Origin of the sequence: Bacillus sp. TH13, from assembly GCF_016651175.1 — a bacterium.
Classification (GTDB): Bacteria; Bacillota; Bacilli; order Bacillales; family Bacillaceae_G; genus Bacillus_A; species Bacillus_A thuringiensis_S.
In genome coordinates this window covers 4,473,799-4,531,469 of the sequence record NZ_JAEKEJ010000025.1, presented here as the reverse complement: position 1 = coordinate 4,531,469, position 57,671 = coordinate 4,473,799, and the positions used below count along the sequence as shown (strand labels likewise).

Genomic DNA, 57,671 nt, shown 5'->3' with positions numbered 1-57,671 from the left:
CCTTCAATTGACTAAGCAATTTATAAGGAAAAATTACGTGATGCGTAGCCCCAGAGTAAGTCTGCTTAACCGGTCGAGGTCGATCCACTGGCAGTTGTAAGATAGGAAGCTCACCAGACAATTCTTCCTGCCAATACGTAAGCTGACGATTTAGCACATCACCTTGCAACCACTCCTTTTGCCACTTCGCAAAGTCTGCATATTGAATGGATAATGAACTTAATTTAGCAGGATTTCCGCCCGTTTCTTCTTCATAGAAAGCAAGGAATTCATTCATGAATATACCAATGGACCAAGCATCAGAAATAATATGATGCATCGTACACAGTAATAACCATTCATCCTTCTCTAATTGAACAAGCTGATTACGAATTAAAGGACCATTCATTAAATCAAATGGTTCTTGCGCTTCTCTCGCAATTAAACTATCTACCTCTTTTTCTTTTACTTTTAGAGGAAGTTGAGAGTAATCTCTTACAGGTAATGCTCTAGGAAGGAATTCAATAATTTGTTGCACAGGTTGTTCTCCTACTTCTTTAAAAACAGTTCGTAATGATTCATGGCGTTCAATGAGTCGATTGAATCCCTTTTCTAATGCTTCAGGTATCCAATTTCCTTTTAGATGCCATACCGTTGGAATATTATATAAAGAACTATTTGGATTAAATCTGTCCATAAACCACAAACGTTGTTGTGCATAAGACAACGGGATTGCTTCTTTATTCTCCTTTTTTTGCATTTGCTTCTGAAGCCATGCTCTCTTCTCAGGAGAAAGTGAACTCAGCTTTGCAAGTAAATCACTTCTCATTTTTTTACCCCTTCCTCAATCAAATTACTCTCGAATATCCCTTGTGCTTCTTCCTCTGATAGCTCCTCTAATTGCTTAAGTAGTTCCAGTAATTCTTCATCATTACTCACTTCTGCTTCTTTTTGAACATAGTCTTGAAGACTTACATTCTCCTTACTATCATTCTGCATTTCTTGATTTTTGTTATCGAGCAATTGATCAATCTGTTCTGCCAATTGCTGCACCGTATGAAACATAAATAAATCATGCAATGGTATCTCGATTCCAAAAGCCTCTTTAAGATTAGAAACGGCTTGCGTAGCAAGTAGTGAATGGCCACCAATTTCAAAAAACGAATCCTGAATTCCGATGTTTTCCATACTTAAAACTTCATGCCATATCGAAACGATTGTTTTTTCCGTAGACGTACGAGGAGCAATATAACCACTTGCTATCTCCTGTTTCTCTGGTGCTGGTAAAGTCTTCCTATCAATTTTCCCATTAGGGGTGAGTGGAAATGCATTTAATTCGACAAAATAGGCTGGAATCATATAATTTGGTAGTTGGTCCTTGAGATAATTACGCCACTTTTGAGCATCCCCGTCTCCTACAACATAAGCAATCAAACGTGGATCGCCAAGATAATCTTCCCGCACCATCACAATAGCTTCCTTAACTAATGTATGCTTTTGTAATGCCGCTTCAATTTCTCCTAGTTCAATCCGGAACCCACGTATTTTCACCTGATGATCAATTCGTCCAACATACTCCAAATTTCCATCCGGTAAATACCTTACTAGATCTCCAGTCCGGTATACTCGCTCTCCTTCTTTAAACGGATGCGGTATAAATCGATTTTTCGTTAAGTCAGGGCGTTTTAAATATCCACGTGCTAACCCTGATCCACCAATGTACAGCTCACCGACTACACCAATTGGAACCATTTTTTGTTCCGCACTCAGTACATATACTTCTGTATTGAAGATCGGTTTACCAATTGGTGGTACCCTATGCATGACACCCTTTTCTAATTCCATATATGTGGAATACGTAGTATCTTCAGACGGTCCATATAAGTTGTATACCTTCTCAATCGTACTTCTCTCGTATAAATCTTGAACAAGCGGATATGGTAACGGTTCTCCAGCCAAATTCATTACCTTTACTGAAGAAGGAATTGTTTTTGCTCGAACCAATTCCTTTGCTGCCGATGGCACAGTATTAACCAAAGTCACACCTTTGGTAGACAACTTGTCTAGATGTAGAGCATTTTCAGCGACAATCACCTTACCACCCATCGTTAAGGGAACAAATACTTCAAAAACGGATAAATCAAAGGATAGTGAAGTTGAAGCTAATACTCCCGCTAATTCCTTTCGGGAATACGTGTGATGCGCCCAATGAATCATTGTTACTGTATTCCTGTGCTCAATCATTACTCCCTTTGGATTTCCAGTGGAACCTGAAGTATAGATAATATAGGCTAAGTTATCGCCCGTCACTTCACTCGTACATACCGTAGTTACTTCTTGTTCTATTTCTATTCGATTATGATCAATACAAATGACGTTGACGAATGTAGGTATAACCATTTTTTGTTGTAACTTTTCCTGTGTCACCAGTACCTTTATTTGAGCATCTTCTAAAATGTACTGCAGTCGACTTTCCGGATACGCTGGATCAATTGGGACATATGCTCCTCCTGCCTTCATAATTCCTAAGAGACCGACAATCATCGCGGATGAACGTGTAACGCAAATCCCAACTAATGATTCGCATGTTACACCATTTTTTTGTAAATAATGTGCCAACTGATTCGAGCGTTCGTCCAACTCTCGATATGTTAGTTCTTCATCTTCGCACACTACTGCAATTACTTCTGGTGTTTTTTTCACCTGTTCTTCAAACATTGTATGAATCGTACTTTCTTCCATATCTATAACATGCGATTTATTCCATTCCTCTAGTAGTTGCTTATATTCTACTTTCGATAACATATTCAGTTCTGATAGTACACATTTTGGATGAGAGACAATTTGATTTAACCAATGTTTAAAATGACTTGCCATACGTTCAATGGTTGTATCATTAAACAAATCAGTATTATATTCAAAGGTTAGTGATAATCCTTCTTCCGTCTCAGAAGCAAATAAACTCAAATCAAATTTTGCAACAGAAACATGGCTTTCCATGAGTTCCATTTGTCTTTCAGATAGCTGAAGAAAGTCTTGTTTCGTATTCTGTAAAGTAAACATGGTTTGGAATATTGGTGAATGACTTGTATTCCGTTCCGGCTTTACGGATTCTACCACTTTCTCAAATGGAACATCCTGATACTCGTATGCTTTTAGTGCTTTTTTTCTTACCTGCGACAAAAGTTCTTGGAACGTCGGGTTTTCACTGAAATCAGCTCGATAAACTAACGTATTTGCAAAGAAACCTATTAATCCCTCAATCTCTTTCACATTTCGATTAGCGATCGGACTTCCAACCAAGATGTCGTCCTGTCCTGTATAACGAGAAAGGAAGCTTTGATACGCTGCCATCAATGTCATAAATAAAGTGCATCCTTCTTGCAGACTTAAATCTTTGAGTTTTTCCTGTAGGGAATTCGCCACCATTAAGGACTGATTTGCACCACGGTGGGTTTGAACCGCAGGTCGAGGACGATCCATCGGTAATTGTAAAACCGGTAGCTCCCCAGACAATTCTTCCTTCCAATATTGAAGGTGCTGATTCAAATTCTCTTCTTTTTGCCATTCCTTCTGCCACATGACAAAGTCTGCATATTGGATAGATAACTCCTTCAATTCCGCCGGTTTGCCGTTTAGTGCTCCTTCATAAAAAGCCATCCATTCTTCAAGTAAGATTCCCATTGACCATCCATCTGAAATAATATGATGCATCGTACAAATGAGAACCCATTCTTCCCTATCCACTTTCAATATTCGTGTTCGAATCAGAGGACCTTGTCCAAAATGAAATGGTTCCTCCGCTTCATTTTGAATGAGCCGTTTCATTTCTCTTTCCCTATCTTCCAAAGAGAGATCTGTTAGATTCGTTTGAGGGATATGCCTGAATACATGAGATTGAACCTGTTGAAACGGTTCACCCTCCTGTTCTAGAATTATCGTCCGTAATGATTCATGACGCTCCAACAATTGATTCCATCCGGCCTCCAATGCTTCAATTGACCATTTACCTGTTAAGCGACACGCTGCATGAATATTGTACATAGCACTATTTGGCATTAATTGATCAATAAACCATAGACGTTTCTGCGCATAGGAAAGTGGAATAGCTTCTTCTCGTTTCATAGGTACAAGGGGGGCAACCTCTCGTTTTTTATCTTCTTTTCGTAACTGATCTACTCGTTTCGCCAACGCTTCCACTGTATCGTGCTTGAAAAGTTCACGTAATGGGATTTTGATTTGGAACAATTCTTGCAATCGAGAGACGATTTGAGTAGCAAGTAGTGAGTGCCCACCCCGTTCAAAAAAGGAATCTTGAATACCAATATTTTCTGTCCCTAACACTTGACCCCAAACCGAGGCAATAAGCTCTTCCGATGGCGTCCGAGGTAGAACATTTAAATCTCCAATAGCTTGCTCATCAGGTTCTGGCAAGGCCTTTCGATCAATTTTCCCATTCGGAGTAAGCGGGAAGTGTTCTAACTCTACAAAGTGCGCTGGAATCATATGATTCGGTAATTGGTTTTGTAAATACTCTCTCCACTCTTGGGTATTTCCATCGCTTATTACATATGCAACCAATCGTTGATCACCTGGACGATCTTCTCTAACTAATACGACAGCCTCTTTAATAAACGAACATTTTTCTAAAGTCGCTTCAATTTCTCCTAATTCAATCCTAAAACCACGCATTTTAACTTGATGATCCATTCGACCTATAAATTCTATATTTCCATCAGTTAGATATCTTACTGAATCTCCTGTTCGATATAGTCGTTCCCCCAATCGGAATGGATGCGAAACGAATTTTTCAGCAGTAAGATTCGGACGATTTAAGTATCCACGTGCTAAACCAGCACCACCAATATATAGTTCACCCTCAATTCCTATTGATTGCAGGCGTTGATTTTGGTCTAATACATATAATTGCGTGTTCTGTATTGGCTGCCCAATAGAAACAAATTCTTGATTAGGCTGAATATCAAATGCATTCACATAAATAGTGGCTTCAGTTGGTCCATAAAAGTTGGTTAATTGCACTTGTTCACTATAATTCCATTTCTGCTGAAATCGTCTAACTAACCCTGAGCTTAGTTCTTCCCCACCAGAAAATACATGGCGTACGGACGAACAATTCATGTTCAATTCAATACGATTGAAGTAATCTAAGAAAACAGATAACATCGAAGGTACAAATTGAACTATAGTAACCTGATGTTTTTTAATCACTTCAGCTATAATAGAAGGATCTTTTTCTCCACCTGGAGGTAAGAAAGATACACTTGCACCAACGTGAATGCCCCAAAACAATTCCCAAACAGAGACATCAAATGAGAATGGCGTTTTCTGCAAGATCACATCCTTTTTAGAAAGTGGATATTTATGTTGCATCCATTCTAGATAATTGATTACTGAATGATGCTCAATCATTACTCCCTTTGGATTCCCTGTAGATCCTGAAGTATACATAACATACGCTAAACTTTCTCCTGTTACACCACTTATACATGGGGTTGATTTTTCTTTTTCAATTGCAGTGTAATCTTTATTCATACAAATCGTTTTAATATTTTCTGATACAAACAAATTTTTAGAATTCTCTTCCGTCACTAGCACTTCGATTCCAGCATCCTCTAATATATATCGAAGCCGACTCTCTGGATAAGTAGGGTCAAGTGGAACATACGCTGCTCCTGATTTTAGAATCCCTAATAACGCTATCATCATTTGTAATGAACGTTCCATATATACCCCAACTAGAGACTCTGGGCCTACACCATGCTTTTGTAGATAATGAGCTAGCTGATTTGCACGCTTCTCCAACTCTTTATAGGTAATTTGTTCATTTTCGTAACTAGCCGCGATTGCTTCCGGTGTTTTTTTAACTTGCTCCTCAAACATCGTATGAATCATGCCTTCAGCCGAATAATTAAATTGAGTATGATTCCATTCCTCTAGTAACTGTATCTGTTCTTCTTCTGTTAAATGAGTAATTTCAAATAGTTTTGAATCTAGGCTCTTCGTCATCTGAATTAATATTTGCAATAAGTGATTCTGAATCAGATTTATTGTTTCTTCATTAAAATAGCTTCGATCATACATCAACTTTAAAGTAATTTTCTTACCGGGCATTACAATGAGTGTTAAAGGATAATTTGTTTGTTCCGTGCTTGTAACATCTAGTAATCTTAAATCATCATTTCTCTCACCTTGAATTGGATAATTTTCAAACACATACAAGGTATGAAATAAGGAGCTATTTCGCGGAACCTCACTCCAACCTTGAATATCTATCAACGAATTATACTCATACTGTCTTCGTTCCATTTCTTTCATTTGTATTTTACGAAGCCAATCTACTACTGATGTATTATCCGTTAATCGAATTCTGGTAGGTAATGTGTTAATAAATAGCCCCACCATATTCTCTGCTCCCATTAAATCAGTAGGACGTCCAGCGCTAGTTACGCCAAATACGACGTCACTGTCACCGCTATACCTACTCATCAAATAAGCCCATGCACCTTGTACTAACGTATTCAACGTTAATCGACTATTTCGTACCCACTCTTGTAACTTCTCAGTAAGTTTCTCAGATACTTGATAAACACACTCTCCATAGCCCTTCTCTTGTCCTTGATCCTTTCTTTCCATTGCTAATGGCGTAGGTGCATAGAACCCTTTTAATTCTTCTTTCCAAAATTCCTCTGCTTGACTTTGATCTTGTTTATTTATCCACTGGATATATTTTTTATAAGGAAGAGATTTAGGAAGAGTCAATAATTCTCCCTTTATCATCTTGAGATAAACTTCCATCACTTCACTAAAGACCAATGACACACTCCATCCATCTAGCAAAATATGATGATGTGTCCAAATAATTCTCGTTTCCTCTTTTGCTTCTTTAATCGCAGTGACTCTCATCAATGGTGCTTCATCCAATAAAAATCCTTTTCTACGATCTACATTCAAAAACTGTTGTAATTTCTTCACCCTTTCCTCATGTGGATAGGTGCTCCAATCCTCTTGATGAATAGTAAAAGGAAGACGTTGGTAAACCGCTTGTAGTGGCTTTTCTACTTCCTCCCATACAAATACTGAACGTAAAACCTCATGTCGATTAATAACATATTCCCAAGCCTTTTCAAAAGTATCAACATCCAATTGCCCCCCGAGCAAGAAACCTACTTGTACAATATAGGAAAAAGAATGTTCATCATCTTGATCGTATAAAGTATGAAACAGTATTCCTTTTTGCAAAGGTGATAAACCATATATATCAATAACGTCTCCCATTTTTACACCCTCTTCTTTGTTAATTTAAGTAATACTTTGCTCAAGCTTTCTTCCGTAAGATCCTCTGCATCAGCAAAATCTGATACCGTAAAAGCAGACTCTGTTGTTGGTTTATTTATAAGTTGACGAAGATGCCTCAACATACCATCTGCTATCACTTGAATTTTTAATTTAGAAAACTGTTCCCTACTATACATCCAAATAAAATGTAACTTTTCATCTTTCACCATTCCGATAACATCAATTAGATGAGATGGTTTGGAATCTGGAGCATGATCTAAAAATGTAAATCCTGTCTCTTGCATAAACAAAGAGTCCCTTGAAAACACCTGATCAAATTGGCCCAAATAGTTAAAGCTTATTGAAGGCTTTTGCTGATAAAACGGAAGTAATCCTTTATTCAAGTAACGTAAAATACCATAGTCAACTCCGCGATTTGGGATTCGACGCAATTGCTCTTTGACTGCCTTTAACCCTTCAATAGGTGTCTGAGTTCCTTGAAAATTGAGATGAACGGGATAAATACTCGTGAACCAGCCCACTGTCCTTGATAAATCAATACCTTCAATCATCTCTTCTCTCCCGTGTCCTTCTAGATGAATAGAAACGGTTTGCTGATTTGTACAATCGACGATAGCTTGTCCTAATGCCGTTAATAGTACCTCATCAATCCTTGTCTTATGAGTGACTAGAACTTCGTGAAACAATGCTTGTGTTTCTTCTATTCCTAAAGTCCTCGTCACTTGATCAATCGATTCTTCTGTCGTTTCTTGTATTGGATAGTCCATTGGAATTTTCATCGTTTCTTTTTCTACTTGTTCATTCCAATAATCCTTTACTTCTTTTGAAATACCCGAATCACTGTATGTCTGAAGTCGTTCAGACCATTCTTTAAAAGATGTACTTTTCGCAGGTAAGCGAATTTCTTGACCTTGTTTCATCTGGTTATATACCACCTGTAAATCTTCCAATAGAATCCTCCATGACACTCCATCTACTACTAAATGATGTATCACCCAGAATATTCGATCATTTTCAGTCAAGTTATCTTCAAAGTACACTACTTTCATTAACGGACCAGTAATTAAATTGAAACTAGCTTGATGAATATTCATCTCTTCTTGTATTATTTTATTCCACTCTTTTTCATTAACTTGATTCCGTTTTACAACATGGAGTACTGACAGCTCATCAGTCCCTTCATTTCTCTGCCTCCACGTTCCGTTTGGTAACTGTTCGTACCGGAAACGTAAAGCATCATGATGTTTCAGTAAATTTAATATCGCTCCCTCTAGTAATTTCACATCCAATCTTTCTTTTACTCTTAAAAGCATTGATTGATTCCAATGCTCTGTATGTGGATGTTCTTGCTCGAAGAACCAGCACTGAATTGGAGTAAGAGGCACATCACCTATCACAATTCCCTGCTCCGCTTGTACTCCCTGCGTTTCTATAGCCACTTGTGCCAGCTCAGCGATAGTTGGGCATTCAAACATTTGCTTTGGAGTAAGTTTTAACCCCACTTGACTTGCTTGAGATATGATTTGAATACTGAGAATCGAGTCGCCACCAATTTCAAAGAAATTATCATAGATTCCCACCTTTTTAACACCTAATACTCTCTTCCAAATGGTAGTTAGTATCTGTTCGTTACTATTCCGAGGGCCAACACATTCACTATTAATCTGCGTTTCCTCCGGCATAGGTAAGGCCTCACGATCAACTTTACCGTTAGCTGTAAGTGGAATAGCTTCCATCGCCACAAATCCCGAAGGAACCATATAACTTGGTAGTTTCGCTTTAAGATACTCTCTCCACGCATCTACATTTCCATCTCCTACAACATATGCTACTAATCGTTTATCGCCTGGCTGATCTTCTCTTACAATTACAACTACCTCTTTTACATATGCATATGTATGTAAAGTAGACTCAATTTCCCCAATCTCAATTCGGAAACCACGTATTTTAACCTGATGATCAATTCTTCCACGATAATCTAGATTCCCATCTGGCAAATACCTCGCTAAGTCTCCTGTCCGGTATAATCTTGCTTTCAGATCACTACTAAATGGATGAGATATAAAACGCTCTGCTGTTAATTCAGGTCTATTTAAATACCCACGTGCAAGCCCTGCCCCGCCAATATAAAGTTCACCATCAACACCTATAGGAACAGGTTGTTGATAAGCGTCTAGTATATACACTTCTAAATCGGGAATCCGCTTTCCAATATTACTTCTTGAAGCCTGCTGCACATCATCTAAAGTAATTGGATAATATGTAACATGAACTGTAGTTTCTGTAATTCCATACATATTAATTAACTGTGGGTTTTTCTCCCCATACCTTTGAAACCACGGTAACAAGCTAGTAGGTTCTAACGCTTCTCCGCCAAATATGACATAACGCAGCTGCAAATTTTTATTCTTATCTTCTTGTTCACACACTTGTATTAATTGTCGAAATGCGGAAGGTGTCTGATTTAGAACTGTGACTTCTTCCTCCACCAATAATTGATAAAAATCCTTAGGTGATCGACTAATCCAGTACGGAACAACAACTAATTTTCCACCATATAATAATGCTCCCCAAATTTCCCATACTGAGAAATCAAATGCATACGAATGAAAAAGCGTCCAAGTATCTTTTTCATTAAACTGATACCAACAATCCGTCGATTTAAATAACCGAATGACATTGTGATGCTCTATCATAACGCCCTTTGGATTTCCCGTTGATCCCGAAGTATAGATTACATATGCCAGATTTTGGGGACCGACACTAGAAACCGGCAAAGTCTTACTTTCTTTCCCAATCTCATCTTGATCACGATCCAGGCAAATCGACTCAACATTTTCTGGTAACCAGTTCAATTCTTTTAAACTTTCTTGCGTTACGAATAACTGAATGCTAGCATCTTCTAAAATATATTGAAGTCGTTGCTCTGGATATGTTGGATCAAGTGGGACATAAGCCCCACCAGCCTTCAAAATCCCTAAAATACCTACAATCATCTCGTGGGAACGTTCAACGCACAGTCCAACTAAAGTATCAGGTCCTACTCCTTTTTTCTGCAGATAATGAGCTAACTGGTTTGCACGTTCATTAAGCTCCTTATAAGTAATTTTTTCTTTTTCATACGTAACTGCAATAGCATTTGGATAAATCATCGCTTGCCGTTCGAACATTTCATGAATAGTTACTTGAGGCGGGACATCCAGTTTAGGATTGTTGAACTCAACTAAACTTTTTCTTTTATCTTCCTCAGAAATGATTTCTATTTCAGCCACCTTCTGCTTTGGGTTTTCAAAAATATTTTCCAGTATCACTAGCATAACGTTAAAGAATCGTTCTATCTCTTCCTTAGAAAATAGCTCCTCACGATAATCAATATGTACATGTAAAGAGTCTATATCAATTAGATTTTCAATATGCACTGCAAAATCTTGTACTTCTTCACGGTTTGGAATCCATAGTGAGTCACCACTTTCATCACGATTCCTATAATCAATCGTAGTTCCGAAAAGTCTCACATTACTGTTACTCTCTTTATTAATCTGCTTTAATAACAAATCAAATGGATATTTCTGGTGTCTTAATGATTTACTTTGTTTTCTGGACACCCTACTAATAAATGAAAGTACTTCTTCTTCTGGATCAATATCCATTCTTAAAGGAACTGTACTCACCATCATTCCAATCAATTTTCGTTCCATTTTAGTCATACGGTTGCCGTAAGCCATTCCTAAACCAATATCAAGGGATGAGGTCCACCGATACATGGACAACGAGAAAGCAGCAACAAAAAGAGTATATAAACTAATTTTGTAATCTTCAGAAAATTTTTCTATCTTTCTCTTCAAATGTTCCGTTAATATAAACGTCTCACGTGATGCTTTGGTACTAACTTGGTACGTATTATAAGGCTTCAACCCGGTCACAGATGGCAGTGTTTTAAATTCCTCTAACCAGAATTTTTGATCTTTTTGAAAACGACTACTATTCAAGTATGTTTGTTCATTAGTCAGAAATTGAACATATGAATTTTTAATTTCGCCTTCCTCATTCTCGTTATGCATGTCATAATAATATTTTGCAATCTGCTCAGTAAATATTTGAATTGATAAACCATCCATAATAATATGATGAACATTTCCAAAGACCGCACATTCATTATCGTTTAATTTTATTAAAGCGAAATAGTATAAATTCGAATTAAATAATGTAAACGTTTCTTTTGTTTTCTGCTCAATCCATGCCTCAAGCAAATTTGTATTCTCCACATTACTGAAATCAAAAAACTCAAATTCTTGTTCTTCATGTTTAATAAAATATTGTTTAGGTTCTTGATGCCCATTTTCTTTTAACCTAATGCACAGACCGTCATTTTCACTGATAACGCGATTCACAACTTGGTTTAATTTTGAATAGTTCATTTTTCGATGAAGTTTAAATAAAAATCTTAAATTACATATTCCTTTATCAGAATGAATAACTTCTGTATACCATATTCTTCGCTGCGGATGGCTTAATGGATAACATTCCTCATTGGTCATAAAAATCTTCCCTTCAAAAATTATTTGCTCTTATAGGTTCGTGTTTATGTTTAGCCCATAAATATTTCTGCAGTGAAACTCCAATTACTCCAATAATAACAAGCCCAATCCCTCCATAAACATAGAGTTGAGTTACTCCAAACAAATGCACTAATGGACCACTCATAGCAGGAGAAATAATTAGAACTGCGTTTGTTAAACTGCTTTGTATACCAAATACTCTTCCTACTTGATCTTGATCCGATTCTATTTGTAAAATGACTTGATTAGATACAAGCATCAGCCCACTTCCGATACCAGCGATAAAACTAATTAAATAGGCTAAAACGAAGACCGTACCGGGCGTTATCAAACCAATCCCCCCAAAACCAATTCCCATTAAAACCATACCTCCACATACTACCCAGCCATATTGAAATTGTTTTAATTTCTGAGTTAGTAATGCACCAAGTATTCCGCCAAGACCAATAATAGAAATGATATATCCCATTTTACTTTTATCATGTGGGAATAAGCTCTTAAATAAAGTTGGGAATTGTGAGTCTACTAATTGTAATACCGCCATGGCTATTGTAACGAAAATCATGGTTGATAATATTATCCGATTAGATAACACATAACCCCACCCTTGTACCCAAGCAGTCCAAGTACTTTGTTTTTGCTTTTCAACAAATTCTTTCGATATAGTTTCTTTAAATTTTATTGTGGGTATCAAAACTAAAGTAGCTAATAAACAACTTATAGCTCTTATAATGAGGCAGAACTCTGGTTGAAACCAGCTCAACAACATGCCCCCTATAAGTGGGCCTACTATCTTTGTACCCTGCTCTACTATTCCGTTGATACTTACTGCTTTAGTAAGCAAGTCCGGGGATACAATCTGTCTTGTTAGTGTTTGCTGTGCAGGATAATAGAAAACAATAAAAATGGAACGAATCATTAATGCCACTAAGAGCCAGTGGATATCTTGTACAAATAAAAGAGCAATTGTTATTAGACCAACCATTAGATTACAGAACATCATAATTGGAATTTTTCTAAAACGATCTGCAATAACACCTGCCCATGAGCCAAAAATAATTCCAGGAAGTGCATATGCAACAGGAATCAATCCAATCATAGTAGGATCTACTTCCCATTCAAACCCAACTATAGTCATAATCGCTAACATATCAATAAAAACACCAAGCATAAGCAATGAATAGGCAGAGAAAACTTGTAAATAAACCCTATTTCCTAATAGGCCTTTTGAATCAGTAGTTTTCATAAAAGCAAGCTCCTTAGGTTACTAATATAAACGCTTTTGCGTATAAGGTACCTCTTTATTAAACTTAATTAATCATTATTGACATCTCACCTAGAATTTAACTTCGTCAAAACTCAAACTAGTATTATTTTTTATATCTTTAAAATAGTCAGATAAAAGAAGGCGTACCTATTTCTTCATTTTTATATCAACTGTTACAAAATATATCTTTTCCTTACACTAATAACAGCTAAACGTTGCCTTAATATAACCCTTTACAGTCGTTTGCACATTCAATTCACATCCTTTTTAAAGTTGGCTTTTTTCTATCTCAAATACTATCACACAAATATTTCACCTACTATATTCATAAAGTTGAAATATTTGAATCAGAAAATTCGGATAAAAAACCAAGTCCACAAATCATAACAAAACTATTATTTAGTTATATTTTCATTTTATAGATAGCTTTAACCATAGGGATATTAAGAATATAGTTTTTTAATTTTATTAACATAATAGTTTAAAGAGACTATAAATCCTACTAAACAAAAAAATAAATATACAATAAAGTATATTTATTTTTTCTTATCCTACATATTTTCTATGCAAATTAATTCCAATAACTAAAGTTGATAATAAAAATATAATACTACCAATCACTAATGTACTCATAACAAGAATTGAATAATATAGTATTAATACTTCTGCACCTACTACCTATTTTATTTATTGGATATTTATACTTCAAAAAAATTACACATCATTCACAATTAGGATGCATACCCAAAATATGATTTGAACATGTTATTATATTTTAAGATAATATAAAATCCGTTTTTCTATAAGAGAACTTAATTTTTATGTAGTACGAAATTGTTAGTAATACAGTATATACTAATTTAGTTATAAAAACATTTAAAGACCACCTATTTCCATAAGTGATCTTTCTTTGTGATTCTGCATTTGTGCACTACTGTAGAAATATATTGTAGAAATGCTTTGTTTGCTAAATGTTTAGTTCTTTCCATTTACTAAAAAACATAGCTTCATACACTTAATATCATATTCGTTACATTGCAAACTATTATTTTGTCTTCTGTACAGGCAAACTACTAAAAATTAATTCAGCAACTTTTACATATCCTTTTGAGTTTGGATGAATTAAATCCTTAGACCAAAGCATATTGTCATTAACTAAATGATGATTCCAAAAATCAACATGATGAAGCTTATACTCTCTGCTCAGTGAATGTATAACTTCATTTGCCTCTAATAATTGTTCTTTTATTACTTGTTTTTTTTCAGAAGCAAAAGGAAGCCTAACTGTAAAATCTGGAAGGTTTGCTATAATAATATCAGCACCTGCTTTACTTAATGAATCTATCATAAATTCCATATCGTTCTTATATGCATCATGATTCCAACGTCCTTTTAAAACATCGTTTGCCCCTGCAATGAGACTAACCAAATCTGGATTAAAAGTTAACGCCTTTTCCAATTGCTGCGAGCGAATTTCTTTAGTTACTAACCCACGCTTTGCAAAATTGGCATATTCTATATCGTTTTCACACAGTTGAACAAAATGATCTACCCAGCTTTTTAATGCAATTCCCTCAACTTCATCCCCTATCCCCTCTGTAAAACTATCACCAATTGCTAAAAATCGCTTCCACATATGTATTCCCCCTTTATTTTTAAACATATCTATACTATACAATAGCTCACACCGTAATTGTTATTTCTAAGTGGTTTTCAATTTCAATTATATTCCACTTTATTATATTTACATTTAGAATCCAAAATTGACCGATTCCTAAGTATACTTAGGAATCGGTCATATTCGTATATTTACTAAAGAAATAAAATCTCTCTAGGAATTATACTTTTTTCAAAAAATTGTTTGTTCTTTGTTTTGCCCAGTTGATACATTTCTTTTCGATTAAATGATACGAAACTATAGAAAAAAGTAGTGTCATTGCAATGCATAAAGTAAGAAGGAAAAAGATAGGTATCTTTGTATACAAAAGTTTAAATAGTACCATCATGATTGGAAAATGACACAAATAGATACTGTATGAAATTTCTCCTAAATATACAAATACACTCTTATTTAAAAATGCTTTTACTTTTAGGTTACTCATAGCCATTATAATAAATATACTAACCCCCATTACGACACCCCAATCTTTTAATAAGAAAGTAGTATCATTACGGGAAAAACCATAAATTAAAATGGAATATAAATACAGAATAATCCCTAATGCAATAAGAAATCCTTTTTTAATTTTTTTCATATTCCTATATGAGTAGATAAGTTTTTCCTTATACTTAAAAAGTAACATTCCAACAATAAACATAGATGTAAAATGCAGTGTATCAGCATAACCATTATAAAATCCTTCAGCTTTCCCAATATGCAACATATTAAGAAAAACACTAATTAAAGAAAAGCACAAAGCAAATAGTATCGTTTTCTTCCAATTCAGTTTATAAAAAAGAAGAAATAACAAAGGAAATACAATAGATATACGCATTTCTTGAGCCAATGACCAAATAACTGGATTATAATTTTCCGTAAAAAAGTTATTAAGAAGCACAAAGTGGTTTAGAATATCTAATTTTGTTATAGACCCTTGCCACCTATCATAGAACCAATCCCGTAGCCCTACCACTTCATACGACGAAAATAAAATAAATAAAACAAAGGTAACAATTATCCAAAAATAATAAGGAATATAGATTCTTACAAATCTCTTAATTAAATATCCCCAATAATTTGTTTTTGAATGATAAAGTGCCATCGATAACACAAAACCACTTAATACATAAAAAACGATAACAGCTTCCCCACCCGCCCATAAAAACCTAAGCGGGGAAAATTTAATAGAATTAGGCAACGATGGTAGCATTAAACAAAAATGTCCAAATACCACAGTAAGTGCCGCTAACCCTCGTATGGAATCTAATTCTTTTATTCTCTTACTCATAAAATGTTCTCCTTGTAAATTGTAGATTTTGCTTTTCATAAAGGCCACTATGCGAATGTAGTGGGAGAATTGTACATATCGTTTCTTTAAATTCCTAATATAAGCAGTACAAAGTTAATTTGACCTCCATTTCTTTATATACATAATTTAAAACAAAATATTTAATACAAAGAAAAGATTTTATTAAATTTTTATAAAGTGAAACTTTAATGGGTGGTTTTTCATCATGTAACTTTATTAAACTAACCTTGCACCAGAATCCTTTAAATCGAAAGATTCATAATAAACGCCATCCCTTCTGTATATTTCTACAAAAAGAATAGCGTTTTTGGAGTATATGGATACAAATTCATTTTAGCTTGATAGAAATACCAAAAGTTCCGAAGGACCAAATTTGAAAAGTAATACAATCTTTCATTCCAAACTATTTACATAAGAATCTATAATACTTTGAAACCTTTTGTTTCAAACTAATATTTAGTTGTATCCTATAAAATTAGCTTTTTACTATATCAATCGCACTATCCCACATATCACTAAAAAAAGATCCAGTTTTACGTATAAAACGTGTAAACCAATTTGCTTGTTCCACATCAGATTTTGTTACAAGGTCTATTTGTAATGAATTACCTGATAAGAACCCAGGATCGGTATTATCTTTAGGCGAGATAATTATTTTACTAATTGTTACACCTTTTTTAATAGGCGCTTCTGGTTCTTTATTTGATACTTTAAATTCTTTTTTATAACCGTCTTTGTTGCCCTTCGGCATTGGAAGTGAAACAGCTTGCTTCGTTTGAACTACTACATCTTTCTCTTTTGCATTCGCTACTCGTACCGTTTCATGTCCTTTTACTACTGAATCTTTTCCGTAGACATTCTTCACTTCAAAATTCGCAAATCCATAATCGTATAATTTCTTTGTTTCATCAAAACGGGCCGTATGAGATTTTGCTTTTATCACTACAGAAATTAGGCGCATACCATTTCTTTCTACTGTACCAGTGAAACAATCTCCCGCTTCTGGAGTCGTTCCTGTTTTCAAACCATCTACACCTTCATATTGCTTAATTAAACCTTTTAACATCCAGTTAAAGTTCGCCATATCAATTGGATATTTACCACCCTCTTGGAATGTTTTTTTAGGAATTTTTGCTGTATTCAATATTTGGGGAAAATCTTGAATAAGACGTTGTGCTAAAATTGCACAATCCCTTGCAGACATTTTATTTTTTTCGTCTAGAGTTGTCCCTTCTAGGTGATATCCTTTTAAATCTTGATTTGTTAAGCCTGTAGAGTTTACAAATTTATAATCTTTCATTCCAAACTCTTTCGACTTATCGTTCATCATTTTTACAAAATTGCCCTCTTTACCAGCAATCTCTTCAACTAAAGCAATTGTTGCACCATTTGCAGAATAAATTGCCATTGCCTCATATAACTCTTTTACCGTATAAGAGCCACCATTTTCTAATGGAACGTTTGATAATGAACGATCTTGCGAAATCTTATGTGCATATTCAGAGATTTTAACTTTTTGATCCCATTTAAGTTTTCCTTTATCTACCGCTTCATGAACTAAGTATTCGCTCATCATTTTTGTCATACTAGCAATTGCCAATGATTCATCTGCATTTTTTTGATATAAAATTTTTCCGGAATTTGCTTCTATTAAAATTGCTGATCCTGCTTCAACGTCTATAGCAGAAACTGTTTCCGCTGCTGCTCTTCCAAATGTAACGAACATGCTAAAAAATAGTGTAAGCACTGTTACTATTGCAATAAATCTCTTGCAAAACATACCTTTCACTTCTGTTACCTCCAATATCTTTGTACTCAAAAAAGAGTTATTCTAACATAATCTCAAAAAAAATAGACAGTGTTCTCAAATTGTATATACATATTAGACGTTAGGATTGCTTTCATATAGACCATCTCATCTGACACTTTTAGGTGCCCTGATACTTTGTATTCCCACGCATATCCTTATTTTTAATCCCCTTATATTTTTTAAAATGATTCGCACTTTCATATTTTTTAGGATTACAATTAATAGACAATCTAAATAATACATTTGTTCCACATTTACAAAAAATAAAGTGAAACTTTAATCAGTGGGGGTTTTGTTCATCCCCCACTAATTATTAGCCCTTACCAATCGGGCTTTTACGGGCAGTAAGACCCCCACCTAACTTCTTCGCTTTCGCTGAAATTTGAGGTGGAGGTCTTACTGCCCGGCAAATAGCGGGATAAAACCAGTGTGTCCCAATTAAATATCGAGACACACTGGTAACAAAGCATTCGTTTATTAGCTATCAAGGATTTTAATTATTCAATTCAGCTATTTGCTAGACTTATATTAGAGATAAATTTTCTTTAGTCTAAACTATTAGTTTTTTGTAATAAAGAAACTACACCCTATACTGAATGTAGTTTTTCTAACTGATTTATTTATTTTTTACTTCATTTTTATAAAAAGCAAATAATGGTTCGATGGATGGACTAGATAACAGCAGAATTGCCTTCTCGATCAATTTCCTATCCCAATCAAACCAACGCATTTCCATTAACATGTTTATTTCTGTATCAGTGAATCGTTTCTTTATTTCCTTAGCAGGATTTCCACCAACTATTGTATACGGTGGAACATCTTTACTTACGACAGATCCTGCAGCAACAATTGCACCTTCACCAATAGTAACACCAGGCATTATTATAGCATTCATTCCAATCCAAGCATCACTTTTAATGACTGTATCGCCCTTAGTTTCATATGATTGTTCAATTTGCTCAGCGAATGGATATACTGTAATCCATTCTGAGTGATGATTATGGTTACCACCCATTAAAATGACTACTCCACTTGCAATGCAAACATAATTCCCAATAATGAGTTTATCAAGATGCCATCCCATCTGTTCAATTGGATTAAACAGTGCTTGTGACTTAGCATCCCCCCACAAATACCTTACACAACCATCTTCAAAATTTTGATGACCATAATATCCTGAATAATAGGAGTACTCTCCTACTTCAATGAGTGGATTTGTTACTATATCTTTTATATATTTTGTTTCTGACCAATGATTAAATAATGGATCCTTCATAACTTTATTCCTCGCTTCTAAGTATTATATATTTTGTTATTTACTTAGAAGCTTACTACGACTGCTACATTTTTTAGCTTTCTCAAACGACGAATCATTATCTTCAAGCCTTTCTTTTATAATAAAAAAAGCATAACGCAATAAATTACACTAGTCAAATTGTGTAATTTTGAACTCGACTTAAATAGCGTAATAATGCAACAAGAGCATAAAAACAATCTAGCCCCTATACAAATAATATATTAGTTTATATTTTGTAAAAAAATTTTAATTGCCATGACAAAGCAAACAATAACCACTATTGGTCGTATTAATGACGTCCCTTTTGTAAGCACCATCTTCGCTCCAATATATGATCCTATAATTTGACCAAGCATCATAATCAACCCAATTGCCCAATCGATTTGGCCGAAAATAATAAAATACAACAAAGCAGCGAAATTACTTGTAAAATTCAAGATCTTAGCATTTGCAGTTGCTCTTGTAGCACTATATCCACATAAAAGAATGAACGCTAAAGCAATTAAACTACCTGTTCCTGGGCCGAAGAAACCATCATAAAATCCAAGGAATGGAGCCACTGTTAACGCAAACAACAACATACTTATTTTTCTCGGTCGATCTTCGTTTGCTATATTTGGAGATAATAGAAAATAAAGACCAATAATAATAAGTAAAAAAGGTAATATCATGATTAGATATTCTGCCCGTATCTGTAAAACAAGCCATCCACCGAAAACGGATCCCAAAAAGGTCATTAAGATGGACAAACGCATATCTTTGAGATTAATTTCTTTCTTCTTAATAAAAATCATTGTTGCCATGAGGGTTCCGCTACTCCCTTGTAGTTTATTAGTTGCTATCGCTACAGAAGGAGACATACCTACTAATAACATTATCGGGATAGTTATCATACCACCGCCCCCAGCAATTGTATCTATCCATCCTGCTAATACAGCTACTAAAAATAGTAGTATGAGTAATTCAATAGTAAAATCCATACAAATAATAGGGGCAGGCTTGAGCTATTATAACCCAAACCTCCCCGTCGCCCCTCCTCTCTTTAAACTAGTTAATGATATCTGTAAAGTAACTTTCTTTCTGATCACGTAATCGGCTGGAAACGTACTGCCTGCAAACAATTCTTCTTCCGTACTTATTATCTCCAATCGGGATTTTATATTCTTCCTCAGATAACCTTTCCCTACCATGAGTTACATTTGTTTGTTTACCATAGTATGAATTTGGGATAATTAATAAATCTTCAGATGTAAGTGGAACCTTATAAGTGGGCGTTGTTCGTAAGAGTTCTAAAAACATGTCAAATTCCAATTTTTCTTCTTCACTTTCTCCCACATAAATCAATCTATTTTCTGCTCCATTCAAACAAGTTGCAATAATATCACCATTATCATCTAAAAATATGATTTGGTTTATTTCCCCTACAAATCCCGATATTTCACCATCCGCCATTCCTGCGATATGAGCAATAGGCATTTTACTTATCGCCAATATATCATCTTTACTGAAGTGATTTTCTTCAAGATGCTTTTGAAGTAATTTTGGCGTTCCAATATGAGTTTGAGTTTTTAAATTTAACACTCCTTTTAATAAAAGAGCATCAACTCTAGTAAATTTTCCACAAGTAATTTCAGACACTATTCGTTCCACGGATTTATTAAGTCTATTTGATACAATTTCTAAATTCGTATTGAATGTTTTCAATCTTGCTTCAATATCTGATTGGTCTTTCATATCTGTATACACTGTGGCATCGTTATGTTGATAAAAGTTCCCGCCACCGGTGCTTGCACCGACATTTCGCAAAACTTCATCGTTGTTCAAAGGGGAAATGAGGTGAAATCTATTTTTCCCTGCATGTTCGGATGGGTGAATTAAAGCATCATAATTAAAAAGTGTGGCAAAAAGCCATGTGACCCATTCTGCATAAAAATATTTTTTCATTCTATCGTCTTCGTCTTCACCATAATTAAAACCTTTGCGATTTTCCCCAGGTAATAGGGTTTCCATAGGATCACATGGAATATTTTTAATAAGAGTAGGTGGTACGTTTCCACCACAATTCGCTACTTTTATCATATGTAGTAGTTTTTTCATATCTGAATTCGAAGTTTTCTTTGAATAATCAATCAAACAATTAAGCCACTCTCTTGAAAAGCTTGCAGCTATTTCTTGATCACAAGTATAAGGATTATGAGTTTTTAATTCATGGTCTATTAGATTCTTGATTTTATCCTTCAATACATTAGGAATGCTAATTTCTTCGATTTCTGTAATCTGCAGTATTCCTTTATTCATTATAAAACCTCCGTTGTTTTATTTTTTTACACCATATCTTCTATTAAATAAACTACCTACTTCTTTTTTGCTCCTTTGCTTTTCGTCAGAGCTATTACAGTTACCAAATTACAGAGAATAAACGTGGGGTATACAAAATTTCTTTTTAGTTACATTAACCCCGTAAATCTCCATTAAATTAGTATATTTAATGGAGATTTATTTTCATACTTTACTTTCAAACTATGTTTATAGGATTTTCAATTCAAGCACAAATATTCCTTTCCCTAGAATTTTCCTAAGATTGAAATCAGAATTTTCAATACACTAATATTAACAATAAAAATATAACACGAAACCAAAAAATGTAAACGAATAGTTTTTTTATAAAAAATAGTCAGACTATTTTTAAGGTAATTTGTATTTCATTGCACTAACTGCAATAAAGTGGAACTTTAATCAGCCCTCACCAATCGGGCTTTTACGGGCAACAGGGCCCCCGCCTAACTTCTTTGCTTCCGCTGAATTTCTAGGTGGGGGTCTTACTGCCCGGCAAATAGCGGGATAAAAAAGCCCCTAAATAATAGAGGACTTTCTTTACAAGAATATTCTATTTTAAAATCCTTACTTACCTTTTATTTTAAAAGATATTGCTGTAACTTCTTTATTAATAGTTCCGTCCCCTCTGGACTTACAATAATCTTCCCATTCGCTAACGAAATATTGCTGTCTGAAATATCACCTGTAAGTGCACAAGCTCTTGGAGATTGATATTTTCGTAAAATAATCTGATCCTCTTCTATAAACATTTCAAGAGAATCTTTTTCTACAATTCCTAAACTCCGTCTTATTTCCATTGGAATAACAATACGCCCCATGCTATCTGCTTTACGAGTAATCCCTCTTGATTTCATAAAATGCCACCCTTTATTTTTATCTAATATTACGGTACTTATTTTAGCAATAAACAACAATAAGGAATAGTTCGTATTACAGTACTTTTTTAGGAATAAATACCAATTAAAAATAGCTTATGTTAGGATTGTTTCTTGTTTATTCTTCATTTTTAATATATTTATCCTTGATCATTTTTATATATTGTTTTCTTTCTGTTAGTTCAAATATAAATAATGCCTTTTTTATGTATGTTAAACCAACTTCATTAGAGTGCTGAACTTTTAATAAAATTGCACCTTTTTCAAAGAATAATTCACCTAATAAGTATAAAGTATTCATATTTATGGCTAATTTTATACCTATTTCACTATACTTTATCGCTTCTTCATATTGATTTGCAAGGTGTAGACATTTTGTTAACGTATGAATGAGTCTTAATTTGATTTCTTTTTCTCTAGGAAATTCTATCTTATTAAAATTAATTAAACTTTGTTTTAATATATTTATGCTTTTCTCATACTCTTCATTTTCTGCATGTATTATAGCAATTGAATTCATTATGCTTATTTCTTTTTCTGATAAAAAGTTACTACTACTTAAAGTTTGTTTTAGTGCTCTATTTAAAATGTCAAAAGCATTAATTGTTGCTCCATTTACATAATATATAGCAATCGCTTCATGCCATAATAGAAATTGTTTATCTTCTTTTGATTGGAAATTATTTTCGTTTTTCTCTTTTTTCACTATTTCGTAAAGCTCATTATATTCTTTTTGTTTCACACAATCTCTCATTACACATTTTACATTTTCAATATATTTTATTTTTTTATTTTTAGTCAGTGCAAATATATAATTTGGATCAATACCAAGTCTTTCAGATAGTTGATACAACAATATGCTAGATGGATAAATAATCCCTTTTTCTATCTTACTAATTTGGCTTTGTGAACATATTCCATGACATAATTCAGATTGTGACATATTTTTTTCTTTCTAAGTCCTTTAATAATAATACCAAGATTGTAGAATTCCATCTTTCCTCCCTCAAATGTAACACTTTATGAGTATAAGAATATTTTCCAACTTTTAATGTAATGTAAAATTAGTATAGTTACAATTACTATTTATATGGATTTATAGTTTTTTCACAAACTTGTATCACAATATGAGAAATTATTACAATAAAGTTCACTAATAACCAATGGGAGTTTTATTCATCACCACTGATTATTAGTCCACTCCAAGCAGGCGTTTACAGGTAGTTCGATTTCTTTGCCACAGCTAAATTTTGAGGTGAGAATCTTATTGCCCGCAAATAGCGAAATTAAAAGAAATAAATATGATTTTTGATCTTTATTTCTTTTAATAGTTTCTTTTGATTTTATATAAACAATTTCGAAGGGGCTTATTTTATGAAAAGAATGTTAACCGAAAGAGAGTTAGAAGTGGCTATTTATGTAGCAAAAGGATATACAGATGCAGAAATTTCCAGAAAAATATATGTTACCCCTAGAAGAATTTCAACGATAATTAATCATATTAAAGAAAAATGGCATATTAATTCTAGAGTGGAATTAGGTATTTTAGTTTATCATTATGGTTTTATAGATGCACCCTTATTTTCTAATAAGGAAATTCAGCTATGCAAAAAGGTTGTACAGTAGATAGCAGAATATAAAAAGATTAGAGAATTAACTTCTCTAACCTTTTTATATTCAATACTAGCTTTTAAACAGCCCTAATGCTACCATTAATCCTGTTACCTGTTCAACCTTGTATAAACACAAAAAAGAATTAGCACTTCCTACTTTTCAAAACTAGTTACAATTCTCTCTTTCATTTTCTGTATTACTTCACTGCTCAATACCTTTTGACCAGCAGGAAGTTTTAATATGGCAGCAGCACCTTTACTAAGGTATATTTCTTGATCATTATTTTGATTTACTACCAATATTCCTTGCCCTTCAAATTCGAAATAACTAATATCTTTTGTTTCATTTGTATTATTTTTTATTGCTTTATATAATCCATATAAATCTTTACTTCTATTTTCTCCGCCCGTTCGAATCGGTTCAGTATCATTCGCAACAATCAGTCCTTCTGGCTGCTCACCCTTCATAATAAACCATAGCTTTTCATTTGTTGGTAATAGTAAATGCTTAAATTCAGAGCTATTTAAAATTTGCTGTGCTGGAATTGTTTCATAGATTGGTAACGAAAATGGAGATGTTGTTATTTTTTCAAAACTTAAATTTTCAGAAGAACTTCCCTTACTATATTGATAATCTTTTAATGCGATCGATTGTACTGATTCACTTTTATTTTTTGATGCATAACTAATTTTACTAGCGAAAATAATAACGGTCATTAAACACATGCACGGTATCACAAGCTTAAGTAGTTTTCCCATTTATGAACCTCCGCTTTTAATATTATTAGTTTGCATGGATATTATAAACAGTTTCACTCCACCAAAAATTATTATTGTTATGGAACGTACTGAAATTATGATTATAATGATCACCATACCAAGGGTCCATGTACGTTATATAATCTGTTCCATTTGTCCCTTTATAAAATCCATCAAGTACTAGAAAGTGTCCGATGTTAGCTCCATTTTGCCACATAATGAGTGCAATCATCGGCTGATTACTATTAATTTGATTTTTGAACCAATCATACGATTTTGCTCCAGAACTTATAGCTGAACTAACACCATATCCCGATAATCCATATTGTATTTCACGTGAAGTTGCAGGGGTATTATATGAGCCACCCTTGACATACCTAACGTACTGATCTTGTGAAGGAGTTTTCCCAAAATAATTTAAAACTGAGACCGAAGTGCCTGCCCAACACCAATTTGATCTTTCTTGTAATATGTTAGGTACAGATAATTTACGGTCTGTTGGTGTACTTGGAGGATTTCCATTAATATACGCTGACGTTATATATACTTTTTTCCATCTTTAAAATAATAAAACCAACGATTATCTAAACTTCCTGTCCAGTAATCTTTAACCGCTTCACCATACTCCCATCCTTTAAAAGATACTTTTGTATTTTCGGGAATCACATCTACAATATTTGCATTCAAACTTTTTGCACCTCTAACATTTACATTCAATGGAGCTGTTGTTCCTGAAAATTCCACTTCTTCTGCTATTATTTTCTGAACACCAATAAAACTAAATGTGAAGAACAATAAAACCATACAAACAATAAAATGCTTTCTTCCCTTCATTTCTCCACCCCTTCATCAGTACTAAAAAACATCAACAATTCATCCTTATTAATTGTTCAAGCTTAATATTACATACTAACGAAAAACGACTTCTCATAAAGTAAAACTTTAATCAGTGGGGTTTTATTCATCCCTCACTGATTATTAGTTAAACTAATCGGGCTTTTACGGGCTGCCCGATCCCCGCCTAACTTCTTTGCTCTCGCTGGATTTTGAGGTGGGAGTCTTACTGCCCGGCAAATAGCGAGATAAATTCCAATACAAAAAAGGAGCCTATAAATTTTTATAGGCTCCTTTTTATTTCGTCGTTATTACTTAGCTAATTCTTTCGTACCCTTCATTACATCAACGAAGAATCCCCAGTTATTCACTACAGAAGAGATACTGATATGTTCATCTGGAGTGTGGACGTTAAAGATGTCTGGTCCGAATGAAATTGCATCTAATTCAGGCATCTTTTGAACGAATGCGCTACACTCAATCCCCGCATGTACAGCGAAGATTTCAATTTCTTTATTGTATTTTTCTTGATGTACTTTTTCAAATAAATTACGAATTTGTGAGTTTGGATTGTATGGCCATTCTGGATACTCTGACTCTATTTCAAATGTAGCACCAACTAATTCAGCAATATATTTGATTTCTTCTGCAACATGTTGTTTTAAACTACTTACAGAACTTCGCACTTCGTTACGTAATTTAATTTCATCTTGCAACGTTTCAATAACGCCTAAATTTGTTGAGCTTTCTACAAGACCTTTAATATCCATGCTCATACTTTGAATGCCATTCGGAATTAAGAATAATGATGAAATAAGCTGCTTTTGTGTCTCTTTAGCAAATACTTTTTCAACTTTTTCATCCAATTTTGTCAGTGTAACATGAACATCTGGATCAACAGCACGCATTTCTTCTTGTAATACACGTGTCCATGATTCTAGTTTTTCTTCTACTTGTCCTACATCTTCTGTACGAATTAAAATTGTAGCTACACTTTCACGCGGAATTGCATTCGTTTTTAATCCGCCGTGAACTTCACTTATGTAAAACTCCGTATGTACTGATAAATCACGTAATACTCGTCCTAATACTTTGTTCGCATTACCGCGTTGTTTATCAATTTCCATACCAGAATGGCCGCCTTTTAGACCACCAACATATAGACGGTATGCATCCATATTCGCTGGCGTTTCATCCCAAATTACTTGAATTGTTTCAACAGCTTTCGCACCACCTGCACTACTTACAAGTAATTTATGATCTTCTTCAGAATCAATATTTATAAATATCTTTCCTTCAAAATGATTTGGATCAATAGCAAAAGCCCCACCCATTGTCGTTTCTTCTTCAGTAGTGATAACGACTTCAAGTGCTGGATGCGGAATTTCTTTTGAATCTAATAAAGCTAATGCATACGCAACTGCAATACCATTATCAGCACCTAAAGTTGTTTGATTTGCATATAACATGTCCCCAATGATTCGTAATTCAATTGGATCTTTTTCAAAATCATGTACTGTTGCTTGATTTTTTTCGCAAACCATATCCATATGACCTTGAATAATAATAGCTGGTACATTTTCATAACCAGCTGTTGCTTCTTTTTTAATAATGACATTTAATGCTTCATCTTGAATGACTTCTAAGTTACGCTCTTTTGCAAAGCCCACTAAATAATCACTAATTTCCTTTTCATTACCTGATCCTCTAGGAATCTTTGAAATTTCTGCAAAATGAAAAAATACAGGGTGCTTTGTTAATTGTTCTAAAGTAGAATACATTTTTCAAGCTCCTCTCAAAATGAAAAAATAATATGTAAGTCTCATATCATTATACCATGATTCATTATTTTATCTTTCTTTTAACTTTTATTGTTCATTTTATGTACAACACTCTTACAACATTGTAAGGGCGTTGTAATCTACATCGATTTTTCTCATTTAATAATAGTCGTATACTTTTTAAAGAAACACATTAAAGGAGATAAAGAAAATGAAAAAATTTTTAGCAATTATTACACTATGTTTATTATTTTTTAGTTTTACTATTGGCTGTGAGAGAGCGTCACTAAATAGAATTGGTAAAGATGTATATTACATGCAGATAAAAGGCGAAGGAACTATCGAAAAAGTAGATGGTAGAAACTTACGAAACTATACGCTGCCCGCATATGATGAAGATGGCGTCAAAAAACAAATTACATTTAGAAGTACAAAAAAGGAAAACAATCATAAATTAAATGAAGACGCGTTTTTACGCCTTTATGTAGATCAAAATGATAATAGCAACAATGAAATATCATCAATTGAAGTAAAGTCCTATGAAGAGATTCAGAAAGCAGATTTACCTGAAAAAGTAAAAGATAAGTTTACTATTAAATAAAAAACAAAAGAAAATGCTCTATGCATTTTCTTTTTGTTTTTCACCTGTATATATTTTGAACTGCTATTATTCATCAGTTTCTCTAACCGATTTATATTCTCCGTTAATGCACCTTTCACAAGAGAGAAATCTGTATTGGATTCTTCTTTTTTCTTTAAAAAACGAAGACTTTTGTACATTGACTTCAGCCATCTCTTCTCCCCCTTTTCAAAAAGATACAACCTTTTATTTATATTATATAGCAAATGTAGAAAGAGTGTACACTTATGATTTTCTTTTTAATTCTTCTTCTAATTCTTCTACTTGCTGCAACGCATCCCCTTTTATTAAAGAGAAATCTGTTGTATCTTCGTTATCTTCTTTAAAAAAATCATTGTCATAATCTTTTACCACTACAATCACCTCTACATGCTAGTGTAGGAATGATTGTCCAATTTTATTCAACTTTGTCGGATTTTGTTTTTAATTTATGTATAGAAGAAAAGGACAGAAAAAGATTCTGTCCTTATTTACTAAAATAACTATGATGTATTGTTAAATTATATACATTTTCAAAATCCCGATCTTGCAGGTTATTTTTCTTTCCATCAATAACAATGAAAACGTCACTTACTATTTTTGCTGGTATGATCCCGACATTTTCTACTTGTACCGCTTTCTGCTCATTCAATTGCTCGATATGTTCTAACGGAACGATAATACTAAATTGCGAGCGAATACCACGAAAGTTTGTATTTAATTCCTTCGCGGCTTCAAAAACAACAATTTTCGCGCCAATCTTTTCCCCATATGAATCTAAAAATGCATTTAAGCTCTTTGTATATTCCTCTTCCGTATGCCATTCCATCGTACCGAAAACTGATGGATTAACATTTTGAATAATTGTCGTGTATATTTCTCCTCTCGCTTTAGATGCAATTAATGATCGTTTGATTGATTGAACTGTCTTGCCAATATCGCTAAATTTCGCACCCCATATTTCTGAAATATTAGGTGTTAAAATGAACGCAATATCAACAAAAATAACCATTGCAGTAAACATTAAAAGATTTTTCCAGAGGGTTAAATCGATTCCTTTTATCATGAAATACACGGTGACAGATATGATAAACAAACCATACCAAGTCTTTCTAATACGTTGCTTTTTCTCCTCGTACAACTCCTCATTTTTCCAATAAAAGAAAACAAGGACTACAAAGACAATCGCTAAAACAAATAAGCCAATTCGAATGTTAGAGATCATTAATCACATCACCCTCCATTCAAAAACTACTCACGATATCATTACATGCGCAAGCTGCTCTCTTTATGACAAAAGACGTGGACAAGCTTCTAAATTTAGCTACATTGCATATATATTAGAAGGTGCCACGTCTTTTTTGTGGGCAGTAAGCCCCCCACTGATTAAAATTTCACTTTACCATGAGTCTATATTGTATATGTAGACAAGCATTCATTTCAAATTTTCGTATTAAGAAGAAATATGTTTCGGAATTCCCCCTTCAGGTACTTCTCCATCCATACTTAAATAATAATGACGAATCGGACGTAAGTTTTCGTCTAATTCATAAACAAGCGGAATGCTAGTTGGAATATTTAATGAAACTACACCATCACTTGAAAGGTTGTCTAAATATTTTACTAGCGAGCGAATTGTGTTACCGTGTGATGAAATAATTACTTTATTACTACTTTTTAATGTCGGCGCAATTTCTGAATGCCAATAAGCAAGTACTCTCTTCTCCGTATCCTCTAAACATTCAGTTAATGGAAATTCACCTTTTTTGAGTGTTTTATATCTTGGATCGGTCGCTTCATATCGAGGATCGTCTTCAGTAAGAGCCGGTGGTCTTACATCAACACTTCTTCTCCAAATATGAACTTGCTCCTCACCATATTTTTGAGCAGTTTCATCTTTATTCAACCCTTGCAATGCACCATAATGTCTTTCATTTAGCTTCCAAGATTTATGTATTGGGACCCAAGTAAGATCCATCTCATGAAGTACAATCCATAACGTCCGAATTGCGCGTTTTAATACAGATGTATAAGCCACATCAAAAGTATATCCGTTTTTCTTTAATATTGCTCCTGCTTCTCTCGCTTCACTTAATCCATTCTCTGATAGATCAACATCTGTCCATCCAGTAAAGCGATTTTCAAGATTCCATAAACTTTGTCCGTGACGAATAAGTACAAGTTTTATCATTATAATTCCCCTTTCGGAAATGTGAATTTTATTGTTCCATTACGTACACGTATAAAGTATCTAGTAATGTATCTTTTTATCCATTCACTCTATGACCAATCGATAGTTGCCAAATGTATGGATAAAATTTGTTCTTTTTCAAACGATAAAAACAGAAGCTTTTTCATTATTTTTGATCGACTGGTATTTCCCGTTTCGATATCCAAGCATCAAAACCTGATCGGCTATTTGCCATTTCATTCATAACTTGGTGCCAATTGTCCTCACATGATTCACCAAATTTTGAAAAAATAGCACCCATTTGTTGTCTTTGTACATCACTCAGTTTTTTCTCTAAATCTGTACCTTTTTCTGTTAAAGACAACTGTTTCACACGTCGATCATGCATAGCTTCATTACTCTCAATTAAGCCCTTTTCCACAAGTTGACGTAGCGGCCCGTGGAGAGCTTGTTTACTTATTTCTAATAGTGATAATAACTCATTTACACTTATCCCTGGAAAACGTGCGATAAAAAATAAAATTCGATGATGTACTCGTTGAATGCCATATTCTTTTATAATTTCATCTGGCTTTTCAGTAAATGTTTTATATGCAAAATAAAATAATGCTAATGCCTCATTCATCTGTTCTTCTTTATGTTGTGTCATCTACTTTCCCCCTGTATGTAAATTATACCACAATCTAGTAATGAATATTTTAATCAACGCATTAGAACTTGTTCAGTCTATTGAAACATTCATTGCATAATTAGGAGATGATTCATTTGAAAAAACAATATACTGTAAGTACATATTTATTGGATAGACTACACGAATTAGGAATTGAACATATATTTGGGATTCCTGGTGATTATAATCTTGCCTTTTTAGATGATGTAGTAGCACATGAAAATTTAAAGTGGATTGGCAATTGTAACGAATTAAATGCTGCATATGCAGCAGATGGGTACGCTCGCATAAAAGGAATCGCTGCTCTTATTACTACTTTCGGTGTCGGAGAATTAAGCGCCATTAACGGTATTGCTGGCTCATATGCAGAAAACGTGCCAGTTATAAAAATCACGGGTACGCCACCAACAAAAGTAATGGAAAATGGAGCAATCGTCCATCATACGCTAGGCGATGGAAAGTTCGATCACTTTTCCAATATGTATCGAGAAATCACTGTGGCACAAACAAATGTAACACCTGAGCATGCAGCTGAGGAAATTGACCGTGTATTACGTGCATGTTGGAATGAAAAACGCCCTGTTCATATTAATTTGCCGATTGATGTGTATAATAAACCAATTAATAAACCTACGGAACCAATTTTATATAAACCGATTTTAAGTAATAAAGAAACGCTGGATAAAATGCTTCTACATGCCACTTCAATAATAAATAACGCCAAAAAACCTGTAATTTTAGCTGATTTTGAAGTAGATCGATTTCACGCTAAAGAAAGTTTACATCAATTCGTAGAAAAAACTGGGTTTCCCATCGCGACGTTCAGTATGGGAAAAGGAATATTCCCAGAAAAACACCCTCAATTTATAGGTGTTTATACTGGTGATGTAAGTTCTCCGTACTTGCGAAAAAGAATTGATGAATCTGATTGTATTATTAGTATTGGTGTGAAGTTAACTGATACTATTACAGGCGGCTTCACACAAGGTTTTACAAAAGAACAAGTTATAGAAATCCATCCCTACACTGTGAAAATTATAGATAAAAAATACGGTCCAGTTGTAATGCAGGATGTTTTACAACATTTAAGTGATTCAATTGAGCATCGTAATAAAGATACCCTTGACGTTAAGCCATTTATTTTAGAATCATCACCTTTTACTGAAAAGTTCATTCCAAAAGCACAAATGGTCACACAAAAACGTTTTTGGCAGCAAATGTACCATTTCTTACAAGAAAACGACGTCTTAATTGTAGAGCAAGGAACACCTTTCTTTGGTAGTGCTGCTATCCCTCTACCTAATAACACTGCATATGTAGGACAACCGTTATGGGGATCTATCGGATATACACTGCCCGCTCTACTTGGTACACAGCTCGCCAATTTATCACGGCGCAACATTTTAATTATTGGTGATGGTTCTTTCCAAGTAACTGCCCAAGAGTTATCAACTATACTACGTCAAAATTTAAAACCGATTATATTTTTAATCAATAACAATGGATACACTGTTGAACGTGCAATTCGCGGCCAAAATCAACCGTATAATGACATACAAATGTGGGATTACACAAAACTAACGAACGTATTTGGAACAGAAGAAAAAAGCCAAACATTTAAAGTAGAAAATGAAACAGAGTTAGCAGAAGTCTTAACAAATATAACTTTTAATAAGAATCAACTTATCTTTATTGAAGTTATAATGAGCCAAAGCGATCAACCTGAATTGTTAGCTAAACTCGGGAAAAGATTCGGTCAGCAAAATTCTTAATATAAAAGCATAACCTAATTATACAATTAGTAGTGTAAAACTTGTTTTGAGAATAGTTTCGCCATTCAAAATACATAAGAAAAGGATGGCAAGCGCCATCCTTTTCTATTTTAAGAACCTTCTTCGACTAACGCCCCGTGCGACAAACAAAAATTCTTAATCCATCTTTAACTTTATAGCTTTTGTCGCAATAAATGTTTTAATATGCTTATCTAATATCCTTGTTCCACCAAAATCATCCTCATAAAAACCTGTTATAGCAAAACCAGCTTCAACTTGGCCTTGGATTTGGTCTTCTAAAGTATGCGCATATTCTATTGTTTGATTTGAATTGATGTAATCTTGAACTTCATCCTCTGGTAAATAATCCAATGTTGATGAAGGAATTGAATGTTTAACATCAAGAATACCTTTTTGTTCTTGGTTATCATCAAAAATCCATAGTAACGGATTTGTAAATCCAACAATAAGAATACCTTTATTCTTTAAAACCCTAGAAACTTCATTCCATACAAGATGAACATCTTTTACAAACAAATTAGAAACAGGATTTACAACAATATCAAAATATTCATCCTCAAGATCACCAAGGTCTGACATATCTCCTTGTACGGTTTTTAAAGTCAAACCATCCCGTTTTGCTACCTTTTCATCTTGTTCCAATTGCTTCTTAGATATATCAGTAACTGTTACATCTGCTCCAGCAGCAGCTAGAACTGGTGCTTGTTGTCCGCCACCTGATGCTAAGCAAAGTATCTTTAATCCATCTAATGACTTTGGAAACCACTCTCTAGGAACTGATTTTTCCGTAGTGACTGTAATCTCCCATTCACCTGATTTGCTTTTCTCAATAACCTCGCTACTTACAGGCTGCGTATATCTAGAACCTTCTTCCACCTTCTTATCCCATGCATTACTGTTTTGTTGAGTTGTATCCATTATAACTATTCCCCCTAGCTATCTTGTTACATTTTAAGTGTAAGATCATTTACTATTTATGCTTTCCTTTTTCTATTCACCTAACCAATAATTAATACATATTTTTCTATATTTATATTAACAAATAAAAAGTAGTAAGAAAAATAAAATATTCTAACTAAATAGAAAAATATAAATTCATTTAAGCAAATCAATTACATATAAAAAGGCATTCCAAACCTGTTGACGGTTGGAACACCTTTATATATATTATTTAAATTTTCACCCTCTGAACTAAACCCATTAAACAAATCAATTACAATTTATTTATTCCGCAAGCGCTAACTGCCAAGACACACCATACTTATCATTTAACCAACCAAATTTTTTACTAAATGGATAAGAACCTAAAGGCATTAGTACAGATCCATCCTGCGCTAACTTATGAAAGACCGCTTCAATTTCTTCTTCTGTCTCACAAGTTACATAAAGTGACATAGATGGTGTAAATGTAAAAGCATGCTTTACATAACTATCAATGCACATGAACTCTTGACCATTTAATGTAAAAGTTGCATGAATGACAGAACCCTCTTTACCTGGTCCATTTTCATCGTATCGAGAGATATTTACAATTTCTGATCGATCGAATAGCGACGTGTAAAAATTCATCGCCTCCTCAGCTTTACCTTCGAACATTAAAAACGTAGTGATTTTTTGATTTGTAGTACTCATATAGAGACAGCCGATACGATAAACTTAACTAAATCTATACAATTCAATCAAATTTATACAAGTTAGTGCTTCATCGTGTTCTCGCAACCCCGAAGGGACGAGGGGTATAACACTCCACACGAGGCAGTATCGTTACCTCCTATTATCAAGCATTTATTTTACCCATCTTGATAAATTTATCGCAGCATTTACATCCCTATCGTGATGGCTATTGCACTCAACACAACGCCACTCACGTATTTTTAAACTCCACTGTCCTTCTGGTTGAACTGAATGGTCGTATTTTACTCCGCAACATGAACAAATCTTGCTTGAGGCGAACCATTTATCAGCTTTTACATACTCAATGCCATACTTCTCGCACTTGTATGACAAACATTGGAAGAAGAAGTTTAATTTTTGAAATGAAAATGCTTTCGATAGTTTTTTGTTTTTTAACAGGTTTGAGATAGATAAGTCTTCCACAACAATTCTCATTGGTTTGTTTTTCACCAATTGAGCTGTTGCTTGATGGATATGGTTATTTCGGATATTCGTAATTTTCCTAGATAACCGCAGGTGCTCAGTTTTCGCTTTTTCATATCCGGCAGACTGAATTTTTACACCTTTTTTAAATCTCCTAGACATATCTTTTTGTGCTGATTTTTTCCTTTTCAAAAGATTTTTAACCTTAGCATCTTTGTTTATATTTCGTTCTTTCGTACCATTAGAAGCTACAAACAGCTCTTTTAAACCAACATCCACACCAATCGACTCATTGGTTAGTTCTTGTGATTCAAAGTCTTCTTGGAACCCTACACTAATCCACCAGTGACGACCGTCACAGGTAACTCTTGGATTGGATGGTTTTTTGTTTCTTGGTAGTTGTTGGCTTGTTTTCACTTTTCCAATAGACTGAATATGAACTACTTTCTTTCCTATAATCAGTCTTTCATAATTGGCATAAAATCCTTGGATTAAATCTTTTTTGGATTTATAAGAAGTGTGATAACCATTTTTGTACTTTTTGAACGAATGTTTTCTCGCCGTATCAAAATCTTTTGAAGCCTGTTTAGGAACTTGTGCGTTAATGGCATTTAACCACTCATATCTCTTTCGCTTCTTGATCTTTGTAAATCGTTTCTGTAAAGCTAACTGTGAAACAGATTTTCCAAATAGCTTATAGTATCTATCACTCATTCTTTTACAATAGTTATAAGCGAATCTTGCAGCACCAGCATGATTTCTAAGCACTTTTTCTTGTTCAGGCGTTGGAATCAGTCTGACTTTCTTCGCCAATATCATCAGAAGCCTACTCCTTTACTGTGCGATTATTCGGCACTCACCTTTCAGATACTGAAAGATTTGTTCTTCTGAATAGTAGCGTGTTCCACCAGCATTCTCCTAAGACTACTCGGATACAAACCTGTTAATTCCGATACTTGACTAACTCGTGAAAATTTCATTATTATTCTCACCTCATTGCATTTACCATAATGCATAGATTCAATGAGACTTGATAGATTTAATTAAATTTATCTCGTTCAACTAAGGGCGCAATTCCTTAGCCAGTTCTCTTATGAACTTCTCATGCTTTCACATGAGCGCAGACTATATGTTTATCTACTTAGAGATAGAGGATTTTTCCACCACCATAGGCTTGTGGTGTACTCTCGTCAGTTATACGAGATAGTCGTTGAACGTTCATCTTATCCATTTTGACTTAGATGATTCGAGGCGGAAGACCCATTGTTCTAGTGTTTAGGATTTAACCTTGCACCATCTGATTGATTTTTTCTGCTTTCGCAACATTCATGCTCACCATTTCTAGCCACGTTGTAGTTCAATCAGCTTTAGGGATTGCCCGCAGTTAACCCTCACTACTAGCCAATCACTTGACTAGCAGGGCTTACTGATATATTTAATTAACTTTCGTTATAATTGGTTAAATAAATCGTAACAGTTAGTTACCCCTTATTATGTATTTATGCAAAACATACATTGGTAAATAAAATCGAACGTACATTCCCATAAGTGTATTTTCTATAAAAACGATAAGTTTGTCAATTATCTACGTTCTTATTTCTTTTTAAATAATGCTGTCCAAAGAAATGATTCTCCAAACATAGTATTTGGTTGGTCAATTTGCTTCATCTTTCTAATCTCGATCACCTTAAACTCGTCAAATATCTCTCTTAATTTTTCTTCTGAATATACAAGGCCACCTTGTAAACTCCACCCTCTATATACGTCCCAATCCGTTATTTCTGATCCATTTCGCTCATCTAAATCACCTGCTGCAAAACATGTTAATGCAAAATAACCACCTGATTTCAATGAGTTTTTAATTAAATTCACATAATTTATTCTCCTATGCGGTGGAATATGATGTAAACAGCCCGAATCGTACACAAAATCAAAATCATTTTGACACTCTAGATTAAAAATCGAATTACAAATAAAATCAATTTCTATTCCTTTTGCTAACGCCCTCTCTTTTGCCCAATTAATGCCCTCTATAGATAAATCCACTGCGGTTACATCGAATCCTTCAGTCGCTAAATAAATTGCATTTCTTCCTGGGCCACATCCAAGCTCTAATACTTTCCCTTTAGAAATCCATTCTTTTTGTATATAGGAAACTAGATTTTCATCTGGAACATTTTCAAAAAACGGAACATCTTTTTCTCTATTCGTATAAAATTCATTCCAAAACGGTTCTGCTGGTCTTAATAATGAATCGAGCATTTTAATAATATCTTCTTGCGTGTGCAACACTTCATTTTTCATTTGTACCCCTCCAAAATTTAATAGTCAGAAAATTATTATATATCTTTTTGAACTTTCAGACAAAGAAAAAACCTCCTACATTTCTTTGTCTTAAACATGCGAGATATCATCAAGAAAAACTACAGAACATCAGAAGAATAGGAGTTGATACATATGTGGTAAAGATTTAAAAACTATACATATTCATCAAAAGAATTAAAGTTCATGCTTTGGTTATTTGGTATTACTTGTTTTGTACACTAGGTCGCTTTCTTTGGCGGACTATTTTCTTCTGAATTTCTATGGTTTAAAGGTCTTTGCGCTATTGCAGCACTATTAGTTTTTATGGATGTTAAGCGGAAAATCAATAAGTATAAGGTAGTATTGTGAAAGGGAGCCACTACAGGTTCTTTTTCTCTGTTCAAAATAAAAAAGTAGCTGTTAGGCTACTTAAAGTTTGTCTTATCACCAAATAAAATGATATATATATTTTCATCAACCCCAGCAACCCTAGCAAATTTCATCACGTCAGCACCCTGAAGGAAATACATTGTTAGCATAACTGGCACCCGTGACTACATAAACCGATAAAGCTCATTCACTCTTTGCTTAGTCGTAACAATTAAATCATTCGCAAGTCCATTAATCCACGCAGAGGTTCTAACTGAAGTAAACGGAAGATTTTTCCCATTAACTACTATTCTCGCCATAATATGTGTTATATCCACACCGATACCCTCATTCCAAGAATCAAATCTGTTTCCCATATTTACATAAGTATTCGATGCTATAAGAAATGTTTAAAATGCTTTTTTATTAAAATAAAAGCAGCGGATTCGCTACTTTTATTTTTTTAAATCTTCAAGATTTATATATATCTTTGGATGTTCGTTTTTAAACACATTTTCATGCCATACATCATCTACGTCCAGCCTTGACTGCTTATTGTTATATTCATTCACATCACCACTTCTATTGAACCATTCTGGATTCCTATGAACGTAACGGTAAATAAACTTTCTTGCTTCTTTTAATGAGTTAAATTCTCCAAATTTCTGCAACTCGACTTTTAATTGTTCTTCAGCCATTTGCCCCTCTGGGGAGAAATAATCTTTTTTAATAATTTCCTTTATGTCACTTATGAATCTAGTAGAGAAAATACTAAACTCAATAAGAAACACAAAAGCCACTATACAAATGCACCGTGGCTGAATATATAAATCCAATTGGTCTTTTTGTCTTTTTACGGATTCTTACCGCCACTGCCCGTTCTCCGGTAACGTTTTGATAAAGGGGCTACACTATCCCCACACTATTCTTTTTTCAAAGAACTGTATAGGTATAGAGTATAATTGATTCTGTCTTGAGAAATCCCCGAAAACATCCCCTTTTTTATCGAAAAAAATAAGGCCTGCATTTATGCAGGCCTTATTTAAATTAGGGAATTTACTTAGATAAAATTACTGAAGAGATTTCATATCACTTATTCTGTTGGAGAAGGAAATCTTGCAGCTTCAAAATGCGTACTATTTTCTACAGTAGAAATAACTCCAGCTACGCTACTTTGTGCAAAAACCTCAACTACATCCCCTGCATTCAATTGAATTATTGATGAAACAGCTACAACATTGGCAAAGTTTATTGGACCAAAAAAATCATTATCTATTGCAATTGCCGGATTTCCATTAACTCGAATTTCTACCCGCGCTCTATAGTTTGCGTTTAGATTATTGGGAATGAACGCAATTGTTCCAATAACAGAGTAAACACCTCTTGCCTTTGGTATAAAAATGGATGTTGCAGGGTTATATTCATTTGCTAAATCAAATTGTTCATTTTGGAATAAAACTTTAACAAATGTATTTGCTGGTACATTCTGATTAACTGTGCTCACAGCTCTAAAAGCAGATGCTCTTACAAGATTGTATCCGTTATCATCAGAACAACAATTCACTTTTACATTAAACCAAGGCTTTTCCTCATGTTTTTTATCACATTTGTCATAACTCTTACTGCTTTTATGACAATCATGATATTTCTTTTTGTAATCCTTACAATAATCATTGTAGTAATAAGACATACTAGATTCCTCCTTTAAATTTATTACTACATATACTATGTAAGGTAGATTAGAAAGGTTTGGACGAGCTGTTACTATTTTTAATAGAATTAAAAAAACACCATTTGGCAGGGTGTAAAAATAATAAAACATATACAGTAGAACAACCTCATCTTAACCTATCTATATCAACACCACAAAATATTAGAATTCCATTTCAGTTACTTCGAAGCTAAATTTATATAACCCCCAAAGCAGTAGCTTTTAATAAATCTTACGCCCATTTTAATAACAATTACATAATGCAGAGCATATACTAGTATAGAATGATAGGAATTTATACTCACTCTCAAACAAAGCACTTATATATAGTGCTCTGTTTGAGCTTCCTTTTTCTACAAAATGAAATTTTTATACAAAATACACACAACTAAATTCACATAATTTCATATGATATATTGCATCATTTCTTTTTAGAGTGGATAGTCGTTACAGAAGGGCGCTTTCCGAAGCGTTCTTTTTTAATATCCCCTGCACTAAATAATTTTTGAATTATATCTTAATTTCGAGAACACTCACAAGTCATAGGTTTACAATAAGTCTTGGTCAGAAGAGCACTTATATATGGTGCTCTTTTTGGTATGGAATTTAAAATAGAGGCTTGCTCTTAAAACCTATTATGTAATTTTCATAGGTTTTTTCCTTACACCCGTGTGTCTGTTTACTCATAAGTTGTTAAAGTATAAATATAAATTGATAGTTAATTTATAAGGGAGGTGTAAAAATGAGTAAATTTAAAAAGCATTGTTGTCACATACCCTTTCCTTTACCTCAAATAGGGCCTACTGGAATAACTGGAGCGACAGGACCTTCTGGACCTACCGGAATAACCGGAGCAACTGGGCCTTCTGGTGGACCTCCAGGACCTCCAGGACCTACCGGATTGCCAGGAACTGTTGGACCTCCGGGGCCTACCGGACCTACCGGAATAACCGGAGCAACTGGGCCTTCTGGTGGACCTCCAGGACCTACCGGACCTACCGGATTGCCAGGAACTGTTGGACCTCCGGGGCCTACTGGGCCAACCGGAATAACCGGAGCAACTGGGCCTTCTGGTGGACCTCCAGGACCTACCGGACCTACCGGATTGCCAGGAACTGTTGGACCTCCGGGGCCTACGGGACCTACCGGACTTACAGTATCTGGATTATCTCATTATGCTTATGTTTTCAATACAGCAGCTCAAGTTGTTGCCTTAGAAGCACCTATTCTTTTTAATTCACATGGTAGAATGACATCTGGTTTTACTCATACGCTGGGAACTTCTCAATTAATGGTTCTTAATGCAGGAGATTATAAAATTTCTTTTTCTGTATCAGGAGTTGAACCTAATCAATTCACACTTTTTTTAAATGGTGCTCCGGTTACCAGCGCAGTTTATGGATCAGGTGCAGGAACTCAACCAAACAACGGCCAAACAATCCTCGCTTTAGCTGCAGGTGATATTATTACCCTTAATAATCATACTTCCGCTGCTGCAGTTACTTTGCAGACTTTGGCGGGTGGAACACAAACAAATATAAATGCTTCGATTGTAATTGAAAAATTAAATTAATTTAATCATTTATTTCTTGAAACTCTGCCAGTAAATAACCTGGGATGGATTCTTTTTTCAACAAGCAGTTAGCTTTTGCTAGCTGCTCTTCTATTTTGTTCCTACTCCTATTTCCTAAAAAATCTTTACTTTATTCCTCCTTAAATAAAATCAATAATTCAGCATATAATATCTATGCATCTAGATTATTACCTTTGTATCGAGCAGTTAGACTGGGCTAACTGCTCTTTTATTTGTGACAAAATGAAATTTTTATTAAGTTTGCTATTACTAACATGTATTGATTTCTTTTCTAAATTAATTTAGAAAAGGGACGAGTATTATGAGTTTAAAAAATCAAAGTTTCAAACAAGCAGGAGAAGTTGTCCAATCATTTGTAACAATAAACAAAGAAATTATAAAGTTCACACATCAAAACGCCTCCAGTTTAGGATTAACAGTACAACAAATGGGTATCTTAAATACAATTTATGCACTCCCTAATGTTACTCTTAAAGAGATTTCAGAACGTTTTTCAGTTCCTAAAAGTACAGTGAGTGTGAATGTAGATGAATTAGTTAATCTACAGTTCATCAAGCGAAAACAATCAGATGAAGATCGTAGAGAAATAAAATTAAAGGTAACAAACCAAGGACAAAAAGCATCGAAAAAATCCATTGAAAACTCTACTTCCTACAAGGCAATGGAATTAGCACTACAACAACTTCAAGAAGATGATGTTCAAACATTATTGCGTATTCATAAAGATTTATTAATCTCTCTACAGCAATTTCGTTAATTGATGTAAACCATTTTAAACACAAATTCTAATTCTTATTTTTCAAAGAACTGAGCAGTTAGATTTCACTAGCTGTTCTTTTATTTAAAATAGCGTTTTTTATTAAGAAATTAGTCATTCCAACTAAAACGGATGTAATGTTCGTAATAAGATCCACCTAAAATGTTTTTCTTTTCTACTACCTTAAATTCAACTTTCACACCATCCATTAATTCTTGTAACTTTTCCGTAAATGGTTTTGAGTGCAGAATATGCTTGTCTGGATTTTCTTTATGAATTTGATATCTATAACCTGAATATCCATTTGCAGCACTTTCGATTATTACGCATTCCATTTCCTCTGCAAATTCCAATACCTTTTCATCAATGACTTTTTCTTGGAGTTCTTTCAAATTCCCCACTAAGGACATTTCCATTCTCCTTTTTCTCAAATAACGATTTTGTTTTAAATCCTCACATTCCTAAAAAACATACATACAGTATCATGAGGTATTCTTTTTTATTTTTCTTAAGGAGCGCTTTAAAAAGCGCTCTTTAGTTTTTAAATAAAGATTTTGTTTTACTTTTGCTAACTACCCTTCCCTTGTATAAATGCACCTTTTTCACATACCATATTAAAATCCAAATAATTCTCTTTTAGGATGGTACTAATATGAACAAGGCAGTAAAATACATTTTAATCTTCTTTTGTACGGTGTTTTATATTGTAATTATTGGCAGTATTGTCTATCAAAACTTTGTTCAAGAGCATTTTATTCCTCCAAGTAAGAAATCTAAGATTGAACATAAACATTCATAATTAGCTATAAGGAGCGCTCCACAAGACATTCTTTAGCTTTAAAATAAGATTTTGTTTAGTTTCCATTAACCATTTTGATTCATTTGCATACAGTATTATCACAAGGAATTTCACAGGTTGCTCTGGTCCAGTTACCTTGAATTTCTTGCAGACCTTGTGGGAAGAATCCGTTTGTAACGAACGAATTCTTTTATTTATTTTTCATACAAAATCTTTTCGTTTTTCTAAAACCTAATTTACCGATTACGAATAAGAGATTCCTTTTAAATGTTCAGAAGAAATCTCTCATTCTTTTGTACATAAAAAGACTCCGATACATATCTCATTTTTTAAAGTTACTTAATTTTTCATTGCAATTTAAAGCTTGTAATTTCACCTGTAGCTTGGCGTATTTTTAATCCGGAGTAATAATCTGCTTCTGCTTTACTATCGAATACATGGCCGTCTAGTTCTACCTTCTTATTGTTATATTTACTCATAATTTTTCTCTTTTGTTTTACTAATTAGCTGATTAATTTCATAGATACCATGTATCAAACATTCCATGTTTCTTCACCCCTTGAATATTTTTTAAATAAAAATACATACTATTCTCAAGCCGCCGTATCCACGGCTAATACTTCTTTCTTTTGTTACAGCAGAAGCAGGTAGGTTCTTAACTTATCTGCTTTTCCTGTATATTTTTTAAAATATCGAAAATAATACCAACAAGCTGTTTGAACTAGCAGCTTCACTCTTCTCCTAATAGGAATGCAATTTATCACAATTAGCTAACTCATTCGACTCACTGGCAGACAACCAAAATTATTGTCTGCTTTTTGCATGGAATTTTTCATTTTACATATACTAGTTTTGAGCCTGTTACCAATGCAAGCCATTTTGGTGTTTTGAATTCCAACTAAGCTTTTTGTTGCATAGATTATTACATCTTTGACAACACTAATTTAAAGCGCGTTTTCTTGTTATTCGTAGTTCTAATCCAGAATAATTTTTCTCCTATTAAAGGACAGCAGATACGACTGCAAGTCCTTTTTTCTTATACCGCATATTCCCCCTTCTGGTAGCTTCGAACCACATTACCCTCATCATCGTAATAAGCAATTTCCAAAAAATGATGACAGTTGCGCTTTTCAATTCCTCCATCGAACAAAACGAACAAATGAGTTTTCCAGTTCCTTACAATCACCCCCGCATGGAGGTAGCGAAAATTTTACACTTTCTTGAAAGCCTGCTCTGCGCTGTACATGCGCTTGATGTCAAAAACATCTTCATTCTCGCACTTTACAAACTTCATAAATTTCACCATCGACATTGTTACAAATTTTGTTCTGAACTGCTGCCAATAAAGATAACTTGCTTTACTTTCCATTTCAGCAACAATAATTTTATCTTTCTGCCAATATTCGAAAATGGTTGTTAATTTAAATTTGTAAATAAGAAAGCTCGATCTTCGCACGCCCTTATTTTTTTCATCTACCAATATGAGTTAAATCATTTATAAACTTCTCTTCCTCCATTTCGATAATTGCGGAATGTGTAATGAAAATACTCGCTCGCTTCAATACCTTTTCTTTCAACCAAAGTGGTCTACCGAAATAGTAGACATAATAAGTTCCGTTCTCTTTTTGCTGCACTATAACATTCCCGTACAGTTTGAATGTGTTACGAATTTCTTTCACCAAATCGTCCAATTCTTTGTTTGCAAAAGATATTTTCGTATCATCATCAGAGGAGCTAGTACGAACTGCTTTCTCTCGATTTTTTTCGATTAAATATTGTTCATACGTAAGTTGCACTTGTTCTTGAATTGCGACATGGTTGTAATACCCTTGCTCTACTGGTTTTGGACTATAAAATTTCTTTTATATATTTTAAAATTCATTTTAAATACGGTGAGTGAAATTTTTTTCGGCATCACCCTTGTTGTATACAAACAAAAAAAGAGCCGCAATATTTCGCGACTCTTTTACAATTATAACCATTTAGCGGCCACGTCTTTGCTGACCTTGCTTTGTACTACCTTTTTTATTACTTGGCTTATTAAATGATCGGTTATTTTCATTTCTAGAACTATTTCTTGAATCACTTCTTGAGCCATTTCTGGAATCACGTCTTGATTCACTTTTTGAACCTTCACGGCTATCTCTTTGACGATATTGACCTGATTTCTTTGGAGCCGGCTTTGGTACCGGTTTTCCATTTTCATCTACACGTTTTATCTTCGGTTGTTCGATTATTTCTCTTTGTATTGGTGCACCAAGCGTTTTTTCAATTTCTTCTAAATGTTTTTCATCTTTCGCTGCAACGAATGTAATTGCAAGACCTGATCCACCTGCACGTCCTGTTCGGCCAATGCGGTGAATATAACTTTCTACATCTTCAGGGATATCAAAGTTAAATACGTGCGTTACACCATCTACATCAAGTCCACGAGCTGCTACATCCGTTGCGATTAAGTACTGAATTTTAGCTTCTCGGAAACTCTTCATAACTCTTTCACGTTTCGCTTGAGGTATATCACCATGAAGTTCAGCACAATTATAACCTAGTCCTTTTAAATTATCATAAAGCTTACTTGCTCTAACCTTTGTACGACAGAAAATAACTGCTAAAAATGGTTGATCACGATCCATAACAAAACGAAGTGCATCTGGCTTTGCACGATCTGTCGTCTCAATGACACGCTGCTCAATTGTATCTACCGTTACTTCTTCACTTTGTACTTGAATCATTTGCGGCTCATCCATATAACGCTTCGCCAATTTTTTAATATCTTTTGGCATCGTTGCTGAGAATAACATCGTTTGTTTACTACCAGGTGTCTCATCTAAAATATCTTCAATATCATATAAGAAACCGAAATAAAGCATTTGATCCGCTTCATCTAGTACAATCGTTGAAAGATTACTTAAATCAATTGTTTCACGTCGTATATGATCTAATAATCGTCCTGGTGTCGCTACAACAATATGTGTATTACCTTTTAATTTTCTCAATTGTTGTGCGACATCTTGTCCGCCATATATCGCTAGTACATTAATATCTTCTCTTTGAACAAGCATTTTTTTAATTTCAGTTGTAATTTGCAGTGCTAGTTCCCTTGTTGGCGCAACGATTAAAGCCTGAACATCACTAGACTCTGGATTGATTTTTTCTAAAATCGGTAACACGAATGCTAACGTTTTACCCGTTCCTGTTTTCGCCTGCCCAATAATATCTTTACCTGACAGAATAACTGGAATTGCCTTCTCTTGAATTGGTGTTGCTTCTGTAATTCCATTTTCACGTAATGTATGATTAAAAGTTTCACTAATTCCTAATTCTAAAAAGTTTTTCAAATAGACCACTTCTTTTCCTTATTTTTCACATTAGCTTTCATTGTACCATTTGTTTCGCTAAATATGAAAAATAAAAAAATTCTTATCTTCTTTTTTATATTCATCGTGTACTAGATGGACAAATTCTTTTTGCTTTTTCTCGGATTTTATTAATGTTTCCATATTTGCAGAAGTCAAAATATACTTTTTAATTTTTCTATTACTCCAAATTAAACTTGTATACTTTGTATCTTCGTGTAGCTTTCGAAACCACTCAAATTCGCTTAATTTGACAATATGATGTTTTAATTTCATGTCATTTCGAGGATAAAACAAAATTATATCCATTATTACATCAAGCAATAAACTCATCTTCTCCCCTCCTATACATATATATTTCAATGTTACGGAAATATAGTTATAGGGTGATAAAATTGACCACTACATTCATAAAATTTTTTTGCATATTTATCTTATTATATTTTCAATCCACTACAATTATTATGGCGAAATCTCAAACAGATGTAATAAGTGAATTCAAACATGCCTTACTCAAAAATGATAAATAATTAATGCAGTCATATGTAACAGAAGGGGTTGAACTACCTACTTTCCAAAAGGAAAAACCTATTCATGAAATTAAAATAGTACCATCTCCAAAAGAAGATACTACAATTCTTATTTCTTATTTGAAAGGCACTAATGATGAATTTACTATCGGTTTCATTTTAGAAATAGTAACAAAAAATAATAAAATATCTCAAATGAATCAAATTTATGATGGGAATCCACTTATAAAAGAAGCTACTATCGTAAAAGAATATGAAATGAAATGTAAGGAACATATACTTACTCCTACAAAATTCACGAATTTCAAGGGTACATCTATAACGATTACTTAAACCTCCAATACTACAATGAAGACATTAATGGGATTTTTAAAATCACTGTTTCACCAGTTCAAAACAAATTAGGCTTCTATGTACATAGTGGAGCTAAGTTCTACAGCTTAAAAAATAATATAAAAGCACTATATAATCCTCATTTTGATTCAGCATATGAGCTCCTCTTTCAGGAAAATGGTTTTCAATATACAATTGCAATTGGTAACAAACGCTATATACAAGGAAAATATAACGTAAAGGATTTAATTCAAATTGCAGAATCTATGAATTAAAAAACCAATCTTTTCTATATCGAAAAGATTGGTTTTTTTATTATTTTATACAGTAAGCTTTCCTCCATGATAGCAATAATACTGCGCTGCTTTAAGACTTTTAATCCTATTTAAAGACTGTTCCGCCCTTTCTATATCTAAACAAAAATTCGGATTAGCTATAACTAACTCTCGATTCTCTTGAACCGCTGCATCTCCTGTAATTACACAGTCTAAATTGGGAAAATATAATGAAATATGCCCCGAGGTATGTCCTGGCGTTGCCACTACTTGACATTCATTATTCAAAATCATTTGACCATCATGTACTTTTTCATCGACGAAAATATGTTTTATATTTTTTAACTGTTGTATAAACCATTTACCAAATTCTTTTTCTTCATTTGGCATACGTTCTAACATTTCTTCAGCTTGAACTAACCTCTCTGATTTTATATCACCATTAATATTGTTAGATTCAATTTCACTAGCAATAACATTAATATTTGGATATTTCACTTTAAAATCATATAAAGCCCCTATATGATCGTCATCATAATGGGTAATAATTATATTCTTTAAGTTTTTCATCTCATATCCATGTTTTAATATTGCATTTTCAATTAAAGGTAAAAAACTTGGATATCCTGTATCCACTAACGTTAATTCATTATGTAATATAATTAAACTTGGATAAATACATTGTTTTTGCCCGTTAAATTCGAATTCAATTGGTAGTTCTATTATTTTCATTTTTCTTCCCCCATACCGCTTATAAAATGCATAATAATAACTAAATCATCCACATACATTTTACAATATATATACTATGTAACGGAACACTGTGAATCGTTGCATAATCCACATTATATTATTTTGAACAGGTAATCCCCTATCTTTATGGAAATATATAATAAGAAAAACAATAACATTGATTAATCTCTCACTTCTTTGTCCATCCTTTTAAAAAATCTATGTTTTTGTAAAAGGAGTGTTTATATGGAGAAACAGACACTTTGGAAAAAGTTCAAAAAAAGCTCTGTAAACCTCGGTAAATCCAGCGTATATGAAAGTATTATCTTATTCTACACAATGAAAAAGAAAGAATTACCTACTAAAGCGAAATTCATAATATTAGCCGCTTTATCTTATTACGTATTAACAATCGATTTCATTCCAGATATAGCTGCTGTTATTGGGATTGGCTTATTAGATGATGTTTTAGCAATCGCTGTAGCGCATAAATATGTTATGCGCCATGCAGATGCTGAAATTCGAGAGAAGAGCAAGGTAAAAATGGAGTCATTATTTACTTCAGCACAAGCATAATTAAACTAACTAGTCATTTACATACCTTTTTACTTTCAAAAAAAGCTAACTGTAATTAATGATAGTTCCACCTCACTGAATATTACTCTTCACTATGAGAGCATTGCAGAATAAATCCCTAAACAAAAGCATTTCTCTTAGCTCTCAAACCGTAAACAAAAAGGGTGTCAGCACGTGTTCCTAAGTTCTGACACCCTTCTATTTGTTCTTATATCTATCTGTTATACAGTTGCATGTGTCCCCTTATACAAAACTGCTATTGCCGCGACTATAAGGATCATACCCATAAAAGCAGGTGCAGCATGACCAAGCGATACATAGATTTGCCCTCCAATAATAGGACCAATCATTCTTGCTAAAGCTTGAATAGATTGACTTCCCCCTTGAATCCTTCCTTGTTCACTAGAACCGCCAGACTTTGAAAGCATCCCGTTGAATGAAGGCCCGAAAATTGAATCCCCAAAACCAAACATTAGCATTCCAACGATAAGTAGTGGAGAGAGTGAAAATACAGCTGATGCTGCAATAAAACTGTATCCTATAATCTCCGAAACCATCCCAAGAATTGCTATTTGTTTATCACTAAGCTGGATCAAAAGCTTTGGCATTATAAAACTTTGTGAAACAATGTCTTGAAAGCCCAAAATTGAAAACATAAGTCCGATTAGTGCAGGTTTCCAACTGAAAGTATCCATCGTAAATTGTGTGAAAATTGCTTGTAAAGATCCGTTAGGTATCCAAAGTAAAAACGCTGAGACAAGTAACCATTTTAAATTTTTCATGGAAAGTATGTTTGCTAGCTGTGCAAAAGGATTCATTCTTACAAAAGTAATCTCTTTCAATCTATTATTTTTGTCAAGGCTCTCAGGCATATATTTGATCCCATATACAACATTTATTAACGTTATGATTGCTCCAAAATACATAGGTACAGTATCACCAAACTTGGCAAGTAATCCCCCAATGGTTGGGCCAATGATAGTTCCCGCACCTACAACTGCACTCACCCATCCAAAGTATTTCGTTCTCTGCTCTTTTGGAATGATGTCTGCAAAATATGCGAAGATAGTACTTATGCTCCCGCCTGTTATTCCTTCTATTATGCGTCCAGCAAATAGTACCCATAAAGCTCCTCCTATGCCAAAAACTAAGTACCCAATTGCAGAACCAAATAAGCATATTAAAAGTAATGGACGACGGCCATACTTATCGCTTAAAGCCCCGAGTACTGGAGCAGCTAAAAACACGCAGGCCGCATATACGGAAGTTAGTAGTGTAACAACTAATGCTTGTTCTTCCGGATTACTTGTATATGGCTGTACTAAGAATGGGACTACAGGCATGATAATACTGAAACCTATACCACAAAGAAATACAGAAATAAGTCCGAATAGTAAAGCATGTTTATCTATGCTTTTTTCAGTTTCCCTTTCATTTTGTGATCTAAATATAGACATTTAACTTCGCCCCTTTTAAAAATTTGTTGCTTTGTCAACAAAATAATAACTCTGTTTTGTTGATTAGTCAACAAAAATAAAATGATAAAAAAGCAGCCTATTCTCATTAGATTAGGGCTGCCATTTCATTATTAAAATGTATTAGGATTTAATATGTATACCTTGTTTCTTTATTTCTGCATCCAAATGTCTACTATACTTTTCCACGAAACTAATTATACTGTCGAATTCTTCTTCAGTTACTTGCTCAAATACAGCTTTATCCCGCTCTTGAAACTCTTTGTGCAGATCTTCATGGATTTTATAAATTTCTTTCCCTTCTTCGGTAAGCCTAAAATAAATTTCTTTCTTATTTTCCGACTTTTGGTAGCTTTCAATAAGGCCTTTTTGTATGAGCTTCTTAGTCATTCTACTTATAGCACCGCGAGTCACATAAAAAGCCTCTGCAAGTTGTGTCACATTAGAATCCACATTATTTTCAATATATTCAATGCAGTGGACTTCAGAAGACTTAAAACCTTTAAGGCCTTCTTCCATCTTATCTTTATTAAGCCAAACCAGCTTATTATATAATTCCCTGAAACCGTTCATGACCTGTTCTTCTTTATTCATGACCTGCCCTCCTCACCACTCATTAGCACATTAAAATTATTATATTAAATTTCTGCTTACGTTTCGACAATATTGAAATAATTATTGTAACATTCAAGATATGTGTAAAAATTGGCGCTTAAATAAAACAATTCATTAAACAGCAAATTTATTGCTACTTACAGTAAACAGTAGACAAAAAGTAAGAGCTAAGATTATTTCTCTTAGCTCTTCTTTCATAAAACTATTTCACTTCATTAGCGACAAAAAAGTGCTCACATACACTTGATATGCGCTGTAAGTCTACGTTCCCACCAGATATAACCGCTACTACTTTTTTTCCTTTTATATAGCTATCAACTTTTCCTGCAAGAAGTGCAGCAGTTGCTAATGCACCTGCACCTTCTACAACAGCTTTCCCACGTTGTAATAAATCTTTCATCGCTACTTCCAGTTCTTTTTCTGATACAGTTACAATATCATCTACTACTTCTTTTACAATTTCAAATGTTAATTCCCCTGGTATTTTAACAGCGCAACCATCTGCAATAGTAGGCGCCTCATAATGTTCTACGATTGCTCCTTTATCGTAAGATGCCTTCATTCCATGGACATTATCTGCCTGGACACCAATTATATTAATCGATGGATTAAAAGATTTTAATGCTACAGAAATACCAGAAATAATTCCGCCTCCACCTATTGGTACAATGACAGTATCTACATCCCACATATCATCAAGAATATCTAATCCAATTGTACCTTGACCAGCCATTACCTCTACATCATCATATGGATGTAAGTATGTCTCACCTGTTTTCCTTATAATTTCTTCACATTTTGTCTTTGCATCATCAAAGGTTTCACCATGTAAAATCACTTCAGATCCATATCCTCTAGTTGCTTCAACTTTAGCCTGCGGTGCAGAAATTGGCATAACAATTTTACTCTTAATACCGAGTAAATGAGCAGATAATGCAACTCCTTGTGCATGATTACCTGCTGAACATGCAATTACACCTCTTTTTTTTTCTTGATCCGTGAGCCGCGACATTTTATTAAATGCGCCACGAAACTTAAAAGAACCCGTTAATTGCATATTTTCTAATTTCAAATGAATTTCTCCGCCCGTTTTACTAGTCAAGTAAAAAGATTTTACTAATGGCGTTTTACGAGCATTTCTATCTAGAATCTTGTGAGCTTTTTTAATATCGTCTATATGTAATGGTAGTTTTCTAGTTATCATACTTACACCTCTTCCAATGTTCTATTCCTAAGTTTTCGTAAGTCGTAGCTCCTTTATACGAAAAGAAAAAGTCTTTATATTTGTACCCCACTCTGAAATAAACACATTTGCAAACAATTCAACATCCTCTTCATATCACGTTCTTTATAATCATTTAAACATGCAATTTGGATCCAATTATTCTTTTGTAAATAAGATGACTCATAATGAACGATGTATCCTTGTAATGCTAATGCATCGCCTACTACTTTAGAAGAATGATCTTCGCTCAATACAATAGTAAGTATAATTGGCCCGGCATGTTCTTTAGGTGAAACAAGCTTTAAACCCATATCAGTAATAACTTCTTCAACATAATCGTATGTCTCTTTAATTTTTACAAATGCCTTTTCATCTTCAAATCTCTTCAACGCTTCTTGCAATGCATAAATTAAATTCCATGATTGTGAGTATGGAATGCTTTCATTTTCTTCATACATGCCAATGTCCATATAGGCCGGCACAGCCTCGTTTATTTTTACAATGTGGTTATGAAAAACGAAAGAAATTCCTGTATATGATTTAATCGCTTTACCGCTAACACCACTTGCAAAATACACATCCTTCAAGTCTATTGGTATTGCTCCAATTGAGCTTATGCAATCTACACATAGTTTCATTTGATTCTCGTTACAAAGAGTATTTAGCTCGTTTAAATCGTTTAACATTCCAGTAGATGTTTCATGATGAACAAACCAAAGCCATTCATAATTTCCAGTTGTCATTATTTCTTCTAATTCTGTATAAATAAACGGCTCTCTCATTTCCTTTTTATACGTATCAAAATGTAACTGTGCTCGTTTTGCATGCCCAACTAATCTATTTCCAAATTCTCCATTTGTTAATACTAGTCCTTTCCCTTTTAAAGAACGTAACTGTAAAGCAATCGCATCATTGGCTAACGTCCCTGTTCCTAACATAAGTTGTACATGTTTTGCTTTTGTCATGTGAAGTAACCGTTTTTTCACATTGTCCATTGTCACTTGAAATGACTTAGAGCGATGCGAAATAGGCTTAGTACAAAATGCCTTTCGAACGTTCTCTTCAATGTCTACTGGACCAGGTAAAAATGTGTATTCTTTCGTCATAATACTTCCAACACTTGATTCTTCAAACATAGCAGGGGTAACATACATTGGCTGGAAGGCTGCTACTTCTGTACCAACTAACGTATGGAAACCTTTGAATCCCATTTGCTCATATAAAGCTAGTTCACGTGTTGTTGCAGAAATGAGTGCTAATTCATATCCATTTAGAAGCAAATAACGATGTAGAAAACGGATTAATCCTAACAACGCTCTTCCATTCCTATATTCACGTTCTACTGAAAGTAAACGAATTTCATACACTTTTTCTCCATGCTCTTGCAAATAAACATCTAAATTTGAAATTTTATAATCTAACGAGAATGGTCGTTTTCCCGCACCGCGACCATACCTACTAATCTATCCTCATCTAAACAAATTAAATATGTATTTTCTTCATGAAACCTATCTATACGAAACTGGTCTTTCGTTTCTTCATGTTGTGGAATCTCTTCCACAAAAGTTTTATAATTTAATTTATGTATACTTTCAAATTCCCAATCTTGATCAGCAACTTTATAAATTAACCCCATGCCTTACCTCCTTTATCTATTTAATAAAAAATGATAAGTGGAGATTATCCCCACTTATTAAACATTCATTTTATTCTCGATTTACATATAGAATAAGTACAATAATCATTCCACTTAAAATAGTCGTAACAATAGAATAAGAATAAAGAATCATACAAATTGGTAAACAAGCAATCGTAATTAGTCCTGGCTTCGTAAATCCTTTAAATATTAAATAAAATACAATAAAAATGCCTATGAGGGTAAGCGCTATCAAATAATCAAATGCGATTAATCCTCCAATAAATGTTGAAATACCTTTACCGCCCTTACCTTTAAATAAAACTGGGTAAATATGTCCAATAATAACGGCCAATAATGTTAACATTACGAATGTAGGATCTTCAAAAAGATATTTTGCAACAGTAACAACGATTGCCCCTTTAATCGCATCACCTAAAAATGTAGCGATGAAATACCCTTTTCCATATACGCGCCCCATATTTCTTGCACCAGGATTTCCGCTTCCTTCACCCCTAATATCAACGTTATGTCTCAATTTTGTTACTATATAAGCGGTCAAGATGTTTCCAATTAAATAAGAAGCCACCAAATATAAAAACTGCATACTATTAATCATGTAATCATTCACTTTCTACATGGGATTACATATACAATATTCAATTACTACGTATATTGTACGTTTTAACATACATCCCTTTATACATTTTAACATCATATTTTTACAAATCATACAAAAATTCTCATACGCTATTTTTAAAAATATATATCCCTCATTAAATAATATGTTCCTTTCACTGCCATTTCTGCTTGTGATACAAATATAATTTCTTTCATACTTTCTTCACAGCATTTCTTAAATACAGCAAATATTTCAGGAACTAAACGCAATATACTGCCACTTACTGCAATTGGCGTTGAGTGCTTAAAGTTTAACTTGTTATAAACATTTACTGTAATCCTTCCTAATTCCTTTCCAGCTTGCATTATAATTTCATGTGCATCATCATTTCCATTTCTCGCTTCCTGAATAACTAATGGCGCGATTGCTGCAATTTTATCTTTAGAAGAAGTATATACTAAGCTTTTTATATGAGACGGTGTCAAAAGTTGAAACTGCCTTTGAATATTCAAACTCAATGGACAAAGACTGATTCCTTGATCAAATTGAATTGCCATTTTCTTTAAAGATTGTAATGCAATCCAATATCCACTTCCTTCATCACCTAAAATATGTCCCCATCCACCACTATACTCGTACACTTTCCCTTTCTTTCCAAGACAAATCGCACCTGTACCACCAATTGTTAAAATTCCGTCCTTCCCTTTTAAAGTAGCTGCATGTGCGATCATTGCGTCATTGAATACTTCAATTGGTGTTCCATACTTCTTTTTTAGACGTAATGTTAATTCATTTGTATTTGCTCCACTTACACCCGCTAATCCTAAACAAATACAAACGCAATCCCCCTTTAATAACCCTTTCTGGCATTGATCAATCGCTTCCATAATATGCACAAGAGCTTCTTCAAAATCTATTAATATATTTCCAAATCCACTTGTAGCTCTTGCAAATTCGTTACCGTCTTTATCAAATGCAATTGCTTCTGTCTTCGTTCCCCCGCCATCTACTCCAATCATATACTTCATATATTCGCCTCATTCTCTTCAAATTGGAGGGAATGTTATATTCCCTAAAACTACAGATTGCTTTGCACCTGTTGCGCTCGGCACATTACTCGGATTACGATGATACGTTTCGTTTGCTAAAATCGCAAAGGCGATCGCTTCTTTCGCCGCTGAGGAATAGCCTAAATCTTCTTGAGTAAATATTTTGCATTTTTCTTCCTTTAATCCAAATCGTATCATTTCAACAAGTGTACGATTATAACTTCCGCCCCCGCCTAAAATTACTTCATCGATTTCATAATACGGAAAAATAAATTCCTGATAATGATGAACAATTGAACTTGCTGTAAACATCGTGACAGTTGCCAATATATTTTCTCTACTATGCTTTTCAAATCGATTCAATAATTCAGTCACAAACGCTTCTCCAAACTGTTCTCTACCTGTTGATTTTGGTGGTTTCACGTTCAAAAATGGATGGTTCATACAATAAGTCAAAATTTCATCTACAACTACTCCCTGTTTTGCAATCTTACCATTTTGATCATATGACAACTGAAATAACCTTTGACATACTTCATCAATTATCATATTCCCTGGTCCAGTATCAAAAGCAATAACACTCTCATTACTTCGTTTACTTGGAACCACTGTAACATTACCAATCCCGCCAATATTTTGTAGTAGTCTATTTTTAGTTTGATGCCGATATAAAATAATCTCTGAATATGGTACAAGTGGTGCACCTTGTCCCCCTGCCGCCATGTCCATCGTTCGGAAATTCGAGATAACTGTCGTGTTCGTTTCATATGCTATTACTGCTGGTTCCCCAATTTGCAATGTTGAAAAAATAATATTCCCTTCTTGCTTTGGCTGATGATAAATCGTTTGTCCGTGAGAGCCTATTAAATCTAATTGTCTCAAAGGAAAATTGGCCTCTTTACAAACTTCCTTTACAGCATTGGCGAAGCATAAACCAAGTTTAAAATTTAAACTACATATAAGTTGGACATTCGAAGTTTCAATTGATAACGCTTGTTGGATCTCATTTTTCATATCATTACAAAATGGAACAGTAGTAAAATGGATGAGTTCGATTTTAGAATCTACACCACTTCCTTCTATATGAACGAGCGCTACATCTATTCCATCTAATGAAGTACCAGACATTACCCCTGCAATATACATAACGTGCATGACCTCCTATTTACTAAAAGACAATCATGTAAGTAACTGACGTACAACCAATCGAAAACAATATAAATCTAAAAAACAACTGAGCTTTCGATGCAAACGACCCATCAATGAAAGAAACAACTACCGTAAGCAAAATGCTTGCCGCAATGCTTGTAACGAGCCAGATACTATGCATTTGTGATAGATTTAGCATACCTAATAAAGGGACAAAAAGTAAATTTGCACAAATCACTCCAAATAATAATAAAAATACACCTTTATAACTAAATTTTATATTCATTCTATTTCCCCCTTTCTTGTTTTAATGTGAAAGAAGTGATAGACAAAAAGTCTATCACTCAAAATAACAGCATGCAGATTAAGGATTAACAGATTCCCCGTCACCATTCTTTTCAATTTCAAGCATATTTTTGTCGTACATTTTAAAGAATGGTAGATAAATAAGGAACGATATTGCTATATTTATAAAAACTAATACAATCGCACGCCAATCTCCACCTGTTGCTAAATAAGCACCAATTGGAGCAGGTAATGTCCATGGCGGCATAATATGCGTTGGTGTTACAAACCCCATCGCTGTTGCAGCATAAGCTATAGTAGCTGTTACTAACGGTGTAATGACGAAAGGAATAATTAAAATTGGATTTAATACAATCGGCAAACCGAATATAACCGGTTCATTTATATTAAAAACCCCCGGAACAATACACGTTCTCGATAATGCTTTCGAATATTTTGATCGACCAAATACGATCATAGCTAACACAAGCCCTAATGTTGCGCCCGAACCACCAATCCAAATAAACCATTGATAAAACGGTTCTGGTGCAATAAACGGAAAATGACTCGCTCCACTTGCTACAGCTTCACCGTTCTTTCCTAAATACACATCCCAAAGCGGCCTTGCCACAGTACCTACAACTGATACTCCGTGTATCCCGAAAGACCAGAAAAACGTAATTAAAAATACAGGTATAATAACGCCAAAGTAACTATCACCAGCTTTTACTAACGGTGCGGCTAGTTTATCTACAACGTAATGTAAATCAACTTTAAAAACGACTGTGATAAGACTCATAATAATAATAACGAATGCTGCAGGTATAAGTGCTTCAAATGAACGTGATACTGACGGTGGTACTTGTTCTGGCATTTTTATCGTTACGTTATTCTTCTTACAAAATCTTAAAATCTCAACTGATAAAATAGAGACAATCATCGTCACAAATAATCCATGACCTCCGAGGTTTGTCATTGGAAGCATGAATCCTTTTTTATCAATTAACTCAGGCGTTAATGTTAAAAGTAGTGAACATACCGCGAGCTGTGCTCCTGATAAAGCATCTAATTTATAACTTTTCGCTAAATTATATCCTATTCCAAATGCGATATATAAGGACATAATAAACATGGTTAAACGATATGGTATCAATATACTTGTTTGATTCTTTAATGCCCAAACTGATATGAAACTATCTTTCGGCAGTGGTGGAAATGCTACTATTAAAAAGAAGCTTCCTACTATAATAAATGGTAACGCCGAAATAACTCCATCACGGATTGCTTGTAGATGCCTCTGCTCAGAAAGCCTTGCCATCGGGCCAGATAAGTTTTTATCAAGAAACGTGACAAACTTATTCATAACGCTTCCCCCTAACTGATTAATTCATTTACAGTTTTTAATAAAGTCGGGCCTCCAAGCGGCGTGTATGCTTGCGGTGGAATGATGCCACACGGAATAAATTCCTCCTCTGCAAATTTTTTTACAGAGTCAAATCGGTGTCTTATTTG

At 34.0% G+C, this 57,671-nt stretch carries 44 protein-coding genes and 7 pseudogenes (2 of these 51 only partly in view); 8 read left to right on the top strand and 43 right to left on the bottom strand.

Features of this window, described 5'->3' with window-relative positions; genetic code table 11:
- The 12 genes and pseudogenes from JFU02_RS31690 to JFU02_RS31635 all read right to left on the bottom strand — a co-directional run.
- A protein-coding gene (locus tag JFU02_RS31690) for a non-ribosomal peptide synthetase (RefSeq protein ID WP_141560297.1) crosses the window boundary here: on the bottom strand, positions 1-808 show its 5' end (the start). It extends 14,075 nt beyond the left edge of the window; the window shows 808 of its 14,883 coding nt (coding positions 1-808); it begins with the start codon at positions 806-808; its stop codon lies off the left edge, out of view.
- Positions 805-7,275 carry a non-ribosomal peptide synthetase gene (locus tag JFU02_RS31685; RefSeq protein WP_061667089.1) on the bottom strand — a complete coding sequence of 2,157 codons (6,471 nt, stop codon included), beginning with the start codon at positions 7,273-7,275 and terminating at the stop codon, positions 805-807. Before JFU02_RS31685 ends, JFU02_RS31690 begins: the two co-directional genes overlap by 4 nt.
- A 2-nt stretch (positions 7,276-7,277) precedes the next feature.
- The gene (locus tag JFU02_RS31680; protein ID WP_061667090.1) at positions 7,278-11,834 is read right to left on the bottom strand and encodes a non-ribosomal peptide synthetase; all 4,557 of its coding nucleotides are present in this window, start codon (positions 11,832-11,834) and stop codon (positions 7,278-7,280) included.
- 13 nt (positions 11,835-11,847) lie between these two features.
- The gene (locus tag JFU02_RS31675; protein ID WP_000858613.1) at positions 11,848-13,101 is read right to left on the bottom strand and encodes an MFS transporter; all 1,254 of its coding nucleotides are present in this window, start codon (positions 13,099-13,101) and stop codon (positions 11,848-11,850) included.
- 1,066 nt (positions 13,102-14,167) lie between these two features.
- Positions 14,168-14,758, bottom strand: coding sequence for an SGNH/GDSL hydrolase family protein (locus tag JFU02_RS31670; protein WP_061667589.1), 591 nt, complete (start codon positions 14,756-14,758; stop codon positions 14,168-14,170).
- 202 nt (positions 14,759-14,960) lie between these two features.
- The gene (locus JFU02_RS31665; protein WP_086406426.1) at positions 14,961-16,109 is read right to left on the bottom strand and encodes an acyltransferase family protein; all 1,149 of its coding nucleotides are present in this window, start codon (positions 16,107-16,109) and stop codon (positions 14,961-14,963) included.
- 457 nt (positions 16,110-16,566) lie between these two features.
- Entirely contained in the window at positions 16,567-17,880 is a 1,314-nt protein-coding gene (locus JFU02_RS31660; protein WP_346656164.1) for a D-alanyl-D-alanine carboxypeptidase family protein, read from the bottom strand.
- A 637-nt stretch (positions 17,881-18,517) separates the two neighbouring features.
- Positions 18,518-19,177, bottom strand: coding sequence for a CatB-related O-acetyltransferase (locus tag JFU02_RS31655; RefSeq protein WP_061667591.1), 660 nt, complete (start codon positions 19,175-19,177; stop codon positions 18,518-18,520).
- Between the two features lie 242 nt (positions 19,178-19,419).
- Positions 19,420-20,178, bottom strand: coding sequence for a TSUP family transporter (locus tag JFU02_RS31650; RefSeq protein ID WP_000347982.1), 759 nt, complete (start codon positions 20,176-20,178; stop codon positions 19,420-19,422).
- A gap of 67 nt (positions 20,179-20,245) precedes the next feature.
- Positions 20,246-21,496, bottom strand: a complete 1,251-nt coding sequence (locus JFU02_RS31645) for a hypothetical protein (protein ID WP_001032356.1) — start codon at positions 21,494-21,496, stop codon at positions 20,246-20,248.
- A 614-nt stretch (positions 21,497-22,110) separates the two neighbouring features.
- Entirely contained in the window at positions 22,111-22,389 is a 279-nt protein-coding gene (locus tag JFU02_RS31640) for an AbrB/MazE/SpoVT family DNA-binding domain-containing protein (protein ID WP_000842214.1), read from the bottom strand.
- A gap of 139 nt (positions 22,390-22,528) precedes the next feature.
- A pseudogene (locus JFU02_RS31635) lies at positions 22,529-23,406 on the bottom strand (helix-turn-helix domain-containing protein).
- A gap of 378 nt (positions 23,407-23,784) precedes the next feature.
- Between JFU02_RS31635 and JFU02_RS31630 the strand changes: the two are divergent.
- Positions 23,785-24,036 carry a response regulator transcription factor gene (locus tag JFU02_RS31630; protein ID WP_000827562.1) on the top strand — a complete coding sequence of 84 codons (252 nt, stop codon included), beginning with the start codon at positions 23,785-23,787 and terminating at the stop codon, positions 24,034-24,036.
- Between the two features lie 140 nt (positions 24,037-24,176).
- On the opposite strand, the gene JFU02_RS31625 is transcribed toward JFU02_RS31630, so the two are convergent.
- The 3 genes and pseudogenes from JFU02_RS31625 to pepD form a co-directional block, all read right to left on the bottom strand.
- A complete protein-coding gene (locus tag JFU02_RS31625; protein ID WP_000517275.1) occupies positions 24,177-24,782 on the bottom strand; it encodes a hypothetical protein in 606 nt (201 codons plus the stop codon).
- A gap of 25 nt (positions 24,783-24,807) precedes the next feature.
- Positions 24,808-25,616, bottom strand: a pseudogene (locus JFU02_RS31620) (papain-like cysteine protease family protein).
- A 311-nt stretch (positions 25,617-25,927) separates the two neighbouring features.
- Positions 25,928-27,397 carry a beta-Ala-His dipeptidase gene (gene pepD / locus JFU02_RS31615; protein WP_061667593.1) on the bottom strand — a complete coding sequence of 490 codons (1,470 nt, stop codon included), beginning with the start codon at positions 27,395-27,397 and terminating at the stop codon, positions 25,928-25,930.
- A 211-nt stretch (positions 27,398-27,608) separates the two neighbouring features.
- On the opposite strand from pepD, the gene JFU02_RS31610 reads away from it, so the two are divergent.
- A complete protein-coding gene (locus JFU02_RS31610; RefSeq protein ID WP_061667594.1) occupies positions 27,609-27,998 on the top strand; it encodes a YxeA family protein in 390 nt (129 codons plus the stop codon).
- Between the two features lie 26 nt (positions 27,999-28,024).
- Here JFU02_RS31610 and spoIISB read toward each other — a convergent pair.
- From spoIISB to JFU02_RS31585, 5 genes and pseudogenes are all read right to left on the bottom strand, one after another.
- Positions 28,025-28,190 (bottom strand): annotated as a pseudogene (gene spoIISB, locus JFU02_RS32365) (stage II sporulation protein SB); the annotation flags it as partial.
- 72 nt (positions 28,191-28,262) lie between these two features.
- A complete protein-coding gene (locus JFU02_RS31600) occupies positions 28,263-28,391 on the bottom strand; it encodes a hypothetical protein (protein ID WP_000237817.1) in 129 nt (42 codons plus the stop codon).
- A gap of 112 nt (positions 28,392-28,503) precedes the next feature.
- A complete protein-coding gene (locus JFU02_RS31595) occupies positions 28,504-29,241 on the bottom strand; it encodes a type II toxin-antitoxin system SpoIISA family toxin (RefSeq protein WP_000624982.1) in 738 nt (245 codons plus the stop codon).
- Between the two features lie 228 nt (positions 29,242-29,469).
- Positions 29,470-30,207: a 2,3-diphosphoglycerate-dependent phosphoglycerate mutase gene (gpmA, locus tag JFU02_RS31590; protein ID WP_201072125.1), complete on the bottom strand. Its 738-nt coding sequence runs from the start codon at positions 30,205-30,207 to the stop codon at positions 29,470-29,472.
- 166 nt (positions 30,208-30,373) lie between these two features.
- Positions 30,374-30,856 carry a MarR family winged helix-turn-helix transcriptional regulator gene (locus JFU02_RS31585; protein WP_000191888.1) on the bottom strand — a complete coding sequence of 161 codons (483 nt, stop codon included), beginning with the start codon at positions 30,854-30,856 and terminating at the stop codon, positions 30,374-30,376.
- Between the two features lie 107 nt (positions 30,857-30,963).
- On the opposite strand from JFU02_RS31585, the gene JFU02_RS31580 reads away from it, so the two are divergent.
- Positions 30,964-32,649: an alpha-keto acid decarboxylase family protein gene (locus tag JFU02_RS31580; protein ID WP_097889033.1), complete on the top strand. Its 1,686-nt coding sequence runs from the start codon at positions 30,964-30,966 to the stop codon at positions 32,647-32,649.
- Positions 32,650-32,805: 156 nt separating this feature from the next.
- Here JFU02_RS31580 and JFU02_RS31575 read toward each other — a convergent pair whose 3' ends face one another.
- The 7 genes and pseudogenes from JFU02_RS31575 to JFU02_RS31545 all read right to left on the bottom strand — a co-directional run bounded on the left by JFU02_RS31575 (position 32,806) and on the right by JFU02_RS31545 (position 39,130).
- Positions 32,806-33,588: a class I SAM-dependent methyltransferase gene (locus JFU02_RS31575; RefSeq protein WP_061667596.1), complete on the bottom strand. Its 783-nt coding sequence runs from the start codon at positions 33,586-33,588 to the stop codon at positions 32,806-32,808.
- A 306-nt stretch (positions 33,589-33,894) separates the two neighbouring features.
- On the bottom strand, positions 33,895-34,302 hold the full coding sequence (locus JFU02_RS31570) for a VOC family protein (protein ID WP_061667597.1): 408 nt from the start codon (positions 34,300-34,302) through the stop codon (positions 33,895-33,897).
- Positions 34,303-34,455: 153 nt separating this feature from the next.
- The gene (locus tag JFU02_RS31565) at positions 34,456-35,586 is read right to left on the bottom strand and encodes an RNA-guided endonuclease InsQ/TnpB family protein (protein WP_098013520.1); all 1,131 of its coding nucleotides are present in this window, start codon (positions 35,584-35,586) and stop codon (positions 34,456-34,458) included.
- A 774-nt stretch (positions 35,587-36,360) separates the two neighbouring features.
- Positions 36,361-37,071 (bottom strand): class I SAM-dependent methyltransferase, encoded by a 711-nt coding sequence (locus JFU02_RS31560; RefSeq protein ID WP_061665805.1) that lies wholly within the window; start codon positions 37,069-37,071, stop codon positions 36,361-36,363.
- Positions 37,072-37,515: 444 nt separating this feature from the next.
- A pseudogene (locus JFU02_RS32360) lies at positions 37,516-37,817 on the bottom strand (hypothetical protein).
- A 78-nt stretch (positions 37,818-37,895) separates the two neighbouring features.
- Positions 37,896-38,138 carry a hypothetical protein gene (locus JFU02_RS31550; RefSeq protein ID WP_061665807.1) on the bottom strand — a complete coding sequence of 81 codons (243 nt, stop codon included), beginning with the start codon at positions 38,136-38,138 and terminating at the stop codon, positions 37,896-37,898.
- A 395-nt stretch (positions 38,139-38,533) separates the two neighbouring features.
- Positions 38,534-39,130, bottom strand: a complete 597-nt coding sequence (locus JFU02_RS31545; RefSeq protein ID WP_061665806.1) for an ABC transporter permease — start codon at positions 39,128-39,130, stop codon at positions 38,534-38,536.
- Between the two features lie 763 nt (positions 39,131-39,893).
- On the opposite strand from JFU02_RS31545, the gene JFU02_RS31540 reads away from it, so the two are divergent.
- Entirely contained in the window at positions 39,894-40,724 is an 831-nt protein-coding gene (locus JFU02_RS31540) for a BclA C-terminal domain-containing protein (RefSeq protein WP_201072123.1), read from the top strand.
- Between the two features lie 322 nt (positions 40,725-41,046).
- The gene (locus tag JFU02_RS31535) at positions 41,047-41,502 is read left to right on the top strand and encodes a MarR family winged helix-turn-helix transcriptional regulator (RefSeq protein ID WP_061665828.1); all 456 of its coding nucleotides are present in this window, start codon (positions 41,047-41,049) and stop codon (positions 41,500-41,502) included.
- Positions 41,503-41,612: 110 nt separating this feature from the next.
- Here the strand turns inward: JFU02_RS31535 and JFU02_RS31530 are convergent, their stop codons facing one another.
- Positions 41,613-41,912, bottom strand: coding sequence for a hypothetical protein (locus JFU02_RS31530; RefSeq protein WP_061665829.1), 300 nt, complete (start codon positions 41,910-41,912; stop codon positions 41,613-41,615).
- A gap of 242 nt (positions 41,913-42,154) precedes the next feature.
- Between JFU02_RS31530 and JFU02_RS31525 the strand changes: the two genes are divergently transcribed.
- The gene (locus JFU02_RS31525; protein ID WP_153578076.1) at positions 42,155-42,301 is read left to right on the top strand and encodes a hypothetical protein; all 147 of its coding nucleotides are present in this window, start codon (positions 42,155-42,157) and stop codon (positions 42,299-42,301) included.
- Between the two features lie 350 nt (positions 42,302-42,651).
- Here JFU02_RS31525 and JFU02_RS31520 read toward each other — a convergent pair.
- The 4 genes and pseudogenes from JFU02_RS31520 to JFU02_RS31505 all read right to left on the bottom strand — a co-directional run.
- Positions 42,652-42,780 (bottom strand): annotated as a pseudogene (locus tag JFU02_RS31520) (DUF1064 domain-containing protein); the annotation flags it as partial.
- 990 nt (positions 42,781-43,770) lie between these two features.
- The gene (locus tag JFU02_RS31515; protein ID WP_176520918.1) at positions 43,771-44,097 is read right to left on the bottom strand and encodes a hypothetical protein; all 327 of its coding nucleotides are present in this window, start codon (positions 44,095-44,097) and stop codon (positions 43,771-43,773) included.
- A gap of 186 nt (positions 44,098-44,283) precedes the next feature.
- Positions 44,284-45,648, bottom strand: coding sequence for a DEAD/DEAH box helicase (locus JFU02_RS31510; RefSeq protein ID WP_003307035.1), 1,365 nt, complete (start codon positions 45,646-45,648; stop codon positions 44,284-44,286).
- A gap of 48 nt (positions 45,649-45,696) precedes the next feature.
- Positions 45,697-45,990 carry a hypothetical protein gene (locus JFU02_RS31505; protein ID WP_201072121.1) on the bottom strand — a complete coding sequence of 98 codons (294 nt, stop codon included), beginning with the start codon at positions 45,988-45,990 and terminating at the stop codon, positions 45,697-45,699.
- A 29-nt stretch (positions 45,991-46,019) separates the two neighbouring features.
- On the opposite strand from JFU02_RS31505, the pseudogene JFU02_RS31500 reads away from it, so the two are divergent.
- Positions 46,020-46,795, top strand: a pseudogene (locus tag JFU02_RS31500) (hypothetical protein).
- Positions 46,796-46,840: 45 nt separating this feature from the next.
- Here JFU02_RS31500 and JFU02_RS31495 read toward each other — a convergent pair.
- A complete protein-coding gene (locus JFU02_RS31495; protein WP_000691156.1) occupies positions 46,841-47,527 on the bottom strand; it encodes an MBL fold metallo-hydrolase in 687 nt (228 codons plus the stop codon).
- Between the two features lie 246 nt (positions 47,528-47,773).
- Between JFU02_RS31495 and JFU02_RS31490 the strand changes: the two genes are divergently transcribed.
- A complete protein-coding gene (locus tag JFU02_RS31490) occupies positions 47,774-48,103 on the top strand; it encodes a YkvA family protein (protein WP_097889016.1) in 330 nt (109 codons plus the stop codon).
- 221 nt (positions 48,104-48,324) lie between these two features.
- On the opposite strand, the gene JFU02_RS31485 is transcribed toward JFU02_RS31490, so the two are convergent.
- The 10 genes and pseudogenes from JFU02_RS31485 to JFU02_RS31440 form a co-directional block, all read right to left on the bottom strand.
- The gene (locus JFU02_RS31485) at positions 48,325-49,560 is read right to left on the bottom strand and encodes an MFS transporter (RefSeq protein WP_000021823.1); all 1,236 of its coding nucleotides are present in this window, start codon (positions 49,558-49,560) and stop codon (positions 48,325-48,327) included.
- Positions 49,561-49,701: 141 nt separating this feature from the next.
- Positions 49,702-50,172 (bottom strand): MarR family transcriptional regulator, encoded by a 471-nt coding sequence (locus JFU02_RS31480; protein ID WP_001030909.1) that lies wholly within the window; start codon positions 50,170-50,172, stop codon positions 49,702-49,704.
- Positions 50,173-50,395: 223 nt separating this feature from the next.
- Positions 50,396-51,397 (bottom strand): bifunctional threonine ammonia-lyase/L-serine ammonia-lyase TdcB, encoded by a 1,002-nt coding sequence (gene tdcB / locus JFU02_RS31475; RefSeq protein WP_086790750.1) that lies wholly within the window; start codon positions 51,395-51,397, stop codon positions 50,396-50,398.
- Positions 51,398-51,471: 74 nt separating this feature from the next.
- A pseudogene (locus JFU02_RS31470) lies at positions 51,472-53,054 on the bottom strand (aminotransferase class V-fold PLP-dependent enzyme).
- Positions 53,055-53,124: 70 nt separating this feature from the next.
- Positions 53,125-53,673: a glycerol-3-phosphate 1-O-acyltransferase PlsY gene (gene plsY / locus JFU02_RS31465; protein WP_000610879.1), complete on the bottom strand. Its 549-nt coding sequence runs from the start codon at positions 53,671-53,673 to the stop codon at positions 53,125-53,127.
- 137 nt (positions 53,674-53,810) lie between these two features.
- Positions 53,811-54,704 (bottom strand): BadF/BadG/BcrA/BcrD ATPase family protein, encoded by an 894-nt coding sequence (locus JFU02_RS31460; protein ID WP_086406713.1) that lies wholly within the window; start codon positions 54,702-54,704, stop codon positions 53,811-53,813.
- An 18-nt stretch (positions 54,705-54,722) separates the two neighbouring features.
- Positions 54,723-55,871: an anhydro-N-acetylmuramic acid kinase AnmK gene (gene anmK, locus JFU02_RS31455; protein ID WP_000274961.1), complete on the bottom strand. Its 1,149-nt coding sequence runs from the start codon at positions 55,869-55,871 to the stop codon at positions 54,723-54,725.
- 22 nt (positions 55,872-55,893) lie between these two features.
- Positions 55,894-56,160 carry a hypothetical protein gene (locus JFU02_RS31450; protein ID WP_001021961.1) on the bottom strand — a complete coding sequence of 89 codons (267 nt, stop codon included), beginning with the start codon at positions 56,158-56,160 and terminating at the stop codon, positions 55,894-55,896.
- Between the two features lie 78 nt (positions 56,161-56,238).
- Positions 56,239-57,522: a PTS sugar transporter subunit IIC gene (locus JFU02_RS31445; protein WP_086406711.1), complete on the bottom strand. Its 1,284-nt coding sequence runs from the start codon at positions 57,520-57,522 to the stop codon at positions 56,239-56,241.
- 11 nt (positions 57,523-57,533) lie between these two features.
- Positions 57,534-57,671, bottom strand: the final stretch of a protein-coding gene (locus JFU02_RS31440; RefSeq protein ID WP_201072119.1) for a PTS sugar transporter subunit IIB. It continues 168 nt past the right edge of the window; only the last 138 of its 306 coding nucleotides appear in the window; its start codon lies off the right edge, out of view; it ends in the stop codon at positions 57,534-57,536.

Excerpts from the sequence above, each read along its gene's own strand:
- JFU02_RS31490 (WP_097889016.1), top strand. The coding sequence starts at position 47,774 with ATGGAGAAACAGACACTTTGGAAAAAGTTCAAAAAAAGCTCTGTAAAC.
- JFU02_RS31585 (WP_000191888.1), bottom strand. The coding sequence starts at position 30,856 with ATGACACAACATAAAGAAGAACAGATGAATGAGGCATTAGCATTATTT.
- JFU02_RS31545 (WP_061665806.1), bottom strand. The coding sequence starts at position 39,130 with ATGTCTTATTACTACAATGATTATTGTAAGGATTACAAAAAGAAATAT.
- JFU02_RS31445 (WP_086406711.1), bottom strand. The coding sequence starts at position 57,522 with ATGAATAAGTTTGTCACGTTTCTTGATAAAAACTTATCTGGCCCGATG.
- JFU02_RS31670 (WP_061667589.1), bottom strand. The coding sequence starts at position 14,758 with ATGTGGAAGCGATTTTTAGCAATTGGTGATAGTTTTACAGAGGGGATA.
- JFU02_RS31480 (WP_001030909.1), bottom strand. The coding sequence starts at position 50,172 with ATGAATAAAGAAGAACAGGTCATGAACGGTTTCAGGGAATTATATAAT.
- JFU02_RS31650 (WP_000347982.1), bottom strand. The coding sequence starts at position 20,178 with ATGGATTTTACTATTGAATTACTCATACTACTATTTTTAGTAGCTGTA.
- JFU02_RS31565 (WP_098013520.1), bottom strand. The coding sequence starts at position 35,586 with ATGATATTGGCGAAGAAAGTCAGACTGATTCCAACGCCTGAACAAGAA.
- JFU02_RS31595 (WP_000624982.1), bottom strand. The coding sequence starts at position 29,241 with ATGATCTCTAACATTCGAATTGGCTTATTTGTTTTAGCGATTGTCTTT.
- JFU02_RS31675 (WP_000858613.1), bottom strand. The coding sequence starts at position 13,101 with ATGAAAACTACTGATTCAAAAGGCCTATTAGGAAATAGGGTTTATTTA.
- JFU02_RS31575 (WP_061667596.1), bottom strand. The coding sequence starts at position 33,588 with ATGGATACAACTCAACAAAACAGTAATGCATGGGATAAGAAGGTGGAA.
- gpmA (WP_201072125.1), bottom strand. The coding sequence starts at position 30,207 with ATGATAAAACTTGTACTTATTCGTCACGGACAAAGTTTATGGAATCTT.
- JFU02_RS31610 (WP_061667594.1), top strand. The coding sequence starts at position 27,609 with ATGAAAAAATTTTTAGCAATTATTACACTATGTTTATTATTTTTTAGT.
- JFU02_RS31550 (WP_061665807.1), bottom strand. The coding sequence starts at position 38,138 with ATGGCTGAAGAACAATTAAAAGTCGAGTTGCAGAAATTTGGAGAATTT.
- JFU02_RS31530 (WP_061665829.1), bottom strand. The coding sequence starts at position 41,912 with ATGTCCTTAGTGGGGAATTTGAAAGAACTCCAAGAAAAAGTCATTGAT.
- JFU02_RS31655 (WP_061667591.1), bottom strand. The coding sequence starts at position 19,177 with ATGAAGGATCCATTATTTAATCATTGGTCAGAAACAAAATATATAAAA.
- JFU02_RS31640 (WP_000842214.1), bottom strand. The coding sequence starts at position 22,389 with ATGAAATCAAGAGGGATTACTCGTAAAGCAGATAGCATGGGGCGTATT.
- JFU02_RS31450 (WP_001021961.1), bottom strand. The coding sequence starts at position 56,160 with ATGAATATAAAATTTAGTTATAAAGGTGTATTTTTATTATTATTTGGA.
- JFU02_RS31645 (WP_001032356.1), bottom strand. The coding sequence starts at position 21,496 with ATGAATAAAGGAATACTGCAGATTACAGAAATCGAAGAAATTAGCATT.
- JFU02_RS31535 (WP_061665828.1), top strand. The coding sequence starts at position 41,047 with ATGAGTTTAAAAAATCAAAGTTTCAAACAAGCAGGAGAAGTTGTCCAA.
- tdcB (WP_086790750.1), bottom strand. The coding sequence starts at position 51,397 with ATGATAACTAGAAAACTACCATTACATATAGACGATATTAAAAAAGCT.
- JFU02_RS31580 (WP_097889033.1), top strand. The coding sequence starts at position 30,964 with ATGATTCATTTGAAAAAACAATATACTGTAAGTACATATTTATTGGAT.
- JFU02_RS31540 (WP_201072123.1), top strand. The coding sequence starts at position 39,894 with ATGAGTAAATTTAAAAAGCATTGTTGTCACATACCCTTTCCTTTACCT.
- JFU02_RS31625 (WP_000517275.1), bottom strand. The coding sequence starts at position 24,782 with ATGGGAAAACTACTTAAGCTTGTGATACCGTGCATGTGTTTAATGACC.
- JFU02_RS31460 (WP_086406713.1), bottom strand. The coding sequence starts at position 54,704 with ATGAAGTATATGATTGGAGTAGATGGCGGGGGAACGAAGACAGAAGCA.
- JFU02_RS31485 (WP_000021823.1), bottom strand. The coding sequence starts at position 49,560 with ATGTCTATATTTAGATCACAAAATGAAAGGGAAACTGAAAAAAGCATA.
- plsY (WP_000610879.1), bottom strand. The coding sequence starts at position 53,673 with ATGATTAATAGTATGCAGTTTTTATATTTGGTGGCTTCTTATTTAATT.
- pepD (WP_061667593.1), bottom strand. The coding sequence starts at position 27,397 with ATGTATTCTACTTTAGAACAATTAACAAAGCACCCTGTATTTTTTCAT.
- JFU02_RS31630 (WP_000827562.1), top strand. The coding sequence starts at position 23,785 with ATGAAAAGAATGTTAACCGAAAGAGAGTTAGAAGTGGCTATTTATGTA.
- JFU02_RS31570 (WP_061667597.1), bottom strand. The coding sequence starts at position 34,302 with ATGAGTACTACAAATCAAAAAATCACTACGTTTTTAATGTTCGAAGGT.
- anmK (WP_000274961.1), bottom strand. The coding sequence starts at position 55,871 with ATGTATATTGCAGGGGTAATGTCTGGTACTTCATTAGATGGAATAGAT.
- JFU02_RS31685 (WP_061667089.1), bottom strand. The coding sequence starts at position 7,275 with ATGGGAGACGTTATTGATATATATGGTTTATCACCTTTGCAAAAAGGA.
- JFU02_RS31525 (WP_153578076.1), top strand. The coding sequence starts at position 42,155 with ATGAACAAGGCAGTAAAATACATTTTAATCTTCTTTTGTACGGTGTTT.
- JFU02_RS31560 (WP_061665805.1), bottom strand. The coding sequence starts at position 37,071 with ATGAAAAATGAAGTGTTGCACACGCAAGAAGATATTATTAAAATGCTC.
- JFU02_RS31665 (WP_086406426.1), bottom strand. The coding sequence starts at position 16,109 with ATGAAAAGCAAAATCTACAATTTACAAGGAGAACATTTTATGAGTAAG.
- JFU02_RS31495 (WP_000691156.1), bottom strand. The coding sequence starts at position 47,527 with ATGAAAATAATAGAACTACCAATTGAATTCGAATTTAACGGGCAAAAA.
- JFU02_RS31680 (WP_061667090.1), bottom strand. The coding sequence starts at position 11,834 with ATGACCAATGAGGAATGTTATCCATTAAGCCATCCGCAGCGAAGAATA.
- JFU02_RS31505 (WP_201072121.1), bottom strand. The coding sequence starts at position 45,990 with ATGAGTTTATTGCTTGATGTAATAATGGATATAATTTTGTTTTATCCT.